61 protein-coding genes (2 of these 61 running past the window's edge) are annotated in these 55458 nt (G+C 72.6%); 24 read left to right on the forward strand and 37 right to left on the reverse strand.

Features of this window, described 5'->3' with window-relative positions:
* The 3 genes from Actkin_RS23630 to Actkin_RS23640 all read right to left on the reverse strand — a co-directional run.
* On the reverse strand, positions 1-233 hold the 5' portion of the coding sequence (locus Actkin_RS23630) for a MarR family winged helix-turn-helix transcriptional regulator (RefSeq protein ID WP_189211596.1). 217 nt of this gene lie to the left of the window's left edge; only the first 233 of its 450 coding nucleotides appear in the window; it begins with the start codon at positions 231-233; the stop codon falls past the left edge of the window.
* A 23-nt stretch (positions 234-256) separates the two neighbouring features.
* Positions 257-691, reverse strand: coding sequence for an ATP-binding protein (locus tag Actkin_RS23635; protein ID WP_258904309.1), 435 nt, complete (start codon positions 689-691; stop codon positions 257-259).
* Positions 692-754: 63 nt separating this feature from the next.
* The gene (locus Actkin_RS23640) at positions 755-1060 is read right to left on the reverse strand and encodes an STAS domain-containing protein (protein ID WP_189211598.1); all 306 of its coding nucleotides are present in this window, start codon (positions 1058-1060) and stop codon (positions 755-757) included.
* A gap of 160 nt (positions 1061-1220) precedes the next feature.
* On the opposite strand from Actkin_RS23640, the gene Actkin_RS23645 reads away from it, so the two are divergent.
* The gene (locus tag Actkin_RS23645) at positions 1221-1517 is read left to right on the forward strand and encodes a WhiB family transcriptional regulator (protein WP_189211599.1); all 297 of its coding nucleotides are present in this window, start codon (positions 1221-1223) and stop codon (positions 1515-1517) included.
* A gap of 92 nt (positions 1518-1609) precedes the next feature.
* On the opposite strand, the gene Actkin_RS23650 is transcribed toward Actkin_RS23645, so the two are convergent.
* The 3 genes from Actkin_RS23650 to Actkin_RS23660 form a co-directional block, all read right to left on the reverse strand.
* The gene (locus Actkin_RS23650; protein WP_258904310.1) at positions 1610-2356 is read right to left on the reverse strand and encodes a SigB/SigF/SigG family RNA polymerase sigma factor; all 747 of its coding nucleotides are present in this window, start codon (positions 2354-2356) and stop codon (positions 1610-1612) included.
* Entirely contained in the window at positions 2353-2787 is a 435-nt protein-coding gene (locus Actkin_RS23655; RefSeq protein ID WP_229787004.1) for an ATP-binding protein, read from the reverse strand. Before Actkin_RS23655 ends, Actkin_RS23650 begins: the two co-directional genes overlap by 4 nt.
* A 139-nt stretch (positions 2788-2926) precedes the next feature.
* Complete coding sequence (locus Actkin_RS23660; RefSeq protein ID WP_189211601.1) at positions 2927-3856, reverse strand: hypothetical protein; 930 nt, start codon at positions 3854-3856, stop codon at positions 2927-2929.
* Positions 3857-3992: 136 nt separating this feature from the next.
* On the opposite strand from Actkin_RS23660, the gene Actkin_RS23665 reads away from it, so the two are divergent.
* A complete protein-coding gene (locus Actkin_RS23665) occupies positions 3993-4487 on the forward strand; it encodes an isochorismatase family protein (RefSeq protein ID WP_189211602.1) in 495 nt (164 codons plus the stop codon).
* A gap of 231 nt (positions 4488-4718) precedes the next feature.
* On the opposite strand, the gene Actkin_RS23670 is transcribed toward Actkin_RS23665, so the two are convergent.
* Positions 4719-5993: a DNA polymerase IV gene (locus Actkin_RS23670; RefSeq protein WP_258904311.1), complete on the reverse strand. Its 1275-nt coding sequence runs from the start codon at positions 5991-5993 to the stop codon at positions 4719-4721.
* A gap of 42 nt (positions 5994-6035) precedes the next feature.
* On the reverse strand, positions 6036-6740 hold the full coding sequence (locus Actkin_RS23675; protein WP_189211604.1) for a class I SAM-dependent methyltransferase: 705 nt from the start codon (positions 6738-6740) through the stop codon (positions 6036-6038).
* Between the two features lie 32 nt (positions 6741-6772).
* Between Actkin_RS23675 and Actkin_RS23680 the strand changes: the two genes are divergently transcribed.
* A complete protein-coding gene (locus tag Actkin_RS23680; RefSeq protein WP_189211605.1) occupies positions 6773-7621 on the forward strand; it encodes a ParA family protein in 849 nt (282 codons plus the stop codon).
* Position 7622: 1 nt separating this feature from the next.
* Positions 7623-8402 carry a DNA-formamidopyrimidine glycosylase family protein gene (locus tag Actkin_RS23685; RefSeq protein ID WP_258904312.1) on the forward strand — a complete coding sequence of 260 codons (780 nt, stop codon included), beginning with the start codon at positions 7623-7625 and terminating at the stop codon, positions 8400-8402.
* Here Actkin_RS23685 and Actkin_RS23690 read toward each other — a convergent pair whose 3' ends face one another.
* Complete coding sequence (locus Actkin_RS23690) at positions 8403-8804, reverse strand: hypothetical protein (RefSeq protein WP_258904313.1); 402 nt, start codon at positions 8802-8804, stop codon at positions 8403-8405.
* 880 nt (positions 8805-9684) lie between these two features.
* The gene (locus Actkin_RS23695; protein ID WP_189211608.1) at positions 9685-10470 is read right to left on the reverse strand and encodes a hypothetical protein; all 786 of its coding nucleotides are present in this window, start codon (positions 10468-10470) and stop codon (positions 9685-9687) included.
* Positions 10471-10506: 36 nt separating this feature from the next.
* On the opposite strand from Actkin_RS23695, the gene Actkin_RS23700 reads away from it, so the two are divergent.
* Positions 10507-11505, forward strand: coding sequence for a quinone-dependent dihydroorotate dehydrogenase (locus Actkin_RS23700; protein WP_258904314.1), 999 nt, complete (start codon positions 10507-10509; stop codon positions 11503-11505).
* On the opposite strand, the gene Actkin_RS23705 is transcribed toward Actkin_RS23700, so the two are convergent.
* The 8 genes from Actkin_RS23705 to rimO all read right to left on the reverse strand — a co-directional run bounded on the left by Actkin_RS23705 (position 11480) and on the right by rimO (position 18218).
* Complete coding sequence (locus Actkin_RS23705) at positions 11480-12739, reverse strand: uracil-xanthine permease family protein (protein WP_189211610.1); 1260 nt, start codon at positions 12737-12739, stop codon at positions 11480-11482. The two genes, Actkin_RS23700 and Actkin_RS23705, sit on opposite strands and share 26 nt — an antisense overlap.
* Before the next feature lie 95 nt (positions 12740-12834).
* On the reverse strand, positions 12835-13056 hold the full coding sequence (locus Actkin_RS23710) for a hypothetical protein (protein ID WP_189211611.1): 222 nt from the start codon (positions 13054-13056) through the stop codon (positions 12835-12837).
* Between the two features lie 86 nt (positions 13057-13142).
* Positions 13143-13916, reverse strand: a complete 774-nt coding sequence (locus Actkin_RS23715; protein ID WP_258904315.1) for a phage shock envelope stress response protein PspM — start codon at positions 13914-13916, stop codon at positions 13143-13145.
* A 43-nt stretch (positions 13917-13959) separates the two neighbouring features.
* Positions 13960-14799, reverse strand: a complete 840-nt coding sequence (locus tag Actkin_RS23720) for a PspA/IM30 family protein (protein ID WP_189211878.1) — start codon at positions 14797-14799, stop codon at positions 13960-13962.
* Positions 14800-15090: 291 nt separating this feature from the next.
* Entirely contained in the window at positions 15091-15531 is a 441-nt protein-coding gene (locus Actkin_RS23725; protein WP_189211613.1) for a helix-turn-helix domain-containing protein, read from the reverse strand.
* 148 nt (positions 15532-15679) lie between these two features.
* Positions 15680-16174: a CinA family protein gene (locus Actkin_RS23730; protein ID WP_258904316.1), complete on the reverse strand. Its 495-nt coding sequence runs from the start codon at positions 16172-16174 to the stop codon at positions 15680-15682.
* A complete protein-coding gene (gene pgsA / locus Actkin_RS23735) occupies positions 16171-16800 on the reverse strand; it encodes a CDP-diacylglycerol--glycerol-3-phosphate 3-phosphatidyltransferase (RefSeq protein WP_189211615.1) in 630 nt (209 codons plus the stop codon). The genes Actkin_RS23730 and pgsA overlap by 4 nt, the downstream gene beginning before the upstream one ends.
* The gene (gene rimO / locus Actkin_RS23740; RefSeq protein ID WP_258904317.1) at positions 16797-18218 is read right to left on the reverse strand and encodes a 30S ribosomal protein S12 methylthiotransferase RimO; all 1422 of its coding nucleotides are present in this window, start codon (positions 18216-18218) and stop codon (positions 16797-16799) included. Before rimO ends, pgsA begins: the two co-directional genes overlap by 4 nt.
* 151 nt (positions 18219-18369) lie before the next feature.
* Between rimO and Actkin_RS23745 the strand changes: the two genes are divergently transcribed.
* Complete coding sequence (locus Actkin_RS23745) at positions 18370-19374, forward strand: lysozyme family protein (RefSeq protein WP_258904318.1); 1005 nt, start codon at positions 18370-18372, stop codon at positions 19372-19374.
* A 42-nt stretch (positions 19375-19416) separates the two neighbouring features.
* Here the strand turns inward: Actkin_RS23745 and Actkin_RS23750 are convergent, their stop codons facing one another.
* Positions 19417-20661, reverse strand: coding sequence for an acetyl-CoA C-acetyltransferase (locus tag Actkin_RS23750; protein ID WP_258904319.1), 1245 nt, complete (start codon positions 20659-20661; stop codon positions 19417-19419).
* 105 nt (positions 20662-20766) lie between these two features.
* Between Actkin_RS23750 and Actkin_RS23755 the strand changes: the two genes are divergently transcribed.
* Together Actkin_RS23755 and Actkin_RS23760 are read left to right on the forward strand one after the other, a co-directional pair.
* Complete coding sequence (locus tag Actkin_RS23755; protein ID WP_189211619.1) at positions 20767-21261, forward strand: amino-acid N-acetyltransferase; 495 nt, start codon at positions 20767-20769, stop codon at positions 21259-21261.
* A gap of 132 nt (positions 21262-21393) precedes the next feature.
* Complete coding sequence (locus Actkin_RS23760) at positions 21394-21846, forward strand: phospholipase (protein WP_229787005.1); 453 nt, start codon at positions 21394-21396, stop codon at positions 21844-21846.
* A 46-nt stretch (positions 21847-21892) separates the two neighbouring features.
* On the opposite strand, the gene Actkin_RS23765 is transcribed toward Actkin_RS23760, so the two are convergent.
* Both Actkin_RS23765 and Actkin_RS23770 read right to left on the reverse strand, forming a co-directional pair.
* Positions 21893-22462 carry a DUF5684 domain-containing protein gene (locus Actkin_RS23765; protein WP_258904320.1) on the reverse strand — a complete coding sequence of 190 codons (570 nt, stop codon included), beginning with the start codon at positions 22460-22462 and terminating at the stop codon, positions 21893-21895.
* 117 nt (positions 22463-22579) lie between these two features.
* Positions 22580-24955, reverse strand: coding sequence for a DNA translocase FtsK 4TM domain-containing protein (locus tag Actkin_RS23770; protein ID WP_258904321.1), 2376 nt, complete (start codon positions 24953-24955; stop codon positions 22580-22582).
* Between the two features lie 98 nt (positions 24956-25053).
* Between Actkin_RS23770 and Actkin_RS23775 the strand changes: the two genes are divergently transcribed.
* The 7 genes from Actkin_RS23775 to Actkin_RS23805 all read left to right on the forward strand — a co-directional run bounded on the left by Actkin_RS23775 (position 25054) and on the right by Actkin_RS23805 (position 35654).
* Entirely contained in the window at positions 25054-25878 is an 825-nt protein-coding gene (locus Actkin_RS23775) for a lysophospholipid acyltransferase family protein (RefSeq protein WP_189211621.1), read from the forward strand.
* A gap of 31 nt (positions 25879-25909) precedes the next feature.
* Positions 25910-27520, forward strand: a complete 1611-nt coding sequence (locus Actkin_RS23780) for a glycoside hydrolase family 13 protein (RefSeq protein ID WP_258904322.1) — start codon at positions 25910-25912, stop codon at positions 27518-27520.
* A 108-nt stretch (positions 27521-27628) separates the two neighbouring features.
* Complete coding sequence (locus tag Actkin_RS23785; protein WP_258904323.1) at positions 27629-28513, forward strand: zinc metalloprotease; 885 nt, start codon at positions 27629-27631, stop codon at positions 28511-28513.
* Positions 28510-29733, forward strand: a complete 1224-nt coding sequence (locus Actkin_RS23790) for a trypsin-like peptidase domain-containing protein (RefSeq protein ID WP_258904324.1) — start codon at positions 28510-28512, stop codon at positions 29731-29733. The genes Actkin_RS23785 and Actkin_RS23790 overlap by 4 nt, the downstream gene beginning before the upstream one ends.
* A 572-nt stretch (positions 29734-30305) precedes the next feature.
* On the forward strand, positions 30306-31262 hold the full coding sequence (locus Actkin_RS23795) for an EamA family transporter (protein ID WP_258904325.1): 957 nt from the start codon (positions 30306-30308) through the stop codon (positions 31260-31262).
* Between the two features lie 152 nt (positions 31263-31414).
* Positions 31415-33715, forward strand: coding sequence for a SulP family inorganic anion transporter (locus tag Actkin_RS23800; protein WP_258904326.1), 2301 nt, complete (start codon positions 31415-31417; stop codon positions 33713-33715).
* 10 nt (positions 33716-33725) lie between these two features.
* Entirely contained in the window at positions 33726-35654 is a 1929-nt protein-coding gene (locus tag Actkin_RS23805; RefSeq protein ID WP_258904327.1) for an AAA family ATPase, read from the forward strand.
* Here Actkin_RS23805 and Actkin_RS23810 read toward each other — a convergent pair.
* The 8 genes from Actkin_RS23810 to thyX form a co-directional block, all read right to left on the reverse strand.
* Entirely contained in the window at positions 35641-35880 is a 240-nt protein-coding gene (locus Actkin_RS23810) for a DUF6480 family protein (RefSeq protein WP_189211627.1), read from the reverse strand. The two genes, Actkin_RS23805 and Actkin_RS23810, sit on opposite strands and share 14 nt — an antisense overlap.
* A gap of 52 nt (positions 35881-35932) precedes the next feature.
* Positions 35933-36202 carry a DUF1905 domain-containing protein gene (locus tag Actkin_RS23815; protein WP_189211628.1) on the reverse strand — a complete coding sequence of 90 codons (270 nt, stop codon included), beginning with the start codon at positions 36200-36202 and terminating at the stop codon, positions 35933-35935.
* A 33-nt stretch (positions 36203-36235) separates the two neighbouring features.
* Positions 36236-37918: a ribonuclease J gene (locus Actkin_RS23820; RefSeq protein WP_189211629.1), complete on the reverse strand. Its 1683-nt coding sequence runs from the start codon at positions 37916-37918 to the stop codon at positions 36236-36238.
* A complete protein-coding gene (gene dapA / locus Actkin_RS23825) occupies positions 37915-38928 on the reverse strand; it encodes a 4-hydroxy-tetrahydrodipicolinate synthase (protein WP_189211630.1) in 1014 nt (337 codons plus the stop codon). Before dapA ends, Actkin_RS23820 begins: the two co-directional genes overlap by 4 nt.
* A 78-nt stretch (positions 38929-39006) precedes the next feature.
* A complete protein-coding gene (locus Actkin_RS23830; protein WP_258904328.1) occupies positions 39007-39627 on the reverse strand; it encodes a TIGR03085 family metal-binding protein in 621 nt (206 codons plus the stop codon).
* A 25-nt stretch (positions 39628-39652) separates the two neighbouring features.
* Positions 39653-41125, reverse strand: coding sequence for a serine/threonine-protein kinase (locus Actkin_RS23835; RefSeq protein WP_258904329.1), 1473 nt, complete (start codon positions 41123-41125; stop codon positions 39653-39655).
* Between the two features lie 59 nt (positions 41126-41184).
* A complete protein-coding gene (locus tag Actkin_RS23840; protein ID WP_189211632.1) occupies positions 41185-41568 on the reverse strand; it encodes an ACT domain-containing protein in 384 nt (127 codons plus the stop codon).
* Positions 41565-42317 (reverse strand): FAD-dependent thymidylate synthase, encoded by a 753-nt coding sequence (gene thyX, locus Actkin_RS23845; RefSeq protein ID WP_189211633.1) that lies wholly within the window; start codon positions 42315-42317, stop codon positions 41565-41567. Before thyX ends, Actkin_RS23840 begins: the two co-directional genes overlap by 4 nt.
* 150 nt (positions 42318-42467) lie before the next feature.
* Here thyX and Actkin_RS23850 point away from each other — a divergent pair, with 150 nt between their 5' ends.
* On the forward strand, positions 42468-42980 hold the full coding sequence (locus tag Actkin_RS23850; protein WP_258904330.1) for a toxin-antitoxin system HicB family antitoxin: 513 nt from the start codon (positions 42468-42470) through the stop codon (positions 42978-42980).
* Between the two features lie 11 nt (positions 42981-42991).
* On the forward strand, positions 42992-43864 hold the full coding sequence (locus Actkin_RS23855) for a DUF4097 family beta strand repeat-containing protein (RefSeq protein WP_189211635.1): 873 nt from the start codon (positions 42992-42994) through the stop codon (positions 43862-43864).
* Here the strand turns inward: Actkin_RS23855 and Actkin_RS23860 are convergent.
* Positions 43861-45078 carry a winged helix-turn-helix domain-containing protein gene (locus Actkin_RS23860; protein WP_229787009.1) on the reverse strand — a complete coding sequence of 406 codons (1218 nt, stop codon included), beginning with the start codon at positions 45076-45078 and terminating at the stop codon, positions 43861-43863. The genes Actkin_RS23855 and Actkin_RS23860 overlap by 4 nt on opposite strands.
* Entirely contained in the window at positions 45075-46013 is a 939-nt protein-coding gene (locus Actkin_RS23865) for an EamA family transporter (protein ID WP_189211636.1), read from the reverse strand. The genes Actkin_RS23860 and Actkin_RS23865 overlap by 4 nt, the downstream gene beginning before the upstream one ends.
* A 105-nt stretch (positions 46014-46118) precedes the next feature.
* On the opposite strand from Actkin_RS23865, the gene Actkin_RS23870 reads away from it, so the two are divergent.
* Positions 46119-46676: a GNAT family N-acetyltransferase gene (locus Actkin_RS23870; RefSeq protein WP_258904331.1), complete on the forward strand. Its 558-nt coding sequence runs from the start codon at positions 46119-46121 to the stop codon at positions 46674-46676.
* Positions 46677-46792: 116 nt separating this feature from the next.
* Positions 46793-47302, forward strand: a complete 510-nt coding sequence (locus Actkin_RS23875) for a YqaA family protein (protein WP_189211638.1) — start codon at positions 46793-46795, stop codon at positions 47300-47302.
* Between the two features lie 43 nt (positions 47303-47345).
* On the opposite strand, the gene Actkin_RS23880 is transcribed toward Actkin_RS23875, so the two are convergent.
* The 5 genes from Actkin_RS23880 to Actkin_RS23900 all read right to left on the reverse strand — a co-directional run bounded on the left by Actkin_RS23880 (position 47346) and on the right by Actkin_RS23900 (position 50331).
* Positions 47346-48215 carry a helix-turn-helix domain-containing protein gene (locus Actkin_RS23880; protein WP_258904332.1) on the reverse strand — a complete coding sequence of 290 codons (870 nt, stop codon included), beginning with the start codon at positions 48213-48215 and terminating at the stop codon, positions 47346-47348.
* 68 nt (positions 48216-48283) lie between these two features.
* Positions 48284-48523: a DUF2277 domain-containing protein gene (locus Actkin_RS23885; protein WP_189211640.1), complete on the reverse strand. Its 240-nt coding sequence runs from the start codon at positions 48521-48523 to the stop codon at positions 48284-48286.
* A gap of 17 nt (positions 48524-48540) precedes the next feature.
* Positions 48541-49017, reverse strand: coding sequence for a GyrI-like domain-containing protein (locus tag Actkin_RS23890; protein WP_258904333.1), 477 nt, complete (start codon positions 49015-49017; stop codon positions 48541-48543).
* Positions 49018-49027: 10 nt separating this feature from the next.
* Positions 49028-49906, reverse strand: a complete 879-nt coding sequence (locus Actkin_RS23895) for an RNA polymerase subunit sigma-70 (protein ID WP_258904334.1) — start codon at positions 49904-49906, stop codon at positions 49028-49030.
* Positions 49907-49953: 47 nt separating this feature from the next.
* Entirely contained in the window at positions 49954-50331 is a 378-nt protein-coding gene (locus Actkin_RS23900) for a hypothetical protein (protein WP_189211643.1), read from the reverse strand.
* A gap of 249 nt (positions 50332-50580) precedes the next feature.
* Between Actkin_RS23900 and Actkin_RS23905 the strand changes: the two genes are divergently transcribed.
* Complete coding sequence (locus Actkin_RS23905; RefSeq protein WP_258904335.1) at positions 50581-51861, forward strand: MFS transporter; 1281 nt, start codon at positions 50581-50583, stop codon at positions 51859-51861.
* A gap of 4 nt (positions 51862-51865) precedes the next feature.
* Here the strand turns inward: Actkin_RS23905 and Actkin_RS23910 are convergent, their stop codons facing one another.
* Positions 51866-52360 carry a GNAT family N-acetyltransferase gene (locus Actkin_RS23910; RefSeq protein ID WP_258904336.1) on the reverse strand — a complete coding sequence of 165 codons (495 nt, stop codon included), beginning with the start codon at positions 52358-52360 and terminating at the stop codon, positions 51866-51868.
* 456 nt (positions 52361-52816) lie between these two features.
* Between Actkin_RS23910 and Actkin_RS23915 the strand changes: the two genes are divergently transcribed.
* The 4 genes from Actkin_RS23915 to Actkin_RS23930 all read left to right on the forward strand — a co-directional run.
* Complete coding sequence (locus tag Actkin_RS23915; protein ID WP_258904337.1) at positions 52817-53560, forward strand: 2OG-Fe dioxygenase family protein; 744 nt, start codon at positions 52817-52819, stop codon at positions 53558-53560.
* 46 nt (positions 53561-53606) lie between these two features.
* Complete coding sequence (gene yedA, locus Actkin_RS23920) at positions 53607-54551, forward strand: drug/metabolite exporter YedA (protein ID WP_258904338.1); 945 nt, start codon at positions 53607-53609, stop codon at positions 54549-54551.
* A 105-nt stretch (positions 54552-54656) separates the two neighbouring features.
* Entirely contained in the window at positions 54657-55244 is a 588-nt protein-coding gene (locus Actkin_RS23925; RefSeq protein WP_258904339.1) for a formyltransferase family protein, read from the forward strand.
* Positions 55245-55263: 19 nt separating this feature from the next.
* Positions 55264-55458 carry the start of an argininosuccinate synthase gene (locus Actkin_RS23930; protein ID WP_258904340.1) on the forward strand. Its footprint extends 999 nt past the window's final position, so the window shows 195 of its 1194 coding nt (coding positions 1-195); its start codon is at positions 55264-55266; the stop codon falls past the right edge of the window.

Below are 55458 nucleotides of genomic sequence, written 5' to 3' on the forward strand. Positions count from 1 at the left end.
CTCTGCAGCCGGTCGCACAGCCTGCTGGCGGACGACGGCAGCACGCCGAGCATGTCCGCCAGCCGGGTCAGCGTCAGCGGCTCCACGGTCTCCACGAAGTGCAGCGCGCGCAGTTGCAGCGCGGGCACCTTCGGGTAGACGGAGGTGTTCGCGCGGGTGAGGACCAGCCCCAGCGCCAGCGCGGCGCCCTCGATCTCGGCGACCTCGTCCGGGCCGGGAACCTCGGCTGCCATCCGCCAAGGGTGGCACATCGGGGCTAATCGGCGCAGAGCAAGGAGAACTCCGCCCACACGCACAGTCCACCGTCGTGGCCCCGGTGCCCCCACTTCGAGCTGACCGCGGCCACGATCGCCAGCCCGCGACTTCGGGGGGTGCTCGGCGAGAGCGGCACCAGCGACGGGTGCGCCCCGAGTCCCTGGTCGCTGACCTGCACGCGCAGGCAGCGCCCACCGAGGTTGATCAGCTCCAGCACGACCTCGCCGACCCCGTGCTCGACGGCGTTGGTGACCAGCTCCGACACCGCGAGCAGCACGTCCTGGACGAGGCGGTCGGCCACGCGCCACGACTCCAGCACCGCTGCGGTGAAGTAGCGCGCGGACGCGGCCGACTCCGGACGGGGACGCAACCTGATCAACGCGGTCCGGGCCTCACGCCCCGCCGCGTCCCGGTTTCCGCCGGTCACCGCCGTCATGTGCGAAGAGTTACCCCATCCGGCGGAGGGTGAATCACCCCGCGTGTCACCAGGTGATGTGCGTCACTCATCGAGGCCGAACACCGGCGCGAGACCGGTGATCTCGATGATCCGGCGCACCCGTTCGTGCGGCGCGCGCAGCCGGAGCGTGCGGCCTGCGTCCTCGGCCTGCTTGCGGGCCGCCACCAGCACGCGCAGCCCGGCGGAGTCCATGAACTCCACCTGCGACAGGTCGACCTCGATCGTGGCCGCGGAGGAGCCAGCCATCGTCTCCGACAGCGTCCGCTCCAGGTCCGCGGCCGTGGCCAGGTCCACCTCGCCCGACACCGAGATGACAATCGGGTCGGCGCCCTCGGTCTTGGTTTCCACAGTCGTCCTTCCTCGGCGCGGGTTGCCCTGCTCGGCACACCCTAATCACCCCGCAACGCGAGCGGGTTACGACAACACCGTTTCACCCCTCATAGCGCCGGGTAAGTCGCAGGCGACCCCGCCGCACCCCAGCGGGGGGCACCCGAGGGAGGGATATGCCATGGCCGAGATCACCCGTCTGCCCAAGCCGGTCGCCGAGTCCTGGACCTGGCAGTTGCAGGGTTCCTGCCGGGGTGCGGACGCGATGATGTTCTTCCATCCCGACGCCGAGCGCGGCCCGGCCCGCCACGCCCGCGAGGAGCGCGCCAAGGCGATCTGCCGTGCCTGCCCGGTGCTGGAGCAGTGCCGTGAGCACGCGCTCTCCGTGCAGGAGCCGTACGGGATCTGGGGTGCGATGGGGGAAGGCGAGCGCCGGACGCTGATCGCGCAGCGCCGCCGGGCCCTGAAGGCCTCCTGACGTCCGTCCCGCTGGGGTACGCGTCGATGCGCACCGTCCACTTCGGGCGGTGCGCATCGCTGTGCCGCCCCCTCTCGCGGCGGCGCGCGCCGCTATCCCACCATTGTGGAGTCCTCGCCGAGCCCGGCTCTCAGCTGGCGTAACGTCTTGGCCAGCAGCCGGGACACCTGCATCTGCGAGACCCCGACCCGCCGGGCGATGTCGGACTGGCTCATCCCGCGGAAGAATCTCAGCACGACGATCCGGCGCTCCCGCTCGGGCAGCGCGGCCAGCAGTGGGGCCAGCGCGCGGCGGTTGTCCACCTCGTCGAACTGCTCGTCCTCGTAGCCGAAGCGGTCCCCGGCGGGCTCGGCGAGCCGCGCGTCCAGCGACGCGCCCTGCTTGCTCGCGCCCGCCACCAGCACCTCGTAGACCTGCTCGCGGTCCAGTCCCAGGTGGTCGGCCAGCTCGGAGGGCTTGGGCGCGCGGCCCAGCGTCTGGCTCAGCTCCGCGCTCGCGGCCGCCACGGTGACGTGCAGCTCCTTGAGCTGGCGCGGCACGCGGACGGCCCACGCGGTGTCGCGGAAGTGGCGGCGCAGCTCGCCCATGATCGTCGGCACGGCGAAGGCGTAGAAGTTGCCGCGCTCGGTGTCGAAGCGGTCGACGGCCTTGATCAGCCCGATCGTCGCCACCTGCACCAGGTCCTCCAGCGCCTCGCCCCGGCGGTCGAACTTGCGGGCGAGGTTGCGGGCCAGGTCCAGGTGCGCGGCGACGATCTCCGAGCGCAGCGCGGCGCGCCGGGGATCGCCCTCGGCCAGGCTGGCGAGTTCGGCGAACCGCGGGTCGACGTCGTCGGTCACCGGGCGTCCATGACGGTCGGGCGGGCCACCAGCTCCACCGTGACGCGGTGCACACCACCGCCAGCGGGCTCGACGCGCTCAGTCAGCGACTCGGCGAGCGCGGTGAGGATCTGCCAGGCCAGCGGGTCGGCCGACGGCGGCCGGTCGTCGACGGCGTCCACGGCGACGCGCACCCGCAGCGTCTGCGCCTCCGGCTCGAACGCGCAGTGCAGGCGGCTCTCGACCGCCGCAGCCCTGACCAGCAGCGAACACGCCTCGTCGACGGCCATGCGCAGGTCCTCGATCGCGTCGAGGTCGAAGTCCATCCGCATGGCGATGTCGGCGGCGAACGAGCGGACCAGGGGAACCTGGTCGGCGTCGGCCCCGACGAGGATGTCGACGTTCCTGACCCGTGCGGCTCTGGTCACCGTCTCGGTCTCCACCTCTGACACGCTGTTTCCCTCCGGTCCGGCTCCCAGCCCGCAAAAGTGTGGAGCGGGGTGGGATTCGCTGTCCGTCCTGCGGACGCCATTCTCCACCCCGCTCCACGGCGGCGAAGTCCGCCAGGTCTGTACCCAGCCGGTCGCCGGGTCAAACCTGGAATTCGTTGCGGGTGTAGACCTGGCTGAACGTGCCCTCACCGGCGAAGTACTGGGCCACGAGGTAGGCGGGGTCGGTGGCCAGCATGCCGCGAGGAATGTCACTGCCGTCGTTGCCGTCGTCCCAGCCCCAGGGGGCGTTCGCGGAGTTGGGCTTGCCGTTGTCGCCGCGGAACGTGCCGTAGCTGGCGAAGGTGGCGGCGCTGTGTCGCCGAGCCCACATTCCGCCCTCGGAGAACACGCTGACCAGGCGGTATCCGACCGAGCGGTCGTTGCCCGACGACGGGACCTCGGCCGTCCCCGGGTAGTAGACGACGCCGTCGCCGCCGGGGAACTCCGCGCCGTTCCAGGCGTAGAGGCCGTGCCCCTTGGCCTCCTGGCGGGTGGTGGGACGGCCGTCGCGCAGGATCAGGGCGCCGTCGACGTTCTCCCGGCCGGAGGTGAACGTGCTGCCGGAGGGGACGTAGGAGTAGAAGTCGCTGTGGGCGACGGTGACCATCGCCTCCAGCCGCCCGTGCTGGGAGCCGTCCCTGCGGACGGTCAGGACCGTGCCCTCCAGGTCGTTCTCGTGGGTGAACTGGCGGAACGGGTCGGGGAAGTCCTCCCAGTCGCGCGGGTGGTAGAAGGAGTAGCCGATGAACCAGTGCGTCGAGGTCTCGACGACGGAGTAGTAGGCGGTCCCGGTGAGGCGGGCCAGGCTGTCGTCCTGGTGCTCCCAGTTGTTGAGGGTGTCCCATTCGCCGTCGTAGTCCACGGCGGTGACGTAGTCGGCGTCGTAGTCGCTGGAGTCGGTGTCCTGGTAGTGGATCGGCGCCCAGCGCGTGGCCAGCTCCAGGTCGGTGACGGCGGCGGCGGTCGGGGCGAGCAGGGCGGTCATGGCCAGCGCCGCGAGCACGGCGCCGACCCGCAGGGGTGTGATCATCGACGGTTCCCTTCCGGAAGTCGGTGATCATGTGACTACCGGAGGTGATCGTCGCGGCGGTAGCGTCCGGCCGAACCTGAGCACAGCACCGGATGGCGGATCCCGGATTCGAACACGTGTGCTAACGTCCGTGCCCATGCGGGATGTCCTGGTGCTGGTCGACGTGCAACGGAACATGATCCGGCCGCCGACGCCGGTGCCTTCGGCCCCGGCCGTGGAGGCCGCGGTGGTCGACCTGCTCACCCGGGCCAGGATCGCGGGCGTGCCGGTGGTGCACGTGCGCAACAACGGCGGCACCGGCGACCCGGACGAGACGGGCACGCCGGGCTGGGAACTCGTCCACGACGTGGTCGGCGGCGAGCACGTCGTCGACAAGACCGAGCCGGACGCCTTCGCGGGCACCCTCCTGGCCGACCTCATCCCCTCCGGGTCCCGGGTGGTGATCGCGGGCATGCAGAGCGAGTACTGCGTCCGCGAGACGGCCCTGTCCGCGCTCCGGCGAGGCCACGAGGTCGTGCTCGCCGCCCACGCCACCTACGACGACGACACAGACGCGACGACGATCGCCCGACGCGTGGAGCGCGAACTGGCGGCGGCCGGAGTCAGCGTCGGAGGCGAGATCGCGTTCTGACGCTGGCCCGAGAGGCTGACACCGCCGCTCCCGCTGGGCTGGGGTCACCTGTCGGGCCGGGCCAGCCCTTCGGGCGCGGCTCCGCCGGCCCTGCCGGGGTGAGGTGGCCCTTACGGCTCCGGTCAGCGCTTTGGGCTCGGCTCCGTCACCCGCCGGAGGTCCCTTTTCGGCTCAATCAGCCTTTCGCGCGCCGCTCTGCCGCCACCGGGACGAGGTCGCCTTCCAGCCCGGTCAGCGCTTCGGGCGGGGCTCCGTCGCTCCTGCTCGGTCCGGGTGCTCCCCCAGCAGGGAGGCTGGGCGGATGGCGGCGCGGCCGTATTTGGACCTGGCCCTGTCGGCGGCCTGGTCGGCTTCGCGCCAGCCGTTCTCCGGGGCGTCGAGGGTGAGTTGGTCCTGGCCTGCCGGGCCCAGTTGTTCCATGCGCACCCCGATCAGGCGGACCGCGCCGGGTGGGGCGTGGTCGGTGAGGAGGCGGACCGCGGTGCGGTAGATCTCCTGGGTGACGTCGGTGGGGGTCGGCAGGGTGCGGGAGCGGCTGATCGTGGTGAAGTCGGAGTAGCGCACCTTGATCGACACCGTGCGCCCGCTGAGGCCGCGGGAGCGCAGGCCGGCGGCCGTCTTCTCGCTCAGCCGCAGCAGTTCGCGCGCGAGCAGGATGCGGTCGTAGTGGTCGACCTCGAAGGTCTCCTCCGCGCCGATCGACTTCTCCGCCGTCTCGGGGACGACGGCGCGGCCGTCGTGGCCGCGGGCCAGGGCGTGCAGGTGCTCGGCCTGCGCGGTCCCGATCGCGCGCCGCAGGCGGGGCAGCGGGGTCTCGGCGACGTCGGCGACGCGTTCCAGGCCGATCGCGGCCAGGCGCTCGGCCGTCGCCTTGCCCACGCCCCACAGCGCGGAGACCGGCAGCGGGCGCAGGAAGGCGTCGACCTCGTCGCGGGGGACGACCAGCATGCCGTCGGGCTTGCCCAGGCCGGAGGCCAGCTTGGCGACGAACTTCGTCGGGCCCACCCCCACCGAGCAGCTGATCCCGTGCTCGGCGCGCACCTGGCGGCGGATCTGCGCGCCGATCTCCGCGGGCGTGGCCCGCAGCCGCCGCAGCGCGCCCGCGACGTCGAGGAAGGCCTCGTCCAGGCTCAGCGGCTCGACCAGCGGCGTGATGTCGCGGAAGATCGCCAGCACCCCGGCGGAGACCTCCTGGTAGAGCTCGAAGGTCGGCGGCAGGAACACCGCGTGCGGGCACAGCCGCCGGGCGTGCGCGGTCGGCATGGCCGAGCGCACGCCGAACCCGCGGGCGATGTAGTTGGCCGACGACACCACCCCGCGCGGTCCCACTCCCCCGACCACGACCGGCCGCTGCGCCAGCTCCGGCCGCTCCCGGATCTCGACGGAGGCGTAGAAGGCGTCCATGTCGACGTGCAGGATCGGGCACCCGGCATCGTCCGGCCACGCGTCATCGCGCGCCCGGAACCGCTCGACCAACCCGCGCGGCAGATCCCCGCTCCGCCCCATGCCGCACAGCAAAGCACAGGGCGCCGACAGCCGGGCCGAGCGTCAGCGGCGGGCCAGGGCGTGCAGGCGGGTGGCGATGTCGCGCAGCGGGGCCATGGTGGCCGCCGTCGCCTCCAGGTCGGCGAGGGCCTCCGCGGCGGCGAGGTTGGACTCCAGCACCCCGCCGGGGACGAGGTCGGTCAGGACGCCGAGGCCCTGGACCAGGTGGACCGTCAGGCCCGCGTCGTCGAGCAGCGTGTGGAGGCCGACGGTGTCGAAGCGGCGGGGCTCGCCGGGGACGGCGGGGCCGTCGAGGAGCTGGCGGGCGTCGGTGAGCTTCCCGGAGATGGCCCGCTGGATCACCGCGGCGAAGCGGTTGGCGACCACCACGGACACCGCGCCGCCGGGCGCGACGGCGGCGGCGAGCGCGGCGACGGTGACCTTGGGGTCGTCCACGACCTCCAGGACGCCGTGCGCGATGACCAGGTCGAACCCGGGGCCGACCAGCTGGTCGAGGGCGTCGCTGTCGCCCTGGACGGCGGTGATGCGGTGGGCGACCCCGGCGTCCTCGGCGCGGCGGTCGAGGGTGGCCAGGGCGTTGGGGCTGGGCTCCACCACGGTCACCTCGGCGCCCGCCGCGGCCAGCGGGACGGCGAGCACCCCGCTGCCGCCGCCGACGTCGAGCAGCCGGGGCGGCTGCCCGCCACGGCGTTCCCGGGCGGCGGTCAGCTCGGCGTCCAGCACGCGGCGAACAGGATCGGGGCGCATGAACGGAAGCGTAGAGACCCTAAAGTGACGATGTGCAGACGGTGGCGGTGCTGAGCCTCAAGGGTGGCGTGGGGAAGACCACGGTGGTGCTCGGGCTGGCCTCGGCCGCGCTGCGCCGCGGGGCCCGCACGCTCGTCGTCGACCTCGACCCGCAGTGCAACGCCACGGCGACGCTGGACCCCGCCGAGACCGAGGCCACGCTGGCGGACGTGCTGGAGACCCCGCGCCCGTCGGTGATCCGCGACGCGATCGCGCCCAGCGCGTGGGGCGACGACGTCGACGTGCTGGTCGGGTCCGAGGAGGTCGAGACCCTCAACGACCCCGACCCCGGCGCGCGCAGGCTGGAGAAGCTGGGGCGGGCGCTGGCCGAGCTGAAGACGATGCTGGCCGAGGACGAGCTGCCCTACCAGCTGGTCCTGCTGGACTGCCCGCCGTCGCTGGGCAGGCTGACGCGGTCCGCGCTGGTCGCCGCCCAGGGGGCGCTGCTGGTGACCGAGCCGACGATGTACGCGGTGTCGGGGGCGCAGCGCGCGTTCGAGGCCGTGTCCGACACGCGTGACCAGCACAACCCCAACCTGATGGCGATCGGCGTCGTGGTCAACAAGGTGCGGTCGCACTCGTACGAGCACCAGTTCCGCATCGCCGAGCTGCGGGAGACGTTCGGGTCGCTGGTGATGCCGGTGGCGCTGCCGGACCGGTTGGCCGTGCAGCAGGCGCAGGGGGCGTGCCTGCCGATCCACCAGTGGCACACGCCGGGGGCGCGGGAGGTGTCGCTGGCGTTCAACCTGCTGCTCGCGCGCGTGCTGCGCAGCGGCCGCCGGGGGCGTCACCAGGCCATCGACTGGCCGGACGACGACGACGCCGAGGCCGCGGAGGCCTGAGGTGCCCGAGGGCGACACCGTCTTCCGCAGCGCGGCGGTCCTGGCCGAGGCGCTGGTCGGTCGTCGCCTGACCCGCGGCGAGCTGCGGCACCCCCGGCTGTCGACGGTCGACCTCGCCGGGCGCGAGGTGGTCGGCGTGCGGCCGGTGGGCAAGCACCTGTTCCTCCGCTTCGACGGCTCGCTGAGCTTCCGGTCCCATCTGCGGATGGACGGCGGGTGGCAGGTGGGCCCGGCGGGCGCGCGGTGGCGTCGGCCCGCGCACCAGGTGCGCGCGCTGCTGGTCACCGCCGACAAGCAGGCGGTGGGCTACCTGCTGCAGGAGATGGCGCTCGTGGACACGGCGGAGGAGGACCGGCTGGTGGCGCACCTGGGTCCGGATCTGCTGGACCCGGAGTGGGGGCCGGAGCTGGCCGCCGAGGCCGCGGCCCGGCTGCGCGCGGACCCGGAGCGGGAGCTGGGCGTGGCGCTGCTCGACCAGCGGGTGATGGCAGGGCTGGGCAACGTCTACAAGTCCGAGGTCTGCGCGGTGCTGCGGGTGACGCCGTGGAGTCCGGTGTCCTCAGTGGACGCGGACCGGGTGGTGGAGGTCAGCCGGGATCTGCTCTACCGCAACCGTTTGCGCGTTTCCCGCAACACGACGGGCGACCCGCGACGGCCGGTGTGGGCGTATGACCGCACGCGGTATCCGTGTCCCCGCTGCGGCGGGCGGATCAGGCGTGCCGATCAGGACGACCGGCCGACGTACTACTGCCCGACGTGCCAGGCGGGGCCGCGTCCCTGATCAGGGACACCAGAGGATGCCGCAGGGCCTGCGCGTCGTCGTGGTGGTGGTCGTCGTGCGGCGGGTGGTGGTCGTCTCGGGGGGCGGGGGCGGCGGCTCGGTGGTGGTGGTCGTGGTGGTGACGACCGGGGGCGCGCTGGTCGTGGTCGTGGTGGTGGTCGTCGTCGAGGTGAGCGAGGTGGTCGTCGTGCTGGTGGTGGGCGACGCCGCGGAGGTGGCCGAGACCAGGGTCCCGGAGACGAAGGTGGCCTGGACGGTCGGCTCCGGCTCGGCGGGCTGGTCGACGGTCGAGCCCTCCGGCACCGCCCGGAACCGCGCCCCCGAGTCCAACCCCTCGAAGAACAGGGCGGCAGCCGCCGCCCCCACCACCGCACCGATGGCGACCCGACCAGCAGCGGCCACCGGCACTCCTTCCACAGCACCTATGTGAACAGCTTTCACACACTCTGCGTATTCGGGTAAGCACCCTAGCATCACCCGTTCGGGTGGCGAGGAAAAGCTGTTGATCGGGGCAAGCCTCGCGTCTTAGCTTGTGCGTACACAAGAGAGGAGGTGGTCCAGAAGTGATTTCCCTTCGGACTCGTGAGGTGGCTGTCCGCTAAGGACCACCGCAGCGAATACCAGGCAGTCACCCGGCCCTCGGGCTCTCGGGGCGGAGTCCACCCCGAGCCCCACGCCACGCGTGGGGAAGCAGCCCGGGGGCTGTCCTATTTTCAGGGGCGGAAACCGCAGGCCAGCCAACGCACTGCTCGTGGAGGCGGGGGCGGGCGGGTCAGAGCTGTGGCCGAGCTTGGCCCGGGTCCGGGCGGAGGCAAGCCGGACTGTGTCGGGGCCGCAACCAATACCGGAGCCGGAGCGGACCGGCACCAGGGGAAGCGGGCCTGGCCAAGACGAGCCCTAGGGCGAAGCCGGGCAGAGGCCAGAACGCAAGCCCGAACCAGGGCCGGAGCGAGAACCGGGGCTGGGCCAGGAGCGAGGCCGCGGCCGGGCAGAGTCAGGCCGGGGACCGGGCAGAGACCGGAGCCCGAGGCGGGTCGAGCCGAGGGCAGGCCGGGGCGGAGGTAGGCGCGGACCGAAGCCAGCGGCGGAGCCGGACCGAGGCGGGACCGAGGCCGAGGCAGAACCGGGACCGAGGCGGAGCCGGGACCGAGGCCGGCCGAGTTGGGGACCAGAGCTGGAGCCGGGGCGGGCGGCGTGGAGCCGGGGTCGGCGGCGGTGTTGACAGCGGCTGCGGTGGGTGCAGGCGACTGCGGGTGCGCGGGTTGGGGTGCAAGTGCGGGGTCTATTCCTCCAGTTGTTGACGTCGTCGCCAGGCTGCTGCTGTGGCGCGTTCGGCCTCCTTTGCTGTTCGGCGGGCTAGTTGGAGGTCTCGGCGGGCGTCTAGTTCCGCGGCCTCGGCGGCGTCGAGTTGGGCGTTGAGGTCGCGGACGCGTTCCTCGGCCTTGGCCACCGCCTTCTCGGCGGCCGCTACCGCGCGTTCGGCCTTGGCTCGGTCGGCTTCGGCGGACTTGACCTCGGCTTTTGCCGCGGCGATCGCCGCGCGCTTGTCCTCGGGGGGTTTCTTCTGCTTCTTCTCCGGTTCGCGTTTGGGCTGGGGGGTTACCGCAAGGCCGGGCCAGGCGGGGGCGCCGGAGAGGTCGCGGACGGAGGCGATGCGGCCGGTGCGGAGGCGTTCTTCCGCCGACTCGTCCAGCAGGGCCGTCGTGAACATCTCCTCCAGCTCGCGGATGATCGGCTCGCTCAGGTCGTCGCCCTGGGCCGCGCGGGTGACGAGGGTGCGGAGGACCTCGGCGCGCTTGGGGGTCAGGTCGCGCAGGGCGGGGCCGTCGGCGGACTGGTGGGCCGCGCGCAGGGCGTCGCCCAGTTCGGTGAGTTCGGCCACGGCGTCGGGGGCCGAGCGGACCAGGCGGTTGACCAGCCAGGCCGCGGTGGTGGGCTTGGCCAGCTTGTCGATCTGGGCCGCCGCCTGCGGATCGCCGGAGTCACGGACGCGTTTGGCCAGGGCCTTGCGGGCGGCGGTGAACTCCTCGCGGGGCAGCGCGTACAGCTCGTCGGCGTCACGGGTCACGCGCCCATCATCGCGTCCGGATGACACGATGGCCGCGTGGTGTACCAGCGACTGGTCCGGCGTGTCCTGTTCTCCCTCGGCAAGGGCGACCCCGAGGTCGCCCACGAGCGCACCGTGAAGGCGCTGGGGCGGCTCGCCCCGGCGATGCGCCCGCTGCGCGGCCTCTTCGGCCCGCACGCCGAGACCACCGCGTTCGGCCTGCGCTTCCCCGGCGTCGTCGGCCTGGCCGCGGGCATGGACAAGGACGGCCGCGCCCTGCGCGCCTGGCCCGGCCTGGGATTCGGCTTCGTCGAGGTCGGCACCGTCACCCGCCACCCGCAGCCGGGCAACCCGAAGCCGCGCATCTTCCGGCTGCCCGAAAACCAGGCCGTGATCAACCGGATGGGCTTCAACAACGCGGGCGCGGACGCGCTCGCCGCCCGGCTGGCCGCCACCGGCCCGATCGGCGTGCCCATCGGGGTCAGCATCGGCAAGTCCAAGGTGACGCCGGTCGAGGACGCCGTCGACGACTACCTGCACTCGCTGCGCGTCCTCAAACCGCACGCCGACTACTTCGCCGTCAACGTCAGCTCGCCCAACACCCCCGGCCTGCGCGGCCTGCAGGACCGCGGCGCGCTCGACGAGCTCGTCGGCGCCCTGGCCGCCGAGGCCGACGGCACGCCGATCCTGGTCAAGATCGCCCCCGACCTCACCGACGACGCCATCGGCGAGGTCCTGCAGGTCTGCGCCGACCACGACGTCGACGGCCTCATCGCCACCAACACCACGCTCTCCCGCGAGGGCGCCACCGGCCCGCACCGGGACGAGGCGGGCGGCCTCAGCGGCCGCCCCCTCACCGAGCGCGCGCTGGAGGTCGTGGGGTTCGTCGCCAAGGAGAGCGACCTGCCGGTGATCGGCGTCGGCGGCATCATGACCGCCGACGACGCCCTGCGCATGCTCGACGCGGGCGCGCGGCTGGTGCAGCTCTACACCGGGTTCATCTACTCCGGACCCGCGCTCGTCCGGGCGATCAATCGCGCGACCGCAGCGCGCTGAGCTTGCGCAGCAGCGGGTACAGCACGACGACGATCAGCGAGCCCCAGGCGATGCCCTCCAGGCGCATCCCGCCGACGCTCAACGTCAGGTTGCCCACGCCCGCCACGACCGCGGCGGCGACGACCATCAGCGTCACCGGCTCGGTGAAGTCGACCCGGTTGGCCTGCCAGATCCGCACGCCCAGCAGGCCGATCATGCCGTAGAGCAGGATGGTCGCCCCGCCGAGCACGCCGTCGGGCACCGTGTTGATCAGCGCGCCGAACTTCGGCACCAGGGACAGCACGAGCGCCACGAGCGCGGCCACGGCGTAGGCGGCCGTCGAGTACACCCGGGTCGCGGCCATGACGCCGATGTTCTCCGCGTACGTCGTGGTGCCCGACCCGCCGCCCGCGCCCGCGAGCGAGGTCGCCAGGCCGTCGGCGATGAGCGCGTCGCCCACGCTGCCGTCGAGGTTGCGCCCGGTCACCGCGCCGACCGCCTTGACGTGCCCCACGTTCTCCGCGACCAGCACGATCACGACCGGGATCACCAGCAGGATCTCCGACGGCCGCAGCATCGGCGCGGTGAACTCCGGCAGCCCGAACCACGGCGCGGCGGCCAGCGCGTCGACCCGCTGGGCGTCCAGGCCGCCGGTCAGCGCCGCCACGACCCACCCGGCCAGCACGCCGACCAGGATGGACATCCGCGACAGCATCCCCCGGCCCACGACCGCGCAGACCAGCACGACGCCGAGCGTCAGCACCGCGATCAGCGGCTGCTTGGCGAACGACCCGGTCGCCACCGGGGCGAGGTTCAGTCCGATGAGGAGCACGACGGCCCCGGTGACCACGGGCGGCATGACCGAGTCCAGCAGCCGCACGCCCAGCGCCTTCACCGCGACGCCGACGCCGATGAGCAGCAGGCCCGCGGTCAGCACGATCCCCAGCTGGACGGCCAGCCCGCTTTCCTTGGCGGCCAACAGCGGCGCGATGAACGCGAACGACGACCCGAGGTAGCTGGGCACCCGGTTGCGGGTGATGACCAGGAAGAGCAGTGTGCCCACCCCGGAGAACAGCAGCGTGGTGGTCACCGGGAAACCCGTGAGCGCGGGCACGAGCACCGTCGCGCTGAACATCGCGGCCACGTGCTGCAGCCCGAGTCCGATGGTCAGCGGCCAGCTCAGCCGCTCATGGGGCGCGACGACCTCGCCGTCCCGCACACGCCGACCGTCTCCGTGCACGGACCACAAAGTCAACGTCCACCCTCCACCGCGCCCGTCTGGTTCGCAGCATGGTGCCACAGCAAGTAGTCGCCAAGTCGATACGACACCGTGATGTTTACCTGAATGCCCTAGCGCGCTCCGCCGACAGCCCAGGACAGTGCCAGCGCGTAAGGGTCGTAGGTGTCCGATCGGCCCGCCGCGATCCACTCGACGGCCGCGTCGAGCAGCCGGGCGGCCCAGCCCCGGTCGATCCCGTTCGCCGTGATCGCCGCCCAGTACCGGTCCTCGTGCGCGGGCATCGCGGCCACACGGTCGCGCACAACCGGCCTCAACTCGGCTTCGGTGTACATGGGCGACGTCCTCTCCAAGGGGTCTATACAGAAAAGACGCCGCAGCCCCGTGAAGGTGACGCGCGGTCGCGGTGTGAGCCGCGACCCTATCCGGTGTGCGGGGACAGCTCGCGCAGAGCCACGGCCAGGGCGGCGAGGTGGTCGGTGGCGTCGGCGAGGTCGTGGCGCGGCGCGGCGCCGGTCGACGCGGCCAGGACGCGGCCCGCGGCGGCGAGCAGGGCGCAGTAGCCCTCGACGCCCTCCTCCAGCTGCGTCCGCAGGCTGAGGACGCCCGCGGTGAGCGCGGCGCGGTCCGCGGCGGGCGCGTGGTCGCGGGCCCGCTCGACGGCCTGCAGCTGGGCCGAGACCGCGCGCAGCGCCTCGGCGGCCTCCGCGCCGGTGCGGCGGGAGTGCTCGACGGACTCCGGCGGCACCAGCGCGCCCCGGCTGAGCTGGGCGAGCAGCTCGCGCAGCGCGTCCTCGGCGTCGGCGAGCCTGCGCATGGGCTCGCGGGCCTGGGAGTCCGGCGGCGGCAGCGCCACCGGCACCCGGGCGGCCTCCGGCAGCGGCTCGCGGTGCAGCCGCCAGGTCCGCACGCCGGAGGCGATCGCGGCCACCCCGGACACCACGGCCGTCCCGATCAGGATCGGCACGGACGCGCCGGGGTTGGCGGCCGCGGCCTCCACGACCACCGCCCCGGTGCCGGTGGCCAGGCCGGTGCCCGTCCACGCCGTGGTGGTCCGCACCGCGCGGCGCCGCCTGCGCAGCGCCCGGGCGCGCGGGTCGCGCCACCGGGCGATGCGGGCCTGCACCTTGGTGACCGCGTCCACGTGCTTGGTGGCGAGGTCGGCGATGCGGATCAGCTCACGCTTGTAGCTCACTGCCGACCCCCTCCCCGGTGCGCGCTAGTCGGTCGAGTGCGTGCTAGTTGTTCGACTGCGGGTTGGCCTGCCGCTCCTGGGCGACCCGCTGGGCGATCTCGGCCTCGATGTTGCCCGGCGTGGGCTGGGCGGCCTGGCCGCCGGTGACCTGCGGGGCCTGCCCGCCGGACATCGACGCGCGGATCTGGTCGAGGCGCGAGCGGCCCGCCATCTCCGTCGTGCTGGCCTGGACCTCCATCATCCGGCCCTGCACGGAGTTCTGGGCCAGCTCGGCCGAGCCCAGCGCGGTGGCGTAGCGGCGCTCGATCTTCTCCCGAACTTCCTCCAGCGACGGGGTGTTGCCCGGCGCGGCGAGCTCGCTCATCTGGTTCAGCGAGCGGGAGACCTGCTCCTGCATCTTGGCCTGCTCCAGCTGGCTGAGCAGCTTGGTGCGCTCGGCGAGCTTGTTCTGCAGGACCATCGCGTTGCGCTCGACGGCCTGCTTGGCCTGCGCCGCGGCCTGCAGCGCCTGGTCGTGCAGCGTCTTGAGGTCCTCGATGCCCTGCTCGGCGGTGACCAGCTGGGTGGCGAAGGACTGGGCGGCCGTCTCGAACTGGGTCGCCTTCTGCTCGTCGCCCTTGGCGCGGGCCTCGTCGGCCAGCACGAGCGCCTGGCGGGCCGAGGCCTGCAGCTTCTCCACCTCGCCGAGCTGGCGGTTGAGCTTCATCTCCAGCTGGCGCTGGTTGCCGATGACGGCCGCGGCCTGCTGCGAGAGCGCTTGGTGCTGGCGCTGCGCGTCCTCGATGGCCTGCTGGATCTGCACCTTGGGGTCCGCGTGCTCGTCGATCTTCGACGAGAACGAGGCCATCAGGTACTTCCAGAACTTCACGAACGGGTTGGCCATCTCCTCCGCCTGCCTTCTCACGACTGTCGGTTCACTCGGATAAGTCGCCGCCTGACCTTCCGATGAAACGGCAACGTCCCGGCACCCTGGTGGGTTCCATCGTGTCAGGTGGGCCCAGGCCGTTCCACCGGACCCGGACAATTTCCGGGATCATCTCCGGGCTGCCCGGGACCGGGGTCCGGGACATCCCTGACCCCTCACCCACGGTAACCGGTGAACGGGCCGAACGCGGCGCGTCCGCCGAACCGGGGACGGTTCGGCGGACGCGAAGTGCGCACGGCGGGAGAACGGCTACGCGGCCACGAACGCCCGCGCGCCGCCGAGTGAGTCGATGGAATGCAGGGCGGGCTGGAGCCGGAGATCGGCCAGGCTGTCGCCGACGACGGCGGGCACGAGCCTGCCGCCCTCGATGGCGGCGCGGGCGCCCGCGTCGCTGTGCTCGGGCGCGGAGCGCGCCTCGGCGGGGACCTGCTCCGGCACGCCGTGCTCGACCGAGGTGAGCGCGCCGATGTCGGAGGCGACATGCGACATCAGCTCGGCCAGCGGCAGGTCGAGCGCGTCGCAGATGGCGGCGAGCAGCTCGCTGGACGCCTCCTTGCGGCCGCGTTCGACCTCGGAGAGGTAACCGAGGCTGACCCGCGCCGACCGGGACACCTCCCGCAGGGTGCGGCGCTGGTTGGTCCGGGTGTGGCGCAGCCGATCACCGATGGCCTCGCGCAGCAGCACGGTCATCGCACACCTCCTTCCTCCGACAGTTACTCATCACGTTACCCAGAGGCACTGACATGTCGCACGGCCTTCCCACGGCGTACGCCAAGAGCGAACACCCCGGTCGACCTCGCTGTTCCCCACCCCCCGGGCACCGAGAGTGACCCGAACCTCACTCGATGATCGCATCCAGGTCGTCCTCGATGAGGCCCAGCGCCGCCCGGACGGCGGCCGCCCTGACCTCGTCGCGGGTCCCGGTCGCCCGCAGCAGCGAGACCAGTCCGCCGCGCGGGGACTCCAGCGCCACGAACACCGTGCCCGCGGGCACGCCGTCCTGCGGCCCCGGCCCGGCCACGCCGGTCAGCCCGAGCCCGATGGTGGCCCCGCACCGGGCCCTGGCGCCCGCGGCCAGCGCCGCGGCGACCTCGGAGTCGACCGGCCCGCGCTCGGCCAGCAGCCGGGGGTCCACGCCCGCCAGCGACGCCTTGAGGTCCGTCCCGTAGACCACGAGCCCGCCCCGCACGACCGCGCTGGACCCGGGCACGGTGGTCAGCACCGCGGTCAGCAGCCCCGCGGTCAGCGACTCGGCGGCGGCGACGGTCTCCCCGCGCTCGGCCAGCGTGCGCACCAGCGCGGCGACCTGCTCGGCCGGGACTCCCTGGATCACGCGACCGCGCGCTTCCCCCGGGCCCGCAGCCGCACGGCGCGCACGGCGTAGTCGACGCCGGTGACGACGGTGAGCGCGATCGCCGCGCCCATCACCACCCAGGCCACGACGTGCAGGAACCCCGGCAGCGGCACCAGGAACAGCCCGATGGCCACGACCTGGAGCAGCGTCTTGAGCTTGCCGCCCCGGCTGGCCGGGATCACCCCGTGCCGGATCACCCAGAACCGCAGCAGCGTCACCCCGACCTCGCGCACCGCGATGACGACCGTGACCCACCACGGCAGCTCGCCCAGGACGCTGAGCCCGATCAGCGCGGCGCCGGTGAGCGCCTTGTCCGCGATCGGGTCGGCGATCTTGCCGAAGTCGGTGATGAGCCCGTGGCGGCGCGCCAGCCTGCCGTCGACGTGGTCGGTGATCGACGCGACGGCGAAGACGAACGCGCTGGTCCAGCGCCAGAAGTCGCCGCCTGCGAACAGGGCGAGCAGGAACACCGGGACGAGCGCGAGCCTGCTCAGCGTGAGCAGGTTGGCGATGTTGAGCACCGGGACGTGCGTCGGCACCGGGGCGGGCACCGGGGGCGCTGGCCGGGTGGCCGCGTCCTCGCCCTCGGTGGGCACGGCGCTCACGTCCTCGGGACCAGCGCGCGGGCGCGCACGATCAGGTCGACGCCCTCGCTGTCGACGACCTCGCCGACCACGAGGTCGCCCACGGCCAGGCCGGTGGCCGCGATGTCGCCGTCGACCAGCACGCACTCGCCGTCGACCTCGGGGGCCTGGTGGGCGGCGCGGCCCGCGCAGTCGTCCTCGTCGGACTCGGCGCGCTCGACCAGCACGACGACCTCGTCGCCGACGCGGTCCTCGGCGCGCTGGGCGGTCAGCTCCTCGGCCAGCTCGCTGATCCGGGCCACGCGCGCGGCGATGACGTCGGCGGGCAGCTTGCCGGGCAGGCCCTCGGCCTCGGTGCCGTCCTCGTCGGAGTAGCCGAACACGCCGACGGCGTCCAGGCGCGCCTCGGTGAGGAAGCGGGCCAGCTCGTCCACGTCGGCGTCGGTCTCGCCGGGGAAGCCGACGATGACGTTGCTGCGGATGCCCGCGTCCGGGGCGTGCTCGCGGATGCGCTTGACCAGGTCGAGGAAGGACTCGGTGTTGCCGAAGCGGCGCATGCGGCGCAGCACGGGCTCGCTGGCGTGCTGGAACGACATGTCGAAGTACGCGGCGACGCCCGGGGTGGTGGCGATGGCCGCGACCAGCGACGGCTTGGTCTCGGCGGGCTGCAGGTAGCTGACCCGGACGCGGTCGATCCCGGGGACGGCGCCCAGCCGGGCCAGCAGCGGCTCCAGCGCGCCGGACGGGCCGAGGTCCTTGCCGTAGGAGGTGGAGTTCTCGCTGACCAGGACCAGCTCGCGCACGCCCTGCTCGGCCAGCCACCGCGCCTCGGCGACGATCTCGTCGGGCCTGCGGGAGACGAACGAGCCGCGGAAGCTGGGGATCGCGCAGAACGAGCAGCGCCGGTCGCAGCCGGAGGCGATCTTCAGCGAGGCGACCGGCGAGTCGTCGAGGCGCTTGCGCAGCACGCGCGGGCCCCAGGCGTGGCCGGGCACGGCGACGTCGCTGTCCTGCCGCTCGACGGGGGTGATGGGCAGCAGGGTGCGCCGGTCGACCGGGGTGTGCGATGCCACGGCGTGGCCCGCGACCACGTCGCCGAGGCGTTCTGCGAGGTCGGGGTAGGCGTCGAAGCCCAGGACGGCGCTGGCCTCCGGCAGGCTCTCGGCCAGCTGCGCGCCGTAGCGCTCGGCCATGCAGCCCACGGCGACGACCTTCGCGCCGGTGTCGGCGGCGGCGAGCAGGGTGTCGATGGAGTCCTTCTTGGCCTGCTCGACGAAGCCGCAGGTGTTGACCACGATGACCTCGGCGCCGTCGTCGGCGTCGGTCAGCTCCCATCCGCCGTCGGCGAGCCTGCCCGCCAGTTCCTCGGAGTCGACCTCGTTTCGGGCACAACCGAGGGTGAGCAGGGCGACACGGCGCGACGCGGGCGGAGTGGACACGGCTCAAAGGGTAGCCGCGCTCCTTCGGCGCGGGCGTATCCGGCGGTCATAGGCACCCGATGACAAAGCCTCGGTGTCGGATTCGTCACCGGATTGCGGGGTTTTCCAGCGGGTCTGGGATCACGTCGCGCGATCAGGCAGGGTGCGCTTCATGGGCAAACACCGTCGCACCCGCACCCGGGCCCCGTTCGTCGCGATGCCGCTGGTGGCGGTGCCGGTCGCGGTCGCGCTGCTGGGCGCTGGCGAGGACGCCCCGGTGCCCGCGGCCGCCGCGCAGCCGATCGCCTACGGGGCCGACGGCACGCTCGCCGACGGGCACGGGCCCGCGGCGGTGGAGGTGGTGCCGGTGCCGCCGGGGACGTCCGCGATCCCGCCGGTGGCCCTTCGCGGGTACGCGAAGGCGGCGGAGCTGGTGGGCCGGACGCACCCGGAATGCGGCCTGACGTGGCCGCTGCTGGCCGCGATCGGCCAGGCCCAGACGGGCCACGCGGCGGCGACCGGGCTCGACGACGACGGCGACACGATCATCCCGTCCCTGGGCCCGGTGCTGGACGGCTCGGCGGGCCGCGCGCGGATCCCGGACACCGACGGCGGGGTGTGGGACGGTGACGCCCGCTGGGACCGCGCGGTGGGCCCGATGCGCCTGCTGCCGTCGGTGTGGTCCGAGCACGGCCGCGACGCCTCCGGGGACGGGGTGGCGATCCCCCACAACGTGGCCGACGCGGCGTTGGGGGTGGGGCGGTATCTGTGCGCCACCGGGGCGGATCTGAGCACGCCCGGGGATGTCGCGGACGCGGTGTACCGGTTCCACGGGACGTCGGAGTTCGTGGCGACGGTGTTGTCCTGGCGGAACGCCTTCGATCCCGGGCAGGCGATGACGACGTCCGCTGCCGCCGGACCGACGACGTCGGCGAAGCCGGCGGCCCCGAAGCCGCCCGCTGCCCAGGCCCCCGCGCCTCGGCCGCCAGCACCCCAGGCTCCGGCGCCTCAGGCCCCCGCCCCGCAGGCGCCCGCCCCGCAGGCGCCCGCCGCGAAGGCCCCGGCGCCGACGCAGCGCCCGCCTGCGCCCGCTCCCGCCCCTGCTCCTGCTCCCTCGGACGGCCAGCTGCCGGGCGAGGAGTGGTACGAGTGGGGCAAGTGGCTGCCCGGCCGATAGCCGGAGGGGCGCAGGCCGGAAGGCGCAGCGAGCAGCCTCCGGTCAGCGGGCGGGCGTCCGCTCGAAGATCGCGGCCAGGCCCTGGCCGCCGCCGATGCACATCGTCTCCAGCGCGTAGCGGGACTCGCGGCGGTCCAGCTCGCGCAGCAGGGTGGCCAGGATCCGGGCGCCGGTCGCGCCCAGGGGGTGGCCCAGGGAGATGCCGGAGCCGTTGACGTTGACGCGCGCCCAGTCGGCGTCGGTGAGGTTCCACTCGCGGGCGACGGCCAGGACCTGGGCGGCGAAGGCCTCGTTGAGCTCGATGAGGTCCATGTCCGCCAGGGTCAGGCCCGCGCGGTCGAGGGCGCGGGCGGTGGCGGGGACCGGGCCGATGCCCATGGTCGACGGCGGCGTGCCCGCGACCGCCCAGGAGACCAGGCGGGCCAGGGGGCGCAGGCCCAGCTCGGCGGCGCGCTCCGGCGTGGTGACGACGCAGGCGGCGGCGCCGTCGTTCTGGCCGCTGGCGTTGCCCGCGGTGACCGTCGCCTCCGGGTCGGTGCGGCCCATGATCGGCTTGAGCGCGGCCAGGGCGTCGAGGTCGGCGCCGGGGCGGGGGTGTTCGTCGCGGTCGACGACGGTGTCGCCCCGGCTGCCGTCGGGGCGCTTGGGGGCGCGCTTGGCGGGGACGGTCACCGGGACGATCTCGTCGGTGAAGCGGCCCGCCTCGATGGCGGCGACGGCGCGCTGGTGGGAGCGGAGGGCCAGCTCGTCCTGCTCGGCGCGGGGGATGCGGTACTCGCGGCGGAGGTTCTCGGCGGTCTCGACCATGCCGCCGGGGACCGGGTGGTTGACGCCGCCCGCGGTGACGCGAGCGCGGGCGAGGCGGTCGTGCAGCTCGACGCCCGTGCCCTTGACGCCCCAGCGCATAGCGGTCGAGTAGAACTCGACCTGGCTCATGTTCTCCGCGCCGCCGGCGATCAGCAGGTCGTTGGCGCCGGTCTGGACGCGCATGGCGGCGTCGATCACGGCCTGCAGTCCGGAGCCGCAGCGGCGGTCGACCTGCAGGCCGGGGACGGTGACCGGCAGGCCCGCGTCGAGGGCGGCGACCCGGCCGATGGCGGGCGCGTCGCCGTTGGGGTGGCACTGCCCGAAGACCACGTCCTCGACCAGCGCGGGATCGAGACCGGTGCGGTCCAGCAGCGCGCGCAGCACGGCGGCGGCCAGCTCGGTGACGCCGACGCCCGCGAACACGCCGCCGAAGCGGCCCACCGGGGTGCGGACCGGCTCGCAGATGACCGCCTCGCGCATGGCACTCCCTCACGTCCTCGTCGACTGCCGGTGATTAAACCGGCAGCGCGCGGACCCGGGTATTGACGATGACCGGAATCTCACCGAGGGCTATGTTCACCTCTCGTGAAACCGCTGGTACGCCGCGCGCGGACGGCAGACGTCCGGCCCGTGAAGGCCATAGTCGACCAGTACGTCGGCAAGGTGCTGCTCGCCAAGGAACTGGTGACGCTCTACGAGGACGTGCAGGAGTTCTGGGTCGCCGAGCTCGACGGGCGCATCGTCGGCTGCGGGGCGCTGCACGTGCTCTGGGAGGACATCGCCGAGATCCGCACGATCGCGGTCACCCCGGACGCGCTCGGCTCGGGGGTCGGGCACGCGCTGGTGGCCAAGCTGATCGAGGTGGCGCGCGAGCTGGGCCTGGCGCGGATCTTCGTGCTGACCTTCGAGACCGAGTTCTTCGGCAGGCACGGGTTCGTCGAGATCGACGGCACGCCGGTCACGCCGGAGGTGTACGAGGAGATGCGGCGGTCGGCGGACGAGGGCGTGGCGGAGTTCCTTGACCTGCCTTACGTCAAGCCGAACACCTTGGGCAACACCCGCATGCTGCTTGAGCTCTAGTCGGGAGTGGACGGGAGTTCACCGACATTTCGGGCACGCTGGCCCGAACGGTGGTGTTCCGGACGTGGCAGATGGTGCGTAATTGTCACACCGAGCCCCTCGACCCGGGCTCCCCTCACTCCTGGAGGAGTCGTGGCCACGTCAACCCTGCGTCGTGCCGCCCGCGGAGCGATCGCCTCCGTCACCGCCGCCACCGCGATCGTGATGGGCGCGGGCACCGCGTCCGCCGAGCTGAGCCCGACCCAGCTGCGCTCGACGACCGACAACTACCTGTTCTCGCAGTCGTTGAGCCAGTTCCAGCAGACCCGCGCGGCGCGGCCGTACGCGAGCCAGCTGGACTGGTCGTCGGACGGGTGCTCGAACTCGCCGGACAACCCGTTCGGGTTCAACTTCGTGCGCGCCTGCTACCGCCACGACTTCGGCTACCGCAACTACAAGCGGCAGGGCCGGTTCACCGAGTCCACCCGGCTGTCGATCGACAACAAGTTCAAGAGCGACCTCTACACGATCTGCGGCACGCACTGGGGCTGCAGGCGCACCGCGGACGTCTACTACTCCGCCGTCCGCCAGTTCGGCAACAGCTGACCGGGGACGACAAGGGGCCGCGGTCGCCACCGCGGCCCCTTTCGCGTCACTGGTTGTACGGCGGCGGGTAGCCACCCTGCTGGGGGTAGCCGCCCTGCTGCGGGTAGCCCTGCTGGGGGTAGCCGCCCTGCTGGGGATAGCCGGGCTGCTGGTAGCCGCCCGGCGGATAACCGGCGGGCGCGTAGCCGGGCTGCTGGCCCGGATAGCCGCCCTGGTGCTGGTGGAACGTCGGCGACGCGGCCGGGCCGACGTAGCGGGCGCTGCCGAAACCCAGCATGAGGAACCCGATGTACGGGAACAGGATCAGCACGACGGCGAACCCGCCGCCCTTGCCGAAGCTCTTGGCCAGGTCGATGATCAGGATGATCGCGATCACGACGTTGACGAGCGGGATGAACAGCAGCAGCAGCCACCATCCCGGCCTGCCGGTGATCTTGAGCATGATGTAGGTGTTGTAGAACGGCACGATGGCCGCCCAGCCCGGCTGGCCCGCCTTGGTGAACGTCTTCCACACCGCGGCGATCATGATCACGGTGAGCAGCAGGCCGACGCCCGCCATCGCGATGATGAGGCCCCACGGCACGTCCGCCGCCGTGTAGGTGACCTGGTAGTCCACTCTTTCCTCCCCTGCGCGCGTGCGCACTCCGCACGCCGACCGGGGTATCAATCCGGAATGGACGCCGCCACGCCACCGGTTCGCGCAGGTCGTTAGCCGTTCGTGACTAACCGGACCTCAGTCCTGCGCCGCGGGCCCGCCCCGGATCGTCCACAGCACGTTCTCCAGCTCGTCGGGCTTGATCAGCACCTCGCGGGCCTTGGAGCCCTCGGACGGACCGACGACGCCGCGGGTCTCCAGCAGGTCCATGAGCCGCCCTGCCTTGGCGAATCCGACGCGCAGCTTGCGCTGCAGCATCGACGTCGAGCCGAACTGCGAGGTGACGATCAGCTCGGTGGCCTGCAGCAGCAGGTCGAGGTCGTCGCCGATGTCGGGGTCGATCTCGCGGGCCTCGCCCTGCTTGGCCGCGGTGACGCCCTCGGTGTAGTCCGGCTGCGCCTGCTCCTTGGTGAACGCCACGATCGCGGCGATCTCCTCGTCGCTGACGAACGCGCCCTGGATGCGGATCGGCTTGGACGCGCCCATCGGCAGGTACAGCCCGTCGCCCATGCCGATCAGCTTCTCCGCGCCCGGCTGGTCGAGGATGACCCGCGAGTCGGTGAGCGAGGACGTGGCGAACGCCAGCCGCGACGGCACGTTCGTCTTGATCAGGCCGGTCACGACGTCGACCGAGGGCCGCTGCGTGGCCAGCACCAGGTGGATCCCGGCGGCGCGGGCCTTCTGCGTGATGCGCACGATCGCGTCCTCGACGTCGCGCGGCGCGGTCATCATCAGGTCGGCCAGCTCGTCGACGATGGCGAGGATGTAGGGGTACGGGCGGTACTCGCGCTCGCTGCCAGGCGGCGCGGTGATCTCGCCGGACTTGACCTTGCGGTTGAAGTCGTCGATGTGGCGGACCCGGTTGGCCTGCATGTCCTGGTAGCGCTGCTCCATCTCCTCGACCAGCCAGGTCAGCGCCGCCGCCGCCTTCTTCGGCTGGGTGATGATGGGCGTGATCAGGTGCGGGATGCCCTCGTACGGGGTCAGCTCGACCATCTTCGGGTCGATGAGGATCATCCTGACCTCGTCCGGCGTGGCCCTGGCCAGCAGCGACACCAGCATCGAGTTGACGAAGCTCGACTTGCCCGACCCGGTCGAGCCCGCGCACAGCAGGTGCGGCATCTTGGCCAGGTTCGCGGTGATCATGTGGCCCTCGATGTCCTTGCCGAGGCCGACCACCATGGGGTGGGTGTCGCTGACGGCGGTGGCCGAGCGCAGCACGTCGCCGAGGCGGACCATCTCGCGGTCGCTGTTGGGCACCTCGATGCCGACCGCGGACTTGCCCGGGATCGGCGCGAGCAGCCGGACGTTGTCGGTGGCCACGGCGTAGGCGATGTTCTTGGTCAGCGCGGTGATCTTCTCGACCTTGACGCCGGGGCCCAGCTCGACCTCGTAGCGGGTCACCGTCGGGCCTCGGGTGAACCCGGTGACCTGCGCGTCGATGGAGAACTGCTCCAGTACGCCGCTGATCGCCTCGATCATCGCGTCGTTGGCCCGGCTGCGCGCCTTGGGCGCGTCGCCGACCTTGAGGACCGTCGGGTCGGGCAGCGCGTAGTCGCCGTCGACGACCCGCGTGACCGTCATCTCGACGGGCTTCTCCTTGACCTGCGGGGTCTCCTTGACCTGCGGCCTCGGCTCGGCGCGCTTGGGCGGCTCGGGCTCGTCCAGCGGCAGTTCGGTCTGCTCGACGGCCTTGCGCGGTCGGCGCTTGCGCACCGGCTCCGGCTCCGGTTCCTGCTCGGCCAGCGGCTCGGGTTCGGCGACCGGCTCCATGCCCAGGTCGCGCAGCCGGTTCGGGATCTCCCGGATGGGCGTGCCGGTGAAGACGAGCACGCCGAAGCCCAGCAGCAGCACCAGGACCGGGATCGCGACCCACGACGTGACGCCCTTGGCGAGCAGACCGCCGGACAGATAGCCCAGCACACCACCGGCGTACATGCGGCCCTCGTTGTCGGCGGGCAGGTCGCTGAACACGTGCAGGATGCCCAGCAGCGCCAACAGCATCAGCAGCGCCCCGACGACGAACCGGGGCCGCTTCTCCGGCGTCGGGTCCGAGCGCATCAGCCCGACGCCGATGACGAGCAGCACCAGCGGCAGCGCCGTGGTGAGCGCGCCGACGACCGTGCGCACGCCGATCTCCAGCCAGTTGCCGACCGGACCGGCGGCGTGCCACCACACGGCCGCGCCGAGCACGACGCCGACGGCGATCAGCGCGAAGCCGAGCCCGTCGCGGCGGTGCGCCGGGTCCAGCTCCTTGGTGCGGCCGACCGCGCGGGCGACCGAGCCGACGCCCTTGGACAGCAGACCCCACCCGCCCGCGAGCACGCCGGGCCGCTTGGCGACGGGCTTGCGCGCCGCCGGTTTGCGCGCCGCGGGCTTCCTCGGCGCGGGCTTGCGGGCCGCTGGCCTGCCCTGGCGCGCGCCGCCCCTGCTGGATGTCGTCTTCCCGGCCATACCGAACACGGTAGCCCGCCCGTCCCTCGCGCCCCACCAGCAACTCCGGCCCCGAACCCGGGGCGGACGCGCGCGGCGGGGCGTGCGATGCTCCGACCATGGTTGCGCTACATGGGGGTGCGGACGAGCCGACACGCCGCACGGCCGACGTTCCGCGGCTGTGGCGGGCGTTGACCAAGGTCGACCGGGGCGTGGTCCGGCTGCTCGGCAGGCTGGAGATCAGCGGCGAGTTCCCCGCGCACCTGCGCGGCAGGCCGGTGCTGGTGGCCGCCAACCACATCGGGATGTTCGACCCGTTCGTGCTGATCGCCGCGTGCGACCGGATCGGGCTGCCGCCGAAGTTCATGCTGACCGCGGGCCTGCTGGACGCCCCGGTGCTGGGCAACGCGCTGCGCGCCAGCGGGCACCTGCGGGTCGACCGGGGCAAGGCGAACGTCGCCGAGGCGTTCGACCGCGCGGTCGACGCGCTGCGCACGGCCCGCTCGCCGCTGCTGGTGTACCCGGAGGGCCGGGTGAGCCGGGAGCCGGGGCTGTGGCCGGAGCGCGGCAAGACGGGCGTGGCCCGGATGGCGCTGTCCGGGAACGTGCCGGTGGTGACGATCAGCCAGTGGGGCGCGCACGAGGCCGTGTACTGGGGCACCGAGGTCGTCTCGGGCTGGTCGGACGTCAAGCCGCTGCTGGTGTCCTCGCTGCGCTCGATCGTCTCGCCCCGGGTGTTCAAGGTGCACTTCGGCGGCGAGGTGGACCTGTCGGACCTCTCGGCGAGCAGGCCGGGCGACGCCATGCGGGCGCACACCCGGATCATGCGCGCGATCACCGCCGATCTGGTCACGCTGCGCGCCGACGAGCCCGACGTGCCGCGGTTCTACGACCCGACCCGACCGACCGACTCCAAGAGCCCCTGGCGACCGGTCTCGTCTTGACCGCTTCAGAGTCCCGTGGTGGCATGGCGGGATGACCGGTTCCTGGTGGAAGTCCGCAGTCGTCTACCAGATCTACCCGCGCAGCTTCTCCGACTCCGACGGCGACGGGGTCGGCGACCTGCGCGGCATCGAGGAGCGGCTGGACTACCTGTCCGCGCTCGGCGTCGACGTGCTGTGGCTGTCGCCGGTGTACCCGTCGCCGCAGGACGACGCCGGGTACGACATCAGCGACTACCAGGACATCGATCCGGTGTTCGGCACGCTGGACGACTTCGACCGGCTCCTTGCCGGCGTCCACGCGCGCGGCATGAAGCTGATCATGGACCTCGTCGTCAACCACACCTCCGACGAGCACCCGTGGTTCCGCGCGAAGCGCGACTGGTACTGGTGGCGGCCCGCCCGCCCCGGCATGACCCCGGGCACGCCGGGCGCCGAGCCGACGAACTGGCGCTCGTTCTTCTCCGGCCCCGCGTGGGAGTACGACGAGGAGTCCGGTGAGTACTACCTGCACCTGTTCTCCCGCAAGCAGCCAGACCTGAACTGGGAGAACCCCGAGGTCCGCCAGGCCATCTACGCGATGATGCGCTGGTGGCTCGACCGCGGCGTCGACGGCTTCCGCATGGACGTCATCAACATGATCTCCAAGGACCCGGCCCTGCCCGACGGTCCCGGCGGCGACGGCTCGGCGTTCTACCTCTGCGGGCCGCGCATCCACGAGTTCCTGCAGGAAATGCACCGCGAGGTGTTCGCAGGCCGTGAGCGCGAGCTGCTGACCGTCGGCGAGATGCCGGGCGTCACCGTCGACCAGGCCGTGCTGTTCACCGACCCCGCCCGCGGCGAGGTCGACATGGTGTTCCAGTTCGAGCACGTCAACATCGACCACGGTCCGTCCAAATGGGACATCAAGCCGCTTGACCTGGTGGCGCTCAAGGCGACGATGAACCGCTGGCAGGCGGGGCTGGCCTCGGTCGGCTGGAACAGCCTGTACTGGAACAACCACGACCAGCCGCGCGTGGTGTCGCGCTACGGCGACGGCAGCCCGCTGGCGGCGAAGGCGCTGGGCACGGTCCTGCACCTGCACCGCGGCACGCCCTACATCTACCAGGGCGAGGAACTGGGCATGACCAACGCGCCCTTCGAGACCATCGCCGACTTCCGCGACATCGAGTCGATCAACCACTACGCCGAGGCGGGCCCGTCGGCGCTGCCCGCCCTGCGCGCGAGGGGCCGGGACAACGCGCGCACGCCGATGCAGTGGGACGCCTCCCCGCACGCCGGGTTCACCACGGGCACGCCGTGGATCGCGGCCAACCCCAACCACAAGGAGATCAACGCCGCCGACGCGGTGTCCGACCCCGATTCGGTGTTCCACCACTACCGCAGGCTGATCGACCTCCGGCACACCGAGCCGTGCGTGGTCCACGGCGACTTCACGCTCCTCCTGCCCGACGACCCGAGCGTCTACGCGTTCACGCGCTCGTACGAGGGCACTGAGCTGCTGGTCCTGGCCAACCTGAGCGCCGAGCCCGCGCAGGCCGCGATCGATCCGGCCTGGCTGGACGCCGAACTCGTGCTCGCCACCCTGCCGGACGAGCGTTCGACGACGCTGCGCCCGTGGGAGGCGCGCGTTTACCGTCGGTGAAGGAGTGGAACCGCTTCGTCAATCACCCGATCGGCGGTGCCGCCGCCCCTAACCGGACGGAGTCGAGCCGCGACTTCACGGTCGTACCCGCGAACAGGGGGAGCGACTATGGACGCGGAGATCATCGAGGCCCTGCCGGACGACGTGCAGGCCTGGCTGGACGTGCGCGACGCCTACCGGCGGCGGGCGGGCGGCATGGAGTTCCTGGTCACCGACCTCGGCCGGTGGCCGCTGGGCGCGCCCGTGCGCGTCGCGTTCCTGGGCGGGGACACCGCCCTGCACCGGCAGATCGCGGCCGCCACCGAGCAGATCACCGACGCGTGCGGCATCACGCTCGACTTCGGCTGGGACGAGGGCAGCGGGCAGTACCGGCGGTGGACCGAGCAGGACACCGAGCACGCCGCCGAGATCCGGGTCGGGTTCGACCTGCCCGGCTACTTCTCGCTCGTCGGCGCCGACAGCGCCGACCCCGGGGTCGGCCCCGCCGTGGGCCGGGTCGGCGGCCGGGCGCACCAGCGCAGCCTGAACCTGGGCGGCTTCACCGAGCGGCTGCCCGAGAAGTGGGCCGGGACGGTCCGGCACGAGTTCCTGCACGCGCTCGGCTTCCACCACGCGCACCAGAACATGCGCGGCGAGTGCGAGGGCGACTTCCGCTGGGAGGACGACCCCGGCTACGTGCCGACGCAGAACGCCGACGGCGTGTTCGTCGCCGACCCGGCGGGCAACCGGCCGGGCATCTACACCTTCCTCGCGGGCGCGCCGAACTTCTGGCCGAGGGCCAAGGTCGACGTGAACCTGCGCACGGGCAACCCGTACGACGTCGTGGCGGGCCCGTTCGACGCGAAGTCGGTGATGCTGTACTCGTTCCCGGCGCTGTTCTACCGGACGGAGTCGAGCCCGTGCCGCCCGACCGGCAACGGGGTTGATCTGTCCGAAGAGGACAAGCGGGGGCTGCGGCTGCTGTACCCCTCGGTCGCCGTGGGGGCGCCATGACGTTCCAGTACCTGACCGACGAGGCCCTGCGCGAGGTGCAGCGCGCGGCCATCGACCTCGGTTTCGCCACGGACAAGGCGCTGGAGTCGCTGAGCGCAGGCATCTCCCCCCGCTTCGTGGGGATGTACCTCGACGGCGGGACGCCCATCGGCACGCTGGTCTCCTTCACCAACCGGATGAACCAGACCCGGGCGCTGGGCTCGGGCGAGGTGCCGCTGCTCAAGTGGCTGCACAACGCGATCACGATGGCCGCCGAGCAGCCGGAGCAGCGGGTGTTCCAGCGGGCGCTGGAGATCGCCTCGGTCGACGGGGCCGCCGCGCACACCGAGCTGCCCAGCGCGGTGGCGGGCCCGATGGACGTGCAGGCCCTGCCGGGCTCCGACGGCGCGCTGGAGGTCGTCGTCGACGCCGACGACACCCTCGACGTCGGCTTCCTGCACCGGGGCGCGCAGGTGTCGCGCTCGGTGGCGAAGCTGGTGGTGCGCAGGCACTTCGACGGCGTGCCCGCCGAGCGCGGCGGGCGGCCGGACATCGGGGTCGGCACGGGGTGGGTCATCGCGCCGGGCCTGCTGATCACCAACCACCACGTGATCGCGGCCCGGCAGGTGACCGAGGCCAGGGCCGCCCCCGGCGACTTCGCGCTGCAGGGCGGGTCGGTGGAGGTCCAGTTCGACTTCTACCATGCGGACTCGCCCGTGCACGTCGTCCGGTCGTCCGGCTGCGTGGCGTTCGACGAGGGCCTGGACTACGCGGTGCTGCGCCTGACCGAGGGCGCGGCGCCGCGGGCGCCGCTGTGCCTGCGCCCGACCCACCTGCACAAGCCCAACTCGACGGCGCTGCGGGAGCGGGTCAACGTCCTGCAGCACCCCGACGGCGGCCCCATGCGCCTCGGCTTCCGCGACAACTTCGTCGTCACCGGCGACGAGAGCGTGCTGACCTACCTGACGGACACCTCAGGCGGCTCGTCCGGCTCCCCGATCTGCGACGACCGCTGGTCGGTCGCCGCGCTCCACCGCGGCTTCCGCACCATCCCGTCGGGCCCGGTGACGGTCTGGGGCAAGGCGATCCACCAGGAGAACTACGGCACCCCGATCGGCCGCGTCCTCCAGCACCTCGCGGCCCACCACCCGGCGGTGCACGAGGAGGTGCTGGCGGGCCAGAAGCCCGCCATCCCGTCCCCGGCCGCCCCGGTGCTGGTCCCGACCGGCAGCCACACCTGAGCCACCTGCCCCTCCACCTTGCTCGATGGAGTCCTTTCGACACGCCCGACGCGTCGAGCGCGCTATTCGACGCGCCTCCCAGGAGCCGGGCGACAGGGGCCCGGCGGACCGAAAAGAGGCGAAGCGGCGATGGCGTCCTCGGTGGCGTGGTGCGGAAGGCGGCCTTCGGGGCCGTGACGGCGTTGCCAGCCGTGACCTGCGTGGTGACGACGACGGGACGGCCGCCGCTCGGGCCGAGTGCGGGGCGCTGGAGGAGTGGACCGGCCCCGACGACCGGGTCCGGTTCGCCGGGAAGCTGACCAGTACGGAGACCGGCGTGGGCAACGGCAGGGTGGAAGAGGTGAACGTCGAGATCCGCGGCACCGCGTCAGGCGTATCACCCATGCACGGCCGGATTCACCGCGTTCCCTACTGACCGACCCTCCGCGCTCCCACCCGGGTCTGGCCCAACCAGGCCGACGAATCCTCGACCGCCCGACGCACCCGGAGACCGACCGGCCGGGGTCGGGCGGGCGGCGTGCTGCCCTGATCAGTGGCGTCCTACCATCGGACGACTACCGACAGGGGGACCCGTGACGACGCTCAGCCCGATTACTCGCCACCACGCCCGCGGGACCGTGTTCATCCTGTCGGCCTCGGTCGCGTTCGCCAGTTCCGGGCCGCTGGCCAAGCCCGCCATGCAGGCCGGGCTCAGCCCGATGCAGGTGGCCGCGCTGCGGGCGGCGCTGGCGGCGGCCGTGTTGCTGGCCGTGGTGTCGGCGACCATGCCGGGCGTGCTGCGGGTGCGCCGCGAGCAGTGGCCGCTGCTGGTGGCCTACGGGCTGACCGGGGTGGCGGCCGTGCAGGCGCTGTTCTTCATCGCGGTGTCGCGGCTGCCCGTCGGGGTGGCGATGCTGCTGGAGTACACCTCGCCCGTCCTCGTCGCGCTGTGGGTGCGGTTCGTGCGCAAGACGCGGCTGTCGGCGCTGTCGTGGGCGGGCACCGTCCTCGCGCTGGGCGGGCTGACGCTCGTCGCGCAGGTGTGGACCGGGCTGCGGCTGGACCTGCTCGGCCTGCTCGCCGGGATCGGCGCGGCGGTGACGTCGGCGGGCTACTACCTGCTCGGCGAGAAGGGCGCAGGCCGACATCACCCGATCGGGATGGTGACCTGGGGGATGGTGGTCGGCGCGGTCGGCCTGCTCGTGGTGGCGCCGCCGTGGTCGATGCCGGTGGCGGTGTTCGGCAAGACCGTCCCCTTCGGACCCTGGGAGTCGCCGGTCTGGGTGCTGCTGGTGGCCGTCGCGGTGCTCAGCACGGCATTGGCGTACTCGCTGAGCCTCAGTTCGCTGCGGCACCTGCCTTCCACCGTCGCCAGCGTCCTCGCGCTGACCGAACCCGTCGTGGCCACGCTCATCGCGTGGCTGATGCTCGGCGAAATCCTGACGCTGCCTCAGATCGCGGGCATGGCGGTGCTGCTGAGCGGCGCGGCGCTCGTGCAGATCGCCGCGCGCGGACCGGTTACGCCTGCCGAACCACTCCCGAACGACTGAGATCCACTCGATCGGGTGAAGCCTCGGGTCCTTGGCCCGTCACGGGAACCCCGCCTCCGTAAAGGAACGTTTACCCCGCAGACGCGACAGCACGTGTCCGATCGGTCACCATGTGCTTATCGCATCCGTTCTGCGACATCTGGAGGTTACCCATGGGTGGCTCACCCGCGACCGGCCCAGCCCACGCGCATTCCCCGCCACTGCGCCGATGGCTCGCCGAGAACGCCCGTCATGACATCCCCGCCTCGCTCATCGTCTTCCTCGTCGCGGTGCCCCTCTCGCTGGGCATCGCCGCCGCGTCCGGCGCCCCCGTCCTCGCCGGACTCATCGCCGCCGTGGTCGGCGGCGTCGTCGCCGGTCTCTTCGGCGGATCACCCTTGCAGGTCAGCGGCCCGGCCGCGGGCCTGACCGTCGTGGTCGCCGATCTCATCGCCCGCTTCGGCTGGACCGTCACCTGCGCCATCACCGTCATCGCGGGCGTGCTCCAGGTCGTGCTCGGCGCCTGCCGCGTCGGCCGGGCCGCGCTGGCGGTCTCCCCCACGGTCGTGCACGCGATGCTGGCGGGCATCGGCGTCACCATCGTGCTGGGCCAGGCGCACGTGCTGCTCGGCGCCGACGCGCCCGGCTCGGCGTGGGCGAACCTGACCGCCCTGCCCGGGGGCGTGCTGTCCCCGGACCCGGCGTCGGCGCTGATCGGCGTCGGCGTCGTCGCGCTGCTGCTGGTCTGGCCGAGGCTGCCCGCACGCGTGCGGGCGGTGCCCGGCCCGCTGGTGGCCATCACGGCGGCGACGGCGCTGACGGCGGTCCTGGCGCTGCCCATCGCGCGGGTGTCGCTGCCGGACTCGCCGCTCTCGGCGCTGCACCTGCCCGAGCTGCCGGACGGCGAGTGGGCGGCGTTCGCGGTCGGCGTGCTGACGATGACGCTCATCGCGAGCGTGGAGAGTTTGCTCTCGGCCGTGGCGGTCGGGAAGATGCGCCCGGGCATCCGCACCGACTTCAACCGGGAGCTGCGGGGCCAGGGCTTGGCCAACATCACCTCCGGCATGATCGGCGGGCTGCCGGTGACCGGGGTGATCGTGCGGAGCTCGACGAACGTGCGGGCCGGGGCGCGCACGCGTGCGTCCGCGGTGATGCACGGGTTGTGGGTGTTGCTGTTCTCTGTGGTGTTGGTGGGGTTGGTGGAGCAGATCCCGATGGCCGCGTTGGCCGGGCTGCTGGTGTTCGTGGGGTTGCGGTTGGTGGAGTGGGGCAACATCCGGTCGGCGAAGCGCCATGGCGAGCTGGCCGTGTACCTGGTGACGATCTCCTGCGTCGTGTTCCTCGACCTGTTGCAGGGCGTGCTGATCGGGCTGGCGTGCGCGCTGCTGGCCACGGTGCGGCGCATCGTGTGGGCCCGGGTGCGGGTCGAGCCCGCCGAGCCCGACGCCGAGGGCAGGCCCGCGTGCGCGGTGGTGGTCGAGGGCACGCTGAGCTTCCTGTCGGTGCCGCGGCTGTCGCGGATGCTGGCGCAGGTGCCCGAGGGCAGCGCGGTGCACCTGGAGTTGGTGGTCGACTACCTCGACCACGCCGCCCACGACCACATCACGGCGTGGCGGCACGCGCACGAGGGCACGGGCGGCAGCGTGGTCGTCGACGAGATCGGCGGGCCGGGTCTGTCGGCGCGCCGCAAGTCCGGTCCGGCGCCGCGGTGGCTCTCACCGTGGTCGCACTGGCAGCGCGTGCACCCGACGATCCCGCTGCAGGTCCGCGGGCACGAGGTGCTGCACCCGCTGGTGACCGGCGCGCGGGAGTACCACCGCAGGGGCGCGCCGATGCTGCGCCCGCACCTGCGCAGGCTGGCCAGTTCCCAGCAGCCGCACGCGATGTTCCTGACCTGCGCGGACTCGCGCATCGTGCCGAACGTCATCACCGCGTCCGGACCGGGCGACCTGTTCACCGTGCGCAACATCGGCAACCTCGTGCCGGACCCGCGCGACTCCGGCGACCTGTCGGTGCACGCGGGCGTGCAGTACGCCGTCGACACCCTCGGCGTGCCCGTCGTGATGGTGTGCGGGCACTCCCGCTGCGGCGCGATGACCGCGCTGCTGTCCGACCCGTCCGACGACCCCATGGGCCAGTGGCTGCGCTGGGCGAACCCCAGCCTCGCCGCATGGCGGGACGGTCACCCGCTCGGCCTGCACGCCGCGGCCGACGGGTGGTCCGAAGTGGACCAACTGGCGATGGTGAACGTGGCCGTGCAGCTGGAGACCCTGCGCAGGCTGCCGGTGGTCGAGCGCAGCGGCGTCCGGCTGGTCGGGCTGTTCTTCGACATCCCGACCGGCACCCTGCTCATGCTCGACGAACTCACGCAGCGGTTCGAGCCGCTGCCGGGCCGCGGCGCGCTGCCCCGGCCCAGGGAGGCCACCCGGACGGCCGTCGCCGATTCCCCGGACGACCTCCCGACGGCGCGCTAGATTTGCGCGCATGCCCGCCGAGCGCACCCTCGACCGGTTCGTCCGGGACCATCTGGCCGACTCCGACCTGCCCGAAGCGGCCAGGAACCTGGTCATCGCGGCGCTGGACGGCGACGACGCGGTCGAGGGAGCGCTGGGCGGGGCGTCGACCGGGCCGGGCGCGGCGGTGGCCGCGCCCGGCCGATCGCCGGAGGTCTACCTCGCCGCGGTGCGGGTGCGCGGGTTCCGCGGCATCGGCGAGCAGGTCGAGCTGACCCTGCCGCCTCGGCCCGGGCTGACCCTGGTCACCGGGCGCAACGGCTCGGCGAAGTCGAGCATCGCCGAGGCGGTCGAGGTGGCGCTCACCCGGCGGAACTCCCGCTGGGCGGGCAAGGCCGACTCCGCGCGCAAGCTCTGGCAGGCGGGCTGGCGCAACCTGCACTCGCCGTCCACGGCCATCGAGGTCGAGACGGTGGCGGGCGGGGAGACGGCGGTCTTCCGCGCGTCGTGGCCGGAGGGCGCGGCGTTCAAGAGTCCGGAGTGGACCGGCCGGGACTGGGACTTCGAGACGCACCGGCCGTTCCTGTCGTACACCGACCTGGGCAGGCTGGTCGACGGCAAGCCCGCGGAACTGCACGACGTGCTACACCGCGCGCTCGGCCTGGAGCGGCTGGACGAGGCCCGCGCGCGGCTCGGCGCCCGCAGGCTGGAGCTCGACCGCGTGCGCAAGGCCGTCCGCGACGAGAAGAACGCGCTGGGCGAGGTCCTGCGCGGGATCGACGACGACCGCGCCCGCGAGGCCGTCGGGCTGCTGACGCCGACCCGGTCGGCGCTGGCCCGGCTCACCGCGCTCGCCGTCGGCGACGCCGAGGGCGGGCTCCCGGTGGGAGCGCTGCGGTCGCTGGTCGCGCTGTCCCTGCCGTCGGCCGACGAGGTGGCCGCCGCGGTGGCCGAGGTGCGCGCCGCGGCCGACGCGGTGACCGCGGCCGTGTCGGCCCTGCCCGCCGACCTGGACGACCTGCTGGGCGCCGCGCTGGCCTACCACGACGGGCACGGCGACGGCGCGTGCCCGGTCTGCGGCGGCGGCGCGCTGGACGCGGCGTGGCGGGCCCGGGTCGAGCAGGCCCGCCGGTCCGCGAAGGCGCAGCGGGCGGCGCGGGCCGAGCACGCCGCGGCGGTGTCGCGACTGCGTCGGCTGGTCGGCCCGCCGCCCGCCGTGCTCGACGCGATCCCGGAGGCGGCGTTCGCCAGGGCGGCGTGGGCGGATTGGGCGGACGCGGACGACGCGGTGGCCGCGCACGCCGCACTGGAGAACGCGCTGGCGAAGGCGCGGGAGTGGGCAGCGGCGGAGTTGGCCAGCATCGACGAGGTGTGGCGGCCGACCGCGCTGCGCCTGGCCGCGTGGGCCGAGCAGGCCGGGCGCGTGCTGGACGAGCACGAGCGCCACCGGCTGCTGTCCACGGCCGAGGACTGGCTCAAGGCGATGGCGGGCAGGCTGCGCGACGAGCGCATGCGCCCGTTCGCCGAGCAGACGGCCCGGCTGTGGGCGATCCTGCGCAAGGACAGCAACGTCTCCCTCGACGGCGTCGCCCTGGCGGGCGCGCACACCCGCAGGCGCACCGACCTCAACGCCAGCGTCGACGGCGCCGACGCGCCCGCGCTGGGCGTCCTCAGCCAGGGCGAGCTGCACGCGCTCGCGCTGGCCCTGTTCCTGCCCCGCACCCGCGTCGACGACAGCCCGTTCCGGTTCGTCCTGCTGGACGACCCGGTCCAGGCGCTCGACTCGGCCAAAGTGGACGGTCTGGCCGAGGTGCTGGCCGACGTGGCCGCGACCCGCCAGGTCGTCGTCTTCACCCACGACGACCGGCTGGCCCGCTCGGTGCGCGCCCAGGGCATCCCCGCGACGGTGTGGGAGGTCGTGCGCGGCGAGCGGTCGCGGGTGACCCTCAGAACACCTTGACCCACCCGACGAGCTGCGCGACGAGCAGCCCGACCACGGCCAGCGTGATGATCAGCACGATGACGAGCGTGGCGATCCCACCCGCGCGCGAGCGGTAGGTCTCCGGCTTCGACAACCCCTGCGTCGTGCTGCCCGAGTCCGGCGGCGTGTCCCCCGGCTGCACCCCACCACCCGGTTCGAGTCCGGGCGTGCGGTCCGGGTCCGGGTCTGGCGGCAATGCGGTCATATCGGGGGTTTACCGGCATCCGGTCGCCCGAAACCCGCGGGTTCCGCGTGATCTATCCGCCCCGGTGGCCCGGCTCCAGCTCCACCGTCACCACGTCGCCCTCGTGCAGGCCCTCGGACTTGCGGACCGCGGCCTTCAGGGCGAGGAAGCGGGTTCCGTCGCCCTTCGGCAGCAGGGAGGTGGCCCAGTGCGTCGCGCCGATCCGGGCCGCCACGCGGGTCATGCCGGGGGCGAAGTGGTCGGCGGTCTCGGGTGGGACGGGCACGTAGTGCCAGCCGCCCGGGCCCGGGAAGCGGTGGATCTCGGCGGTGAAGGTGGGCACGGGCGCGGAGTCTGCCCGGGCCCACCGACAGCGCTAGACCGGGATCACCGTCGGCACGATCATCGGGCGCCGCCGGTAGGTGTCGGCGACCCAGCGGCCCACGACGCGGCGGACGGCCTGGGCGATGCGGTGGGTGTCGGTGACGCCCTCCGCCTCCGTGTGCGCCAGCTCCTTCTCCACCAGCGCCACGACCTCGTCCAGGGCCTTCGGGTCGTCGGAGAAGCCGCGGCCGGAGATGGTCGGGGACGACATCGCCCGGCCGGTGGCCGAGTCGACCGCGACCGTGATCGCGATGAAGCCGCCCTCGCCCAGGACCAGCCGGTCGGACAGGGTCGACTCGCCGACGTCGCCGACGGACAGGCCGTCGACGTACACGTGCCCGACCTCGACCCGGCCGGAGATGGCCGCGCGGCCGTCCACCAGGTCGACCACGACGCCGTCCTCGGCGATGACCACCCGGTCCGACGGCACGCCCGTCTGCACGGCGAGGGCCGCGTTGGCCCGCAGGTGCCGCCACTCCCCGTGCACCGGCATCACGTTCGACGGGCGCACGGCGTTGTAGAGGAACAGCAGCTCCCCCGCCGCGGCGTGGCCCGACACGTGGACCTTCGCGTTGCCCTGGTGCACGACGTGCGCGCCGAGCCGCACGAGCCCGTTGACGACCCCGAACACCGCGGTCTCGTTGCCCGGGATCATCGAGCTGGCCAGGACCACCGTGTCGCCGGGGCGGATGGCGATCTGCCGGTGCTCGCCGCGGGCCATCCGGGACAGCGCGGACAGCGGCTCGCCCTGGGAGCCGGTGGAGACGAAGACGACCTCGTGCTCGGGCATGGCCATGGCCTCGTCGAGGTTGACCAGGAGCCCCGGCGGCACCGACAGCAGGCCGAGGTCGGCCGCGATGCCCATGTTGCGCACCATCGACCGGCCCACCATCGCCACGCGGCGGCCGTGGGCCACGGCGACGTCGAGGATCTGCTGGACGCGGTGCACGTGGCTGGCGAAGCAGGCCACGATGACCCGCTGCTGGGCGCGCGCGATCACCCCGTCGATGACCGGGCCGATGTCGCGCTCCGGGGTGACGAACCCGGGCACCTCGGCGTTCGTGGAGTCCACCAGGAACAGGTCCACGCCCTCGTCGCCCAGGCGCGAGAAGCCCGCCAGGTCCGTCAGCCTGCCGTCGAGCGGCAGCTGGTCCAGCTTGATGTCGCCGGTGTGCAGCACCAGCCCGGCCTGCGTGCGGATCGCGACGGCCAGCGCGTCCGGGATGGAGTGGTTGACCGCGAAGAACTCGCAGGAGAACTCGCCGTAGGCGACCCGGTCGCCCTCGGCGACCTCGCGCAGCACCGGGTCCAGCCGGTGCTCGCGGCACTTGGCCGCCAGCAGCGCCAGGGTGAACCGGGAGCCGACGACCGGCACGTCCGGCCGCAGCCGCAGCAGGAACGGCACCGCGCCGATGTGGTCCTCGTGCCCGTGGGTCAGCACGATGGCGTCGATGTCGCCGAGCCGGTCCTCGATGGCCCGGAAGTCGGGCAGGATCAGGTCGACGCCGGGCTGCTGGTCCTCCGGGAACAGCACGCCGCAGTCGACGATGAGCAGGCGCCCGCCGTACTCGAAGACCGTCATGTTGCGGCCGATCTCGCCGATGCCGCCCAGCGCGACCACGCGCAGGCCGCCCTCGGCGAGCGCGGGCGGGGGGTTGGTGGGCCAACCGCTCACTTGTGGACCGTCCCCGCGCTGGTGTGCGTCGTCGTGGCGATGTAGGCCGCGGCGGCGTCGGCGTGCGCGACCCTGGCCGCGGCCTGGTGCGTCGGGGGCGCCTCGGCCAGCGGGACGCCGCCCTCGGCGAGGTCGCCCGCGATCGCGGCGTACTCCTCCGGGGTCGCGGGGGGCAGCGGCAGCCGGGGGTCGCCCGCGCTCTCCCCGCGCAGCCGCAGCGCGGCCTTGCTGAAGATGACGCCGCCGACCCGGCTGAACGCGCGCAGCACGGGCAGGAGTCCGTTGTGGATTATCTGCGCCGACGACACGTCGCCGCGCTCGTAGGTGTCCATCATGGAGCGCAGCCGCCCGGCCACGACGTGCCCGATGACGCTGACGAACCCGACCCCGCCGATGGACAGCCACGGCAGGTTGAGCGCGTCGTCGCCGGAGTAGTAGGCCAGGTTCGTCGACGCGATGACCTCGCTGCCCGCGAGCAGGTCGCCCTTGGCGTCCTTGACGGCCTGGATGCGCGGGTGCTCGGCGAGCCTGCGCAGCGTGTCGACCGCGATGGGCACGACGGAGCGCGGCGGGATGTCGTAGAGCATGACCGGCAGCTCGGTGGCGTCGGCGACCTTGGTGAAGTGCGCCAGCAGCCCGGCCTGCGGGGGCCGCGAGTAGTACGGGGTGACGACGAGCAGGCCGTGCGCGCCCGCCTTCTCCGCCTCGCGCGCGAGGTGGACGCTGTGCGCGGTGTCGTACGTGCCGACCGAGCCGACGACGGTCGCGCGGTGTCCGACCGCCTCGACGACCGCGCGGAGCAGGTCGGACTTCTCCCGGTCGGTGGTCGTCGGGGACTCGCCGGTGGTGCCGCTGACCACCAGCCCGTCGTTGCCGAGGTCCACCAGGTGTTGAGCGAGGTGCTGAGCCCGGTCGAGGTCGAGCGCGCCGTCGGCGTCGAACGGGGTGACCATGGCGGTGAGCACCCGGCCGAACGGTCTGCCGGGCGCGGCGGTCGGACATGTGGTCATGGGTGGACGCTACCTCGTCATTGTTGCGGCGACTCGATGACCGTCCGCCGTGGCGCCATCTCGCCTGTGTATGGCGGTCTACAGTCCGCGCGCGAGGCCGCGCAGCGCGCCGATGGCCGCCTGCTCGCCCTCGAACCCGACCTCGGCCTGGTCCCGGCCGAAGGCGAAAAGCAGCAGCTCGCCGGGCTCGCCGAGCACCGTGACGGTGTTCGGACCGCGCTTGACGGTCACCTCGCGCCCGTCGGGCGTGCGCAGTGCCACACCGACGGGGCTGTTGCGGAACATCAGCCTGCCCGCGCGGCGCACCGCGGTCCACAGCGCCCGGTCGCGCCGCGGGTCGGCGGGCCGGGGGCTCCACTGCGGCTGGGCGCGGCGGACGTCCTCGTGGTGGATGAAGAACTCGGGGGTGTTGACCAGGTCGTCCAGCAGGTAGTGCGGGGAGTAGACCGGCGGGCCGGTGCGGATCAGCCGGAGCAGCTCGTCCCACGGCTTGGCCGCCACCTTGGCCTGCACCCGATCGAGGTACGGGGCCAGCGGTTTGACGAGGATGCCCGGGGCGGCGTCCATGCGCCGCTCGCGCACGACGAGGTGGGCGGCGAGGTCCCGCGTCGTCCAGCCAGCGCAGAGCGTGGGCTGGTCGGGGCCGACCTCGGCCAGCAGGTCGCAGAGCCGGGCACGCTCGTCCTTGGCGACACTCATGCCGCTACCGTACCGGCAGGTAGCGTCACTCCTGCTCGACCAGGTGGGACTCGGCGAGCATGGAGCCGTCCCGGCTGGTCAGCGCGCAGACCAGGGTGCGGGCCGGGCTGCCCTGCTCGCGGTCGGCCTCCCACGCCTGCTTGGCGGGCACCAGCACGATCACCGACAGCCTGCCCAGCTGGCCCGGCTCGACCTGCCCGGACCGGAACTGCCACAGGCAGTAGCTCTTGCCCAGGGCGGTCAGCTCGGTGGGGATGTAGTCCCAGTCGTCGTTCAGGGTGAGATAGCCGTAGACCTCGAAGGCGTGCGGCTCGTCGCACGGCTCGCCGCCGGGGAACGACGCGCCGTCCTGGATCACGCCGACGCCGCAGTAGCGGTTGGTGACCTCGAACTCGCGCACCTGCCCGCCCGCGCCGTAGGTGAAGGTGGTGATCGGGGTCGCCTGCTCGTCCTCGGCGGGCGCGTTCACCGCGTTGGCGAGCATGAACCCGAGGACACCGCCCGCGAGCGCGAGGACGGACGCGAGCGCGAGGACGAGCTGCCAGCCCATGCGCCGCTTCCGCACCGGCTGCTGCTGTTGGGGCGGCTGGGCCACCATCGTCGGGTAGCCGCCCGGGTACATCGCGGTCGGCCCGGTGTGCGGGCCGGTCGGCGGGCCGGGCTGGACGTGGGTGAGCAGGCCGCGCACCTGGGCGGCGGTCAGCCGGGCCTGCGGGTGGGTGTTCAGCAGGCCGGAGATGACCGACGCGAGCGCGCCGGAGCCGCGGGTCAGGAACGGGACCTCGTTGAGGATCGCGTGCATGGTGGCCGCGGTGTTGGCGCGCTCGAACGGCGAGTAGCCCTCGATGGCGAAGAACAGCACCGCGCCCAGCGCCCACAGGTCCGACGCGGCGCTGGCGGACTCGCCGCGCAGCTGCTCGGGCGCGAGGTAGGCGGGCGAGCCGATCAGCAGGCCGCTGGTGGTCAGCCTCGGGTCGTCGACGGACTGGGCGATGCCGAAGTCGGTCAGCTTCGCGCGGCCGTTGGCGGCGAGCATGATGTTGCTGGGCTTGACGTCGCGGTGCACGATCCCCGCCTGGTGCGCCGACTCCAGCGCCGAGAGCAGCTGCTCGGCCAGGCGGGCGACGGCGTCGGACTTGAGCGGCCCGCGCTCGCGGACCACGTCGGCCAGCGTGGGCGCCTGGATCAGCTCCATGACGATGTAGGTCGCGCCGGATTCCTGCACGACGTCGTACACCGTCACCACGGCCGGGTCGTTCAGCCTGCCCGCGGTGCGCGCCTCGCGGAGCACCCGCTCCTCGAACACCAGCCGCTCGGCCGCGGGCACGCCGTCGGGCAGGTGCAGCTCCTTGATCGCCACATGCCGCCCGATGGTGGTGTCCTCGGCGAGCCAGACGACGCCCATGCCGCCGCGGCCCAGCTCGTTGAGCACCCGGTAGCGGCCTGCGATGACGCGCTGGCTTCCCGGCGCTACCAGGGGTCCTGGCTGTTGGGACACGTCCACCTCCTGCGGATGGCGGCCATCGTAGGTCAGCGGGACCCACCAGCAGACGCCGATCAGCCGATCTCGTGCCCCGCCTCGCGCAGCGCCCGGACCGCCCGGTCGAGGTCGACCGCCCGGACCAGCAGGTGGTCGGTGTCGAAGGTCGACAGCGCGAACAGCGGGACGCCCGCCTGGGCCAGCGCCCCGGCCAGCGCGGCCATGATGCCGGTCAGGGTGAACTCCAGCGGGCCGCGCACGGTGAGCAGGCGCCAGCCGGGCTCGGTCCGGCCGCCGTCGGGGGCGTGCTCGCTGGGCGTGACGACCGAGACCTCGGTCGCCGTCGCGGTCACCGAGACCAGGCCGTCCCGGGTGAGGAGCTCGGCGGGCACGCCCGTGCCCGGGTCGAGCCGGGTGACGGTGTACTCGCCCGGCGCGACGTCGACCACCAGGCGGTTCATCCCTCGGCGACCAGCGGGCTCGAGGCGACCTCGGTGCCGTCGGGCAGCGCGGAGACGGTGAAGTCGGCGAACACGTTCGGCGCGACCTTCTGCAGCTCGCGCAGGCAGTCGATGGCCAGCGCGCGGATCTCGATGTCGGCCTGCTCGGTGGCGCGCATGGCGATGAAGTGCCGCCAGGCGCGGTAGTTGCCGGTGACCACGATGCGGGTCTCGGTGGCGTTGGGCAGGATCGCGCGGGCGGCCTGGCGGGCCTGCTTGCGGCGCAGGGTCGCGCTGGGCACGTCGGCGAACTTCGCCTCAAGGCCCTTCAGCAGCTCCTTGTAGGCGTCCAGGCTGGCCTGGGCGGCCTCCAGGAACTTCGCGTGCAGCTCGGGGTCCTCGGCGATGACGTCCGGCTCGACCATCGCGGCGTTGCGCTCGGGCACGTAGCGCTGGGACAGCTGCGAGTAGGAGAAGTGCCGGTGCCGGATCAGCTCGTGGGTCAGCGACCGGGAGATGCCGGTGATGTAGAAGCTGACCGAGCCGTGCTCCAGCACCGAGAGGTGGCCGACCTCGATGATGTGGTTGATGTAGCCCGCGTTGGTCGCGGTGGCCGGGTTCGGCTTGCTCCACGACTGGTAGCAGGCGCGCCCGGCGAACTCGGCGAGCGCCTGACCGCCGTCGGTGTCGGTCGTCCACGGCACGTCCGCCGGGGGGAAGAACTCCGTCTTCGCGATGAGCTGCACCTTGGGCGACACCGTCTCGGCCACTGACCCGCTCCTTCTCCTGATTCCGGGCCAGCCTAGGCGCTGGCCCCCCGGCGCTGAAATCCGACAGGTGGCGGCGTGCACAGCGACACATCCGTCCACATGGCGCGGCAGACAGTGGCGTGATGTCAGATGTGGTGGCATGGTGGTGTCATGGACCTGACGCCGTACATCACCTCGCTGCGGGACGACCTCTCCGCCGCCGCCGCCGTGGGCGACGAGACCACCCGGCGGGCAGCGGCCGCGCTGTCCGCCGCGCTGGAGCCCGCCGCCCGGCTGGCCATCATGAACGCCCTGGCCGACCTCGCCGCCGAGGTCACCGCGTCCCTGCCCGACCACGTGGTCGACGTCCGCCTTGACGGCCGCGACGTGCGCGTGGCGGTGTCGGGGGCGGCGCGCTCCGGGCCGGGCGAGGCTCCCCCGCCGCCGCCCCCGCACGACGGCGGCGAGATGAGCCGGATGACGTTGCGGCTGTTCGAGGAGCTGAAGGCCAAGGCGGAGCAGGCAGCGTCGGCGCAGGGCATGTCGCTGAACACGTTCGTCCAGCAGGCGGTCCAGGGGGCCGTGCACGGGGCGCTGCAGGGCAAGGGCTTCGGCGGCGGCAAGGGCTGGGGCGGATGGCCGGGCGAGCGCGGCTCGCGCGTGCAGGGCTGGTACGAGGGCTAGGGGACACCACGATGACGACGAGTGACACCATCCGGCGTCTCTCCTACGACGCCGACGGGCCGGTCGACATCACCGTCGGCATCGGCTCCGGCGCGGTGGAGGTCCACCTGCGCGACGAGCCGGGCGTGGACGTCGAGATCCGGCCCGCGGCCTCGGACAACCCGTGGGCCGAGGGCCTCACCGCGCTGATGTCCTGGGTGGGCAGCGCCATGGGCGACGACCGCGCCCTCGACCTGTCCGGCGAGGCCGTCGCCCAGGCCCGGGTCGACTTCGGCGGCCGGGCGCTGTCGGTGCGCTCGGCCAAGAGCGGGCACCTGCGGGCCGTGCCGGTCGCGGTCGTGGTCCGCGCGCCCGCCGGGTCGTCGGTGAACTGCCGCACGGGCGACGGCGCCGTCACCGTCTCCGGCCGCGCGGACCGGGTCGAGGTCGGCACCACGGGCGGGGAGATCAGCGTCGACGAGGCCACCGGGGCGGTCCGCCTGACGTCCGGGACCGGCCCGATCCGGCTCGGCCCCGCTCCCGGGGGCGGTCACCTGCGCTCGGGCAGCGGGACGATCGAGGTGGCCGCGCTCGGCGGCTCGTCCACCGTGGCCACCAGCAGCGGCGAGATCCGGCTCGGCCGGGTCACCGCCGACCTGCTCGTGCGGACCGGCACCGGCGACATCGCCATCAAGGAGGCGGTCTCCGGCACGGTCGAGCTGACCAGCGGCTCGGGCAGCTTCCGGGTCGGCGTGGCCGGTCCTGCGGAGTTCGACCTGGTCTCGACCTCGTCCGTGGCGCGCAGCGAGGTCCCGGTGACCCAGAAGCGCGTCGACGGGGTGCCGCTGCGGGTGAGCGGCCGCACCGGCTCCGGCACGATCCTGGTGCACAAGGCTGCGGTCTAGAGGCAGGCGGCGAGCGGGGCGACCAGGTCGCCGCGCTCGCCGACGGCCACCGCGTCCAGTTCCAGCCAGTCGGCCATCTCGCGCAGTTCCCCGGCCAGCTCGGCGGCCACCCGCGCGGTGTCCACACCGGACTCGGCGAAGGCGCCGTTGACGCGCAGGGTCCCGGTGGCCCGGTCGGCCTTGAGGTCGACGCGGGCGACCAGGGCGCCGTCGAGCAGGAACGGGAAGACGTAGTAGCCGTACTGGCGCTTGGGCTCGGGGACGTAGATCTCGATGCGGTAGTGGAAGCCGAACAGCCGCTCGGTGCGGTCGCGTTCCCACACCAGCGGGTCGAACGGGCACAGCAGCGCCCGCCCTCGGACGGCGCGCGGGGTGCGGGCGTCGACGTGGCGGTAGGCGGTGTGGCGCCAGCCGGGGATCGTCGTGGGGACCAGCTCGCCCGCGTCGACCAGCTCCAGCAGCGCCGTGCGGGCCATGTCCGGGGGCAGGCGGTAGTAGTCGCGCAGGTCGAACTCGGTGCCGACGCCGTGGGCGACGGCGGCGGCGCGCATGAGCCGCCGGGCGCACTCGTCGTCGGGGACCTCGCGGGTGAGGACCTCGGCGGGCAGGACGCGCTCGGGGAGGTCGTAGAGGCGCTGGAAGCCGCGCCGGGTGCCGGTGGTGAGCGCGCCGACGGCGAAGAGGTACTCGCAGGTGTGCTTGACGTCCGACCGGTTCCACCAGCCGCCGCGCGGGCGGGGCGCGCCGCCGCCCAGCTCGGTCTCCAGCGCGCCCGCGCCGATCGGGCCGAGTTCCTTGACCGCGGTGAGGACGTCGTCGACGAGGCCGGTGATGTTGGCGTTGTCGCGGCGCAGGAAGTCGGCGTAGCGGGTCTCGTAGTAGCGCATCCGCCAGCGCAGCAGCGGCCAGTCCTCGACCGGGATCAGGCTGGCGACGTGCGCCCAGTACTCGACCAGCATGCGCGGCTTGCGGGCCGTCGGGTTCCAGGCGGCGTCGTCGACCAGCGCCGGGTCGTAGCCGCCGATGCGGGAGAAGACGGGCATGTAGTGCGCCCGGACGGCCACGTTGACCGAGTCCAGCTGCAGCAGCTGGACCCGGGAGAGCACCTTGGCCAGGTGCCTGCGCGTGGGCGCGCCCGCCGGGCGCGCCTCGGCGAAGCCCTGCGCGGCCAGCGCTGTCCGGCGCGCGGCTGCGGTGGTCATGGTCTCGGTCATCGGCGCACCTCGCTCATCTCCGGCATCGTGCCATCGGGGGCCGACACTTTCCGTCGTTCCGCGCGGACGACCAGGATGACGGCCACCAGCACGATCGCGCCGCCGATGAGCTGCCACGGCCCGAACACCTCGTCGGCGACGAGGTAGCCGAGGATCACGGCGATGAGCGGGTTCACGTAGGCGTAGGTCGCCACGGTCGAGACCGGCAGCCTGCCCAGCGCGAAGATGAACGAGCTGAAGGCGAACGCCCCGAACACCACGAGGTAGCCCCACGCCCACCACGCCGTCGCGGTGGTGGCGCCGAAGTCGAGGCTCTCCCCCGTGACCCAGCCGCCCAGGAGCAGGGCGGCGCCGCCGACCAGCATCTCGGTCGCGGCCAGGGCGAACGGGTTGGCCGGGGTGGGCAGCCGGGTGCTCAGCACCGTGCCGACGGACCAGCCCAGCGCGGCGAGCAGGACGAGCCAGGGCCCGAACCACGCCGACCCGTGCGTGCCCGCCACCGGGCCGCCCAGCAGCAGCACGGCCAGCCCGGCCAGGCCGATGGCCACGCCGACGAGGGTCACGGCGGGCGGGCGCTCCCCCAGCATCCGGCGCAGGACGACGACGTAGAGCGGGATGGAGGCGACCAGGAGCGCGGCCAGGCCGGAGGCGACGTGCTGCTCGGCGACCACGACGAGCCCGTTGCCCCACGCGGGCAGCAGCAGCCCGACGAGGGCGGCCGTGCCGAACTGCGGCCACGTCATCCGTAATGCCTTGACCCCGGCGACGAGCACCACGACGACGCCCAGCAGCAGGCCCGCGGCGACGAACCGCAGCCCGGCCGACAGCAGCGGCGGCATGGACTCCAGGGTGAGCCGGATCCCCAGATAGGTTGATCCCCAGACGACGTAGACGACGCCGAGCGCCGCCCATCCCAACCAGTTCCGCGTACCCATACCCGAAGCCTTGCATGAACCGCCGACGGTTGTTCACCGGTTATTCCGGCGGCCTGCGTCAACTTCCCGCCAAGGCGTCGGGGCCGGTCCGATAGGTTCGCGGGCATGGCCGAAGCCGCCGTGCGCCCCGCCCTGCCGACGGATGTCGCCGAGATCGCCCGCATCCAGGTCTCGACCTGGCAGTCGGGCTACGCCGACCTCCTCCCGCCCGACGTGCTCGCGGGCCTGGACGCCGAGGCCGCCGCCACCCAGTGGCTGCGGACGATCGAGCAGGGCCCGGCCAGCGTGCTCGTGGCGACCGAGGGCCGGTGGGTGGTCGGGTTCTGCAGCGCCGGGGCGTCGCCGGAGTCGGAGTCCGCGGCTGCGGACGGCACGCCCGCGCCGGACGCGGAGACGGTCGGCTTGATCGCGACCCTGCTGGTCGAGCCCCGCTGGGGCCGCCGAGGACACGGGACGCGCCTGCTCGCCGCGGCCGGTGACGCGCTGCGCGCGGCGGGCATGACCAGGGCGATCGCCTGGACGCCCGAGCAGAACACCGCGGGCAGGCGCTTCTACCGGCGCGCGGGCTGGACCCCGGACGGCGTCCTCCGGACCCTGGACGCGGGCGGACGCCCGCTGCGTGAAATCCGGTTCACCGGTCCGGTGGCGCTCCCGCTGGAGTGAGTAACGTTCGGCCGTCCAGTGGTGACTAGACGGAGTACCGGTCCGGTTCCGCTCCCCGGGTGGGGGACGGTCAGGTAACGTCTGGGTCACGGGGTAGCTGTCAGGGGGTCCGACACGTGTGGACGTGGCTGTGCGTCGCGCTCGCCGTCGCGGTCGGGTCCGCGCTGATCCCGTTCCTGAACCTCGAGTTGTTCGTGGTCGGCCTGGCGATGCAGCGCCCGGACATCCCGTGGGCGCTGATGGCGGCGGTGGTCGCGGTCGGCCACGTGACGGGCAAGCTGTTCTACTACTACGCCGCGCGCGGCTCGATCCACCTGCCGAGGTTCATGCACCGCCGCGAGAAGGTGATGACCGACCGGCGGCTCCGATGGCAGCTGAGGACGAAACGCATCCGCGGGTGGGTGTCCTGGCTGCGCGAGAAGTGCGAGGCGCACCCCCACTGGATGTTCGGCACGTACAGCGTGAGCGCGGTGGCGGGCCTGCCCCCGTTCATGGCGATGACGGTGCTGGCGGGGTTGGTGCGGATGAAGGTGACGGCGTTCCTCAGCGCGGGGATAGCCGGGCGGTTCGTCCGGTTCAGCCTCCTGGCCGCCTCACCGGCGATGTTCCACGGGTGGTTCCACTAGGAAGGCAGCCCAGGCGGACGGGGGGAAGTGCCCGGCGTTTGCCTCAGTCACCGTTGCCCGCCTCCAACTTGTCGTAGTAGTCGGCGTATTCGCTGAGGATGAAGCGCGAGTCGCGGGCGCTCAGCGCCTGCTCACCGAGCTTCCCCAGCACGAGCCGGTAGCTGGCGATGTCACCGGGCTGCTCCAGAAACAGGCAGCGGTTCTGGGTTTCCACGTAAACCACCGGGTCGTGGTCGGCGAACTGCATATAGGTGAACGGTCCGCCCATTCCCGCGTGTGGGCCGAGGGATTCTGGGATGACCCGCACGGCACAACCATCCTGCGAGGACGTGAGGAGGAGCTTCAACAGCTGTTCGTGCATCGCCGCTGGCCCACCGATGGGGAGCCGGAGCGCGTGTTCGTGGAGGTAGAAGACGAACGTCGGGGAATCCGGGCCGCGCACCAGCGATTGGCGCGCCAGCCTGCCCGCCACCCGGGGCTCGATCCCGTCCTCGGGAACCAGCCCGGTGCCCCGGATCATCGACCGCGCGTACTCCTCGGTCTGCAGGAGGCCCGGCACGCGGTTGATCTCCAGGCAGTAGATCAGGGTGGCGGTCGTCTCGTGCATGATGAGGGTGCGCAGCTGATCGGAAACCCGGTTGCTGGCTGGCTGCACCCAGGGGCCAGGCCGGTCGTCCTCGCACAGCCTGACGATGCGCTCGACCGTCTCCGGCTTGGCGCGGAGGTAGCCGAGCAGGATCGCGGCCTCGGTTCCCGTGCAGCGGTTCAGTCCGCGCTCGACGCGCGAGAGCTTGCTGTTCGACCAGCCCAGCATGGCGGCCAGCTTCATACCGCTGACGCCCGCGGCCTCCCGGGCAGTGCGCAGTTCATCACCGAGTTCCCGCCTGCGGGCGGACGTCTGAATCGCGGTCATGCGGGCACGCTAGCGGCCCTGACCTGCGCCAACCTCCCGATCCGGAGCTATTGCACCGGATCGGATCACTAGCTGGCTTCTTTTGTCCCGGGGGCAACGCGGGAACCCTTGACGACCAGGCCCTCCAGCAGTTCCTCCGTGGCGGCCGCGATGGCGGCGACGGCGCGCTCGAAGACCTCCGCGTTGTGGGCTGCCGGGCGGTGGAAGCCGGAGATCTTGCGGACGTACTGCCGCGCGGCGGCCTCGACGTCCGCCACGCCGGGGTCTTCGGTGTATGGGGGCCTGAGCGTCTTGATACTGCGGCACATGCCCCCATACTGCCCCCTCACTCCCTGATCAGGTACGCAATCTCCGTCTCCCAGCGTGCCGGGTCGGGCTCGACCTGCGGGTCCGTGCGATACGACTCGTACCGGCACACCCACCGGCCCTCGGTGACGTCCCAGCGGACGCCCTCGCGGGCCGCCCACGACTCCAGCACGCCGAACGACTCCGCGATCCGGTCCGGGTGGCCGCGGTGGACCAGCACGGCGTACCGGCCCGCGGGCAGCACACCGGCCCGCACCCGGTCCGACGCGGGCACGTCACCCGCGACCGGCCAGCCGACCTCCACCTCGATCGGCGTGGTCGCGTCCCCCGCGTAGTACCGGTACAGCGGCGGGCCTGCCGGCGCGATGCCGTGTCCCGTCAGCCACTCCAGCACCTCCGGCACCAGGGCGTTCACCCTGCCCCACTCCGCCAGCGTCGCCTTCTCCGTGATCCCGGCGTACGACACCGCCGGGCGGTCCTCGATCCTCGGTTCCATGGCTCTCCCTTCACCCACCACTACGAGTGGGCGCGGGAGAACTCATCGGCAGCCCGAACACCGCGAACAACTCCGGCATCAGCCAGGTCGTGGTGGCGGTCACCAGCCCGTCCGCCGCCTCGATGCCGACCACGGCGAACGGCCGCCCGGCGGCGTCGTACTGGCCGAACCCGCCCCGCACCGGCACCAGCGTGTGCCCGACGCACGCGTCGGCGTGGGAGAACGCCGTCCCGATGGCGTCGCGGCCGCGCAGCCACCAGGTGAACGGCGGCATCGACATGGTGGCGTCCTCGTGCAGTAGCGCGACGAGACCTTCCACGTCGTGGTTGAGGAACGCCGCGCAGTACGCCTCCAACAGCGCCGGATCGGGGTCCGACGACGGCGGCACGGCGGGCAGCGCGGCCCGGGCGCGCTGCAAGGCGCTGTTCACCGCGGCCACGCTCGTCGACAGCAGCCCGGCGACCTCCTCCGCCCGCCACGCCAGCACGTCCCGCAGGATCAGCACCGCGCGCTGCTTGGGCGGCAGCACCTGCAGGGCGGCGACGAACGCCAGCCGCACCGACTCCCGCTCCTCCACCGCCATCGCCGGGTCGACCGGCGCGGGCAGCACCCACGCCGTCTCCGGCAGGGGCGCGCCGATGTCGGGTCCGGTCGCGGGCGCGCCGACGAGCGGGCCGCGGCGGCGGGTCGCCGAACGCAACGCGTCGAGGCACACGTTGGTGGCGATGGTGAACAGCCACGCCCGCAGCGGTCGGGACGGGTCATAGCGCTCGCGGGAGCGCCAGGCGCGCAGGAAGGTCTCCTGCACGGCGTCCTCGGCGTCGAACGGGGAGCCGAGCATCCGGTAGCAGTAGGCGCTCAGCGCGCTCCGGTGCTGGTCGAGGTCCACGCGGGCGACGGTACCGGCGCCGGGGTGACCGGCGCCGGCGGCGCGTATCAGCCCGAGACGGTCAGGCTGTAACCCGCGATGCCGAGCTGGCAGTGGTACGAGGTGAACACGCCCGCGGCGACGCCGTTGGCGCCGGTCTGGTCGCAGGTCTCGACGGTGTTGAAGGCCGAGCCGAAGGTGTTGAGGTACACGCCGCTGACCGTCCCCGGCGCGGCCGTGACGAGGACACTGTAGCCAGCGATCCCGAGCTGGCAGGTGTAGGACGAGAACACCCCGCCCGCCACGCCGCGGTCGCCGGTGTCCTCGCAGTGGCTCAGCGGCCCGACGTACAGGTAAGCGGTGTCATCGGCGTTGGCGGTGCCCGCGGACATCGCGAACGCGGCTGCGCCAGCGGCGAGCACGGCGGCGGCCTTGCGGATCAACATGCTGCCTCCCAGTCGAATGAGCGCCATGTGACGGCGCCACGGGGTGGAGGCTAACCAACAGTTGATTGTCCACAATGGATCGCTGGGCGACCGTGATAGCCAGTGGTGAGCCAGCATCGATCAAGCCGCGCGGAAAACCCGCCGTTATGTCGGATTCGCCGCCTTCTTGATCACCGCGGGTTGATCATGTGACGTGGATCATCAGCGGCGGACCGTATCCTGGCGCGCGGACGGAAGTGGGGGTGGACCGTGCGCACGGTTCAGGCGTTCGGCGCGATGTCCGGGCCGGTCAGGCTGCTCGTCGTCAACAACTTCGGCGTGAACCTCGGCTTCTACCTGATCGTCCCGCACCTCGCGACGCATCTCGGCGGGCTCGGGCTGACCGTCGGCGCGGTCGGCCTGGTGATCGCGATGCGGTCGGTCAGCCAGCAGGGCATGACGCTGGCCAGCGGCTCCGCGGCGGACCGCATCGGCCCGCGCCCGCTGATCCTGCTCGGCTGCGGGCTGCGCACGGTGGGCTTCGGGATGTTCGCGTTCGTCGAGTCCCTGCCCGCGGTGCTCGTCGCCTCCGTGCTGACCGGGCTCGCGGGCGCGGTCTTCGCCCCGGCCGCGCGGACCTACCTGACCCGTGCGGTGGCCCAGGAGAAGCGGCTCGTCGCCTATTCCGTCTACAGCGCCGCGCACAACGCAGGCGCGCTGCTCGGCCCACTGCTGGGCAGCGCCCTGCTGCTGGTCGACTTCGCCGCGGTCGCCATCGTGGCCGCCGGGATCTTCGCGGTGCTGACCGTCTGGCAGGCGTTCGCTTTGCCGCCCCAGCCTGCCGAACAGGCGAAACAGTCCGTCATGCGGGATTGGCGCGAGGTGGTGGCGACGCCGGGTTTCGCGGTTTACACCATCGCGGCGGCCGGGCTCTATGTCGCGTTCAACCAGTTGTACCTGCTGCTTCCGCTCGAAGCCGAGCGGGTGACCGGATTCGCCGGGGCCATCAGCGCCGTTTTCGTCGTCAATACCGTGATCGGTTTGGTGGGGAGTGTCCCAATAACCCGATTCTTCGTCACCCGTTTCGGGTCGGCGGGAGCGTTGTCGGCGGGCCTCGCGCTCTGCGCAGCCGCATTCGCCGTCCTGGCGGTCAGCGCGACCTGGCAACCGGCGACACCGGCCATCGCGGAATTCCACCCGTCCGCCCTTCCCGGTCTGTTGTGGTCGATGACGCCGTTGTTGTTGTCGACCGTGGTGCTCTCCATCGGCTGCACGGTCGCGTTCCCGGTTTCCAGCGATCTGGCGGTCGCCTATGTCCGCAGTGGCCTCAGCGGCACCGCGCTCGGCCTGGCGGGCACGGCGGCGGGCGTGATCGGCGCGGCGGGCACCGCGCTGGCAGGCGTGCTGACCGACGTGGCCGCCCGGGTCGGGGCGCCCGCGCTGCCCTGGGCGGCGATGACCGCGCTCTGCGGGGCGTCGGCGGGCACGCTCGTGCTGCTCAGGCGGCGTGGCCGGGTGCCCGTCGGGTCCGGGTTCGACGACCGGCGCTGACGGCTCAGAGCGCGCGGATCATGCGCACGTTGCCCAGGGTGTTGGGCTTGGCGTGGCCCAGGTCGATGAACAGCGCGCCGTCGTCGGCGGACAGGCCCATGCGGCCGCAGCTCACCGACACCGGCTGCGGCACCTCGCTCACCGCGCGGAACCCGTGGCGGGCGAAGAACTCCGTCTGGAAGGTCAGCACGTAGACCCGGCCGAGCCCGCGCGCCTTCGCCGCGGCCAGCAGGCACTCGACCACCAGCGACCCGACGCCGCGCCCGTGCTCGCCCGGCCGCACCGCGACGGAGGCGATCTCCCCGACGTCGCCGCCGCGCGGGTGCAGCGCTCCGCAGGCCACGACCTCGCCGACCCGCTCGATGACCAGGAAATCCGACAGGACCTCGGACAGCGCCGCCAGGTCGCGGCCCAGCATGGCCGTCCCCGCGTAGCGGTCGATGATGGCCTTCACCGCGCGTACGTCGCGCGGCTCAGCGGGCCGCACAAGCACAGTCACGGCCAGCACGCTACCCACACCGGAACACCCGGTGCCACAATCAGACTGACCGGTTCCTCTTTGTGCCCGGGCATAGCGGCGGAAATCCCTCATCAGCGACAGAATTGCACGGATGCTCATTTCAGGGCGGACCAGTTCCACCCCTCCGGCAGCGTAACCGCCACTGCGCCATTCGGGTAGTTTCGTTGCCGCCTCCCAGCATGCTTGCCCCACGTTGTCAAGTGATGCCATACTCCCCTTCATCAGGCGAGTTGCGATGAGCTCGCGATGGGGGCCCAACCGGGGGGCGGAACATCAATGAGTTTTATTCATTCTCCCTTGGCGCGCTCAGCCGGTAGGGGAGGCTGATTCGCGAGCCGACGAACCGACGTCGTTCATCGTTGTGACACGCGCGAATCCGTTCCCCGAATCGCCGATCCCACCACGACCGTTGCCCGTGCTATCCGGGAGCCACGCATGCACGACGAACTCCAGCTTGTCGACATCAAGGGCCAGTTACGCGACCAGGGCCACTCCCTGGTCCGCGGCCCCGAACTGCCGCTCGACCCCGCGGTGCGGGAGCACGAGGAGGCCCTGGCCGCCGAGTGGGACAACCTCGGCCCGGACAACTACCTCAAGGGCGGCGGGCGCTTCCGCGAGCGCCGATACGGCCGCTACTGCTACATCCCCGCCGAGCGCAGCATCCGACTCCTCGCGCACCAACCGTACTACCAGTCGCCGATGGCGAACACGTACGCGGGCGGCATCCACCGCGTGGTCGACCCGCTGACCCAGTCCAGTGTGGACAACCCGCTGATGAACGCCCTCATCGAGTTCAACTACGCGCAGTTCCCCGTCGCGCCCGAGTGGGACGCCGACGCGTGGGAGGTGGCCTGCCACCAGTTCCGCATCATCGCCACGCCCGACGAGGTCGGCGAGCCGACGCCGGAGGGCATCCACCGCGACGAGATCGACTTCGGCGCGATCCACCTGATGTCGCGGACCAACGTCGCGGGCGGGGTCTCCCTCGTCTACGACAACGACCGGCGGCCGATCGCGGAGTTCGCGCTGGAGTCCAGGATGGACACCATGTTCTGGGCGGACCACGACGTGCTGCACGCGGTCACGCCGATCACGCCAGCCGACCCCCGCCGCCCGGCGGTCCGGGACATCCTGATCCTCGGCTACCGCAGGGTTCCCGAGTTGCGGGACGCCAGCTGATCCCTTCACCGAGGGGAACCGAGCAAACGAGAGAATGAGTGGGAACGTGAACACCGGCAGCAAGACGCAGTCGTCCCTCACGCCAACCGTGATCGCGGCGCTGATCATCGTCTACATCGTCTGGGGCTCGACCTACCTGGCGATCGATCTGACCCTGGCCACCATGCCCCCGTTCATCATGACGGGGATGCGCTTCCTGGCAGCCGGGATCATCCTGGCCACGTTCCTGCTCATCCGCGGGTACCGGCTCCCAACCGGCAAGCAGTGGCTGAACTGCGCCATCATCGGCGCGCTGATGCAGGGCGGCTGCGTGGGCAGCATCGCCATCGCGCAGCAGTCCATCACCAGCGGCCTCGCCGCGGTGGGCATCGCGACCGTCCCCATCTGGACGGCGCTGCTCGCCGGGGCGTTCACCCGCAGGTGGCCCAACCACTTCGAGGTCGTGGGCATCGCGTTCGGCTTCATCGGCGTCATCGCGCTGAACGTCGAGGGCGGCATCTCCGGCGCGTCCAAGGGCGCGATCATCATCGTGGTGGCGGCGCTGTGCTGGTCGATCGGCTCGGTGCTCAGCCAGCACGTCGAACTGCCAGCGGGCCCGATGGCGTACGCGGGCGAGATGCTCGCGGGCGGCGCCATCACCGCGCTCGCTGGCCTGGCCTTCGGCGAGTCGTTCAGCACGATGCCCGACGCCGGCGCGATCTGGTCCTGGGTCTACCTGGTCGTGGCGGGCTCGCTGGGCGCGTACAGCGCGTACATGTACCTGTTGAAGACGGTCCGGACCGCACTGGCGACGAGCTACACGCTGGTGACCCCGGCCATCGCGGTCCTGCTCGGGTGGTGGTTCCTCAGCGAGGACATCACCCTGCTCACCGTCCTGGCGGTGGCGGCGGTGATCTGCGGCGTCGGGTTCATCTTCAAGGGCCGCGCGGTCAAGTCGAAGACCGAGGAGGAGGCGAAGGAGCCCTCGTCCTCCTCCGACAGCTCATCGTGATTTCCAGGCACCACAACGGTCCGAGGTCCCGCCCGGTCCACCGGGCGGGGCCCAGGGCCGCACCATTCCGCACCGGCGACCCTGGACGGGAGAGACTGGGGGAACATGATCAAGGAGAGCGTCTTATTCATCGGTGACACCTCCCGGTGGAGCGCATTGGCCGCCAGCTACCTCGACGACGTGTTCGAGAAGGTGGACACGCTGCTCTGGGACCACGGGGACCCGAAGCCCGACATCATCGACACCTGGTCGGGCGACCGCGTCTTCTGCTTCAAGGCGGACCTCGTGCTCAGCCCGGCCCTGCTGAACCGGGTCCGGGGCAGCGCGATCAACTTCCACCCCTCGCCGCCGCGCTACCGGGGGGTCGGGGGCTACCACTTCGCCATCAAGGACGGCTGCACCGAGTTCGGCGTCACCTGCCACCACATCGTCCGCAAGATCGACGCGGGCCGGATCATCCAGGTCCGGCGGTTCCCGATCACCCCGAACGAGACCGGGGCCGGGCTGACCGAGCGGGCGGGGGCGTACCTGCTGCTGCTGTTCTACGAGATGGTCGACCTCATCCGCACCGGCCAGCCGCTGCCGGAGTCGGACGAGGAGTGGGGCGAGCGCCTCTACACCAGGAAGATGCTGGCCGAACTGCTGCGCACCGGCCGCGTCGAGGCCCTCGACGCGACGCTGACCACCGCATAGCCCGGGTAAGGAGAATCAGGTGAAGATCGTTCTGGCCTACTCCGGTGGGCTCGACACCTCGCTCGCCCTGGCCTGGCTGCGGCGGACCTACGACGCCGAGGTCGTGGCCTTCTGCGCCAACCTCGGCCAGGTCGAGGACCTCGGCGAGGCCGAGGCCAGGGCCAAGGCCAACGGCGCCACCTCGGTCTACGTCGAGGACCTGCGCCACGAGTTC

It is taken from the genome of Actinokineospora sp. UTMC 2448, assembly GCF_024760565.1.
Classification (GTDB): Bacteria; Actinomycetota; Actinomycetes; order Mycobacteriales; family Pseudonocardiaceae; genus Actinokineospora; species Actinokineospora fastidiosa.

Bases quoted from the DNA above. Each gene is read 5' to 3' on its own strand.
- Actkin_RS23780 (WP_258904322.1), top strand. From the start codon at position 25,910: ATGACCGGTTCCTGGTGGAAGTCCGCAGTCGTCTACCAGATCTACCCG.
- Actkin_RS23900 (WP_189211643.1), bottom strand. From the start codon at position 50,331: ATGTTGATCCGCAAGGCCGCCGCCGTGCTCGCCGCTGGCGCAGCCGCG.
- Actkin_RS23660 (WP_189211601.1), bottom strand. From the start codon at position 3,856: ATGATCACACCCCTGCGGGTCGGCGCCGTGCTCGCGGCGCTGGCCATG.
- Actkin_RS23830 (WP_258904328.1), bottom strand. From the start codon at position 39,627: ATGAGTGTCGCCAAGGACGAGCGTGCCCGGCTCTGCGACCTGCTGGCC.
- Actkin_RS23675 (WP_189211604.1), bottom strand. From the start codon at position 6,740: ATGCGCCCCGATCCTGTTCGCCGCGTGCTGGACGCCGAGCTGACCGCC.
- Actkin_RS23805 (WP_258904327.1), top strand. From the start codon at position 33,726: ATGCCCGCCGAGCGCACCCTCGACCGGTTCGTCCGGGACCATCTGGCC.
- Actkin_RS23775 (WP_189211621.1), top strand. From the start codon at position 25,054: ATGGTTGCGCTACATGGGGGTGCGGACGAGCCGACACGCCGCACGGCC.
- Actkin_RS23770 (WP_258904321.1), bottom strand. From the start codon at position 24,955: ATGGCCGGGAAGACGACATCCAGCAGGGGCGGCGCGCGCCAGGGCAGG.
- Actkin_RS23800 (WP_258904326.1), top strand. From the start codon at position 31,415: ATGGGTGGCTCACCCGCGACCGGCCCAGCCCACGCGCATTCCCCGCCA.
- Actkin_RS23720 (WP_189211878.1), bottom strand. From the start codon at position 14,799: ATGGCCAACCCGTTCGTGAAGTTCTGGAAGTACCTGATGGCCTCGTTC.
- Actkin_RS23840 (WP_189211632.1), bottom strand. From the start codon at position 41,568: ATGAACCGCCTGGTGGTCGACGTCGCGCCGGGCGAGTACACCGTCACC.
- Actkin_RS23860 (WP_229787009.1), bottom strand. From the start codon at position 45,078: ATGACCGAGACCATGACCACCGCAGCCGCGCGCCGGACAGCGCTGGCC.
- Actkin_RS23865 (WP_189211636.1), bottom strand. From the start codon at position 46,013: ATGGGTACGCGGAACTGGTTGGGATGGGCGGCGCTCGGCGTCGTCTAC.
- Actkin_RS23890 (WP_258904333.1), bottom strand. From the start codon at position 49,017: ATGGAACCGAGGATCGAGGACCGCCCGGCGGTGTCGTACGCCGGGATC.
- Actkin_RS23870 (WP_258904331.1), top strand. From the start codon at position 46,119: ATGGCCGAAGCCGCCGTGCGCCCCGCCCTGCCGACGGATGTCGCCGAG.
- Actkin_RS23645 (WP_189211599.1), top strand. From the start codon at position 1,221: ATGGCCGAGATCACCCGTCTGCCCAAGCCGGTCGCCGAGTCCTGGACC.
- Actkin_RS23810 (WP_189211627.1), bottom strand. From the start codon at position 35,880: ATGACCGCATTGCCGCCAGACCCGGACCCGGACCGCACGCCCGGACTC.
- Actkin_RS23880 (WP_258904332.1), bottom strand. From the start codon at position 48,215: ATGACCGCGATTCAGACGTCCGCCCGCAGGCGGGAACTCGGTGATGAA.
- Actkin_RS23790 (WP_258904324.1), top strand. From the start codon at position 28,510: ATGACGTTCCAGTACCTGACCGACGAGGCCCTGCGCGAGGTGCAGCGC.
- Actkin_RS23635 (WP_258904309.1), bottom strand. From the start codon at position 691: ATGACGGCGGTGACCGGCGGAAACCGGGACGCGGCGGGGCGTGAGGCC.
- Actkin_RS23785 (WP_258904323.1), top strand. From the start codon at position 27,629: ATGGACGCGGAGATCATCGAGGCCCTGCCGGACGACGTGCAGGCCTGG.
- Actkin_RS23885 (WP_189211640.1), bottom strand. From the start codon at position 48,523: ATGTGCCGCAGTATCAAGACGCTCAGGCCCCCATACACCGAAGACCCC.
- Actkin_RS23665 (WP_189211602.1), top strand. From the start codon at position 3,993: ATGCGGGATGTCCTGGTGCTGGTCGACGTGCAACGGAACATGATCCGG.
- Actkin_RS23725 (WP_189211613.1), bottom strand. From the start codon at position 15,531: ATGACCGTGCTGCTGCGCGAGGCCATCGGTGATCGGCTGCGCCACACC.
- Actkin_RS23915 (WP_258904337.1), top strand. From the start codon at position 52,817: ATGCACGACGAACTCCAGCTTGTCGACATCAAGGGCCAGTTACGCGAC.
- Actkin_RS23745 (WP_258904318.1), top strand. From the start codon at position 18,370: ATGGGCAAACACCGTCGCACCCGCACCCGGGCCCCGTTCGTCGCGATG.
- Actkin_RS23750 (WP_258904319.1), bottom strand. From the start codon at position 20,661: ATGCGCGAGGCGGTCATCTGCGAGCCGGTCCGCACCCCGGTGGGCCGC.
- Actkin_RS23925 (WP_258904339.1), top strand. From the start codon at position 54,657: ATGATCAAGGAGAGCGTCTTATTCATCGGTGACACCTCCCGGTGGAGC.
- Actkin_RS23710 (WP_189211611.1), bottom strand. From the start codon at position 13,056: ATGTACACCGAAGCCGAGTTGAGGCCGGTTGTGCGCGACCGTGTGGCC.
- Actkin_RS23850 (WP_258904330.1), top strand. From the start codon at position 42,468: ATGGACCTGACGCCGTACATCACCTCGCTGCGGGACGACCTCTCCGCC.
- Actkin_RS23670 (WP_258904311.1), bottom strand. From the start codon at position 5,993: ATGGGGCGGAGCGGGGATCTGCCGCGCGGGTTGGTCGAGCGGTTCCGG.
- dapA (WP_189211630.1), bottom strand. From the start codon at position 38,928: ATGACCACATGTCCGACCGCCGCGCCCGGCAGACCGTTCGGCCGGGTG.
- Actkin_RS23855 (WP_189211635.1), top strand. From the start codon at position 42,992: ATGACGACGAGTGACACCATCCGGCGTCTCTCCTACGACGCCGACGGG.